Genomic DNA, 57113 nt, shown 5'->3' with positions numbered 1-57113 from the left:
GGAGTGCCCGGCGCCGGCCCTCAAGCCGAGTGCTTCAGGTATCGCTCGCCCTGGCAACCCGCCAACTGCGCCTGCCAGGCTCGCTGGCACTCTTCGGCCTCGGCGCGACTGGCGAAGGCGGTGCCACGCTGCTCACCATTGACCAGCACCACCCAACAGGCTTTGCGCCCCTGGCCCCTTAACGTGCGCGGCACGCCACTGCCAATCATCACTGCCACATCGACTTGACTGCACATGGAGACACCTCCAGGAAGTTTGTTAGTTACCTAACGATGTCGGCATGTTAATGATTTGCCCGGTCCTGAAACAGCCTGTTTGTGCACATTTGCATTACGCCCCCGGTAACAATCCGCGCGCTCAGCGAGCCGGTTGCGACGGGGCCCGTTCGGGTTTGTAGCCCAGTCGCAAGCCACCCCAATGCCGCCCTTGCACCATGATGGGCACCGACAGGTCGTGCATCAGCTCGCCGGTGTCGCGGGTATAGGTTTGCAACAGCAATGGCTGCTGGTGACTGCCACAACGGATGCCGGTGCGGTCGGCGAACTTGCGTTTACTGCGGTTATGCAGGTTGTCCACCTGAAGATCACCGGTCAGCGGCTGGGAGAACACCGTGTTGTGGGTTGGCACATAGCCTTCCTGGGTACAGGCGATGGCGAACACCAAGCCATCGTGGCGTGGCAGCAAGGATTCCTGAATCGCTGGCAGGACCTGATCGGTGTAGCGATCGAAACGGGTCTGGTACCTGGCCGGCTGGGTGTTGGCAATCAGTTGGTAGTTGCGATCGAACAGGTCGTCGAGGCTGATACGGTTTTCTGCCAGGTCGGTTTCGAACTGCTGGCTGATACGCCGGGCGCCTTCTCGGGCCAGGTCATAGATGCGCTGGTGGTAATCATCCAGGCCCACCGCGGCCAGGCGCTCACTGATGGTTTCCGCCTGCCCTTCCATCTGTACCGCTGCCTGGGCCAGGCTGCGGGTCTGCTGGTCGCTGATGGCCAGATCGCTGCGCATCTGTTCCACGGCATGGAACAGGCTGTCCAGTTGTTCGCGATTGGTCTGCGCGCCTCGGGCGATCTCACTGACTTGCCCCTCCACCCCCGCCGCCAGCCGAGCGATGTTGTCCAGATGCTGCCCGGTGTGTTCCACCTGCTCGACCCCCAGGTTCAAATCATCGGACAGTTGGCGGATCTGCTCGACGACCTCGGCGGTGCGTTGCTGAATATCCGCCACCATCACCCCGACTTCATCGGTGGCCGTGGCGGTGCGCCCGGCCAACCCGCGCACCTCGTCGGCGACCACGGCAAAACCACGGCCGTGCTCTCCGGCCCGCGCCGCTTCGATGGCCGCGTTCAAGGCCAACAGGTTGGTTTGGCTGGCGATGGACTGGATCACCAGCGTCACCCGCTGGATCTCCTCGCTGCGCTGGCTCAAGGCTTCGATCAGCTCACGGCTGCCATTAGCCCGCTGGCTCAACAAGTGCATGCGACTGATGGACTCCTTCAACACACTGCGCCCCTCGGCACTGCTGGAGTGGGCTTCGCTGGCGGCACTCAGGGCTTGCTGACTGAGCGTGGAGGTGGCCTCCTCAGTCTTGATCATCACTTCGGCGCTGCCGACGATGAGCGCTGCGGCGTCAAGCTGCGATTGCAGTTTGTCCGCCAGTTGCGCCACCGAATAGGCCACGCCGGCAGCGGACAGTGCATTGTGGGTAGTGCTGTAGGACAAGTCGCGGGTCAGCGCCGACAACGGATCATCGGCATCCGCGCAGGAGGTGTTGGCGGCTTTGCGCGTTCGCAATCTGGGCAACCAGACCACCAGCACCGCCAGCGGCAGGCACAGGTACAACGGCCAGCCACCCAACGCCTGAGCGCCAAGCAGGACCATCAGGGCCAGGGTCTGCAAGGTCGGAGTCCACCAACGGGCGGCTTCGGGTGTTGCCAGCGGTTGCGCGATCGGCACCGCTAGAGATCCATCTCTTGACACGTTTATCACCCCGTATTGTTCTCATTTTTTCAGCATTAAACGCCATCAGAACGCCATTAACCATGATCCCTTAGTAGGAGCAACAGCGGCGGAAAAAGGCATGCGCGAGCATTATTCAGAGTATTGAGGGGCAGGTGTTGCAGCAGATCAAGAGAAGTGGCGGCCGCGATGCGGATGCCGGGGAGAGGCTGATGACGGGAGTTTGCTCCCGCTCCAGTGCGCAGCGCTGGCATGGCCACGCACTCGGAGAAGGACGGTGCTTGAAACGCTTGCGGCCTACAGCTCAACGCTGGCCGCTGCCGCTATCAAGCTTGACGCTGGTGCTTGTCGATCTGCTCGTGACGCTCTTGAGCTTCGATGCAGTACTTGGTGGTCGGGCTGATCAACAGGCGCTTGAGGCCGATCGGCTCGCCGCTGTCGTCGCACCAGCCGAAGCTGTCATCACTGATGCGGCCCAGGGCCTGCTCCAGTTGCGGCAGCATGCGCTGGTCGCGATCAATGGCGTTGACCAGCCAGGTGCGCTCTTCTTCGACGGAAGCGGCGTCGGCCGGGTCAGCCGGGGTGTCCAGGCTTTCAATGGCGATCCGGTTCTGTTCGATGCGCTCGTGGGTTTCCACCTTCATGGCTTGCAACAGGTCGCTGAAAAAAGCGTGCTGCTCGGCATTCATGTAGTCATCCGCCGGCATGGCCAGCAACTTTTCCTTGGTCATTGATTTCTCTATAAAAAATACGTGCATTAAGGCGAATTCAAACGGTTTCCGGTTGACCCGTCAGGTCATCAGAAAGGCGCCATACCTTCCAAGCGCCACCCGGCACTCAATTTACGAGGGGCGGCAGTCTAAGGCCGGTTTGAGGGCGCAGCAACTGAAATGACAGCGAATCTGTCCGACAAACCGCACAAAGCCCGTAATTACGGGCTTTGCTGGTACTTATCGGAGTGCGTTTATAACAAAAAATTCCATAACCGTAGGCCTGTTAGAAGACAAACGGCAGTACCGGACGGCGGATTCGAGCTTTTTACCGCCCTTTTTCAGCCCCCAAATCGACGTGCCGGCGAACAGGCCGGCACGCTTTTCATGCGCTGGCGGGCGCCTTCGCCGGCAAGCCCACGGCGGCGGCAGGCAGGCGCATCAACGCTTGAGTTTGCGCTTGTTGCGGTACTGGTCGATGACCACCGCCGCGACGATGATCAGGCCCTTGATGATGTCCTGGATGTAGGCATCGACCCCGACAAAGGTAAATCCGCTGGCCATCACCCCAAGGATCAGCGCACCGATCACGGTCCCGGTGATGCGCCCCACCCCACCGGCCAGGCTGGTGCCACCGATCACTGCCGCGGCAATCGCATCCAGCTCGTAGGACATGCCCATCCCCGCCTGCCCGGTGGCGGCCCGGGCCGAAGCCACTACCCCGGCCAGTCCCGCCAGCAGCCCGGCAATGCTGTAGACGATCACCAGATGACGCTTGACGTTGATCCCCGAGGTGCGCGCCGCCTGCATGTTGCCGCCGATGGCGTAGGTGTACTTGCCGTACTTGGTGTAGCGCAGGGCGATATGGAAGATCAGCGCCACCACCAGGAAAATCACCACCGGCATCGCCCCGTGACCGATGGCGGTGTAGTTATCCGAGAGCATGCTCACCGGCTGCCCCTCGGTGTAGTAGCGGGCCAGGCCACGGGCCGAGACCATCATGCCCAGGGTGGCGATAAAGGGCGGAATGCCGGTGATGGCGATGATGCTGCCGTTGATCGCCCCCGCCAGCAGGCCCACCCCCAGCCCGGCCAGCACCGGTATCCACACCGGCAAGTCGGTCAGGGACGGGAACACCGCCCGGGAAAAGTCCGAGGTCTGCGCCAGGCTGGCGGCAATCATCGCCGACAGCGCCAGCACCGAACCCGAGGACAAGTCGATGCCCGTGGTGATGATCACCTGGGTCACGCCGATGGCCAGCAGGCCGATGATCGACACCTGCAGGATCATCAGCACCAGGCGCTGGGAATTCATCAGGAAGCTCTGGTCACGAACGATCCAGCCGAACAGCTCGAACACCAGGCCGATGCCGATCAGGACCAGGAAAATACTCAGTTCGGTGGGAAAGCGCCGGCGCGTTCTGGCGGGCGCCGCGGCCGGTTTGTTTTCAGACATCACGTTCATAACCACTCACCTTTGTTATTGCCTGGACCGCGGCGCGTCACAGCGCCGACAACCGTCATCGATTGAAGAATCAGTGCAACGCCGACATACCGGAGGCCAATTGCATCACCCGTTCCTGGGTCGCCTCGCTGCGGTCGAGGGTGCCCATGAGCTCACCTTCGTGCATGACCATGACCCGATCGCTCATGCCCAGCACCTCGGGCAGCTCCGAGGAAATCATGATCACCGCCATGCCTTCGCTGGCGAGGAGGGAGATCAAGCGGTAGATCTCCGCCTTGGCCCCCACATCAATGCCCCGGGTTGGCTCATCGAGAATCAGGATTCGCGGGTTGGTCATCAGCCAGCGCGCCAACAAGGCCTTCTGCTGATTACCCCCGGACAGGGTGTCGATGCATTGCTCCAGGGACGGGGTCTTGACCCGCAGCTTCTTGCACATGTCTTCGCATAAGGCGCGCAGGGCCTTCTGCTGGACGAAACCGCCGCCGGCGTACTGGGGCAGCACCGCCACTTCCATGTTTTCCAGGACCGACAGGCACGGGAACAGCCCGCTGAGCTTGCGATCCTCGGTCAGCAGGGCAAAGCCCTTCTCGATCGCCTGGTGCGGATCGCCGATGCGCAAGGCCTGGCCGTCGAGGACCATCTCGCCGGCGTCGCAGGGGGTGATGCCGAACAAGGTTTCGGCGACATTGGTCCGGCCCGAGCCCATCAGCCCGGCGATGCCGAGGATCTCCCCGGCATGCAGGTCGAAGGACACCCTGTCAAATACCCCCTCCAGGCGCAGGTCGCGGACCCTGAGCAGCAGTTCGCCGACAGGCTTCTCGCGCTGGGGAAACAGCTGGCTCAGCTCGCGCCCCACCATCATCGAGATCAGGCTGTCGCCGTCCAGGCTGTCGGCCCGTTGCAGGCCGATATAGGCACCGTCGCGGAACACCGCCACCTCATCGGCGATGGCGAACACTTCGTTCATTTTGTGGGTGATATAGATGATGCCCTTACCCTGGGCCTTGAGGTCGGCAATGATCGAGAACAGGTGCGCCACCTCCTTGTCGGTAATGGCCGAGGTTGGTTCGTCCATGATCAGCACGTCAGAGTCGTAGGACACCGCCTTGGCGATCTCCACCATCTGCCGCTCGGCAATGCTCAGGTTGCCCACCTGCTCCTCGGGGTCGAGGTTGATGCGCAGGCGTTCCAGCAACTGCGCGGTGCAGCGGTGCATGGCGCGGTGATCGACCAGGCGCAGGCCGTTGAGCTGTTCACGGCCGATCCAGATGTTCTCGGCAATGCTCATGTGCGGCATCAGGTTGAGTTCCTGATGGATCATGGCGATGCCCGATTGCAAGGCCTGCAGGGGCGTCTCGAACACCACCGACCGGCCCTTGAGGCGCAGCTCGCCGGCGTCCGGCGGATAGATGCCGGCGATGATTTTCATCAGGGTCGACTTGCCGGCGCCGTTCTCGCCCATCAGCGCCAGCACCGTTCCCGGGCGTACCCGCAGTTGCACATCGGACAGGGCGACCACACCGGGAAAGCCCTTGCTGACGTTGATCACCTCCAGCAGATAGGGTTCTTCACTCGATGGGGCGGCAGGCTGGATGCCCGCCAGCGGGGAGCTCAAGGCAGTCGCGCAAGAGAACATGATCAAGTACTCCATTGGCAAGGCTGCCCGGGGCGCCTTGCCACTTATTGTTGTTAGAGCCTGTTCACGATCTGCTGCGCTTCGCTCATGCGGCGTTTAGCATGGCGGCCTGAGCGGCGCTCGCTGGATCGTGAACCGGTTCTTATGGAACAGCTTTGGAAGGTGAGCGGCGTTACTTGAACTGGTCGACGTTGTCCGGGGTGATCAGGCGATACGGTACCCACACCGCCGATTCCACCGGCTCATGCTTGATCATCTTCAGCGCGGTATCGATGGAACCGTCTGCCTGGCCCTGGGCATCCTGGAACACCGAGAGCGCCAGATCGCCCTTCTTCACCGCACGCAGGCCATCCGGGGTGCCGTCGACACCGGCGATCAGCACACTGCCCTTCTCGACCCCGGCCTGCTTCAGTGCCATGGCGGCACCAATGGCCATTTCATCGTTGTTGGACACCACTGCGTCGAACTTGCGGCCCTGGGTCAACCAGTCGTTGACCAGGGTCATGCCCTTGTCCCGCAGCCAGACCCCGGTCTGTTCCTGGTCGACCTTGATCCCCGGGTACTGGGCCAGCACCTCCTTGACGCCCTTGGTGCGGTTGAGGGTGGAGTTGTTCGCCAGGTCGCCCAGCAGGATCACGATGTCGCCCTTGCCGCCCATTTTGTCGGCCAGGTACTGCATCTGCATCTTCCCGGCTTGCAGGTCATTGGAGGCCACGGTCACCACGCCCTTGGGCAGGTTCAGGTCATCCGGGCGGCGATTGACGTACACCAGGGGGATGCCGGCCTTGACCGCAGCCTCGGTGATTTTCCGGGTGGCGGCGGTGTCCACCGGGTTGATCACGATCGCGTCGACGTTCTGGCTGATGAAGTTCTCGACCTGGCTCAATTGCTTGACCACATCGCTGCGGGCGTCTTCGAACTGCAGTTTGACGCCATCGGGCAGGGACTGGGCTTTGTGATCCATCGACTCGCGCAGATAGGTCAGCCAGGTGTCATCGAACTGCGACATGCTCACGCCGATCTTGATGTCGGCGAAGGCGGCCCCGCTGACCAGCCACATCGACAGTGCAAGCGAGGCAAAACGGATCTTGGTGTTCATCACAGGTCTTTCTCCACATTCTTGTAGGTTTTATGGATAAAGCGCGGAAACAGCTCAGAGCGGCAGACGCACGAGGGGGGCGCCAGGAACGCAGCACAGCAGAGAGCCGTTACGTTCGACGCACAGAAAGCCGAGGCAGGTCAGGAGGACGGTAGAGCGGCTGGGCCGAGGTGAAACAGCGGACCGTGCACAGGAAGGGCGAAACAGCGAACGTACAGCGAGGACAACGCAACTGAAGGTTTTCATCGACGGTACCTGTTTGTTTTTGTGGGTCGGTGCGCACCGTCTCAAGGCGTGCTTGAGGGGTTTGCGACCTAGCTAGTCGGCAACCTGGAAACGACTTTATTGGAAAATAATTTCTATATCAACTCATTTTAGAATTTTATTCTAAATCTGCACATCCCTCCACAGACCTCGCCATGGACACCACCCGTGACTGCTGCGCGCTCAAGCGCGCGGCGTCTAGCACCTGGGTCGTGGCCAAGGCTTCGGCAGCCGTCACCGGCAACCCGCCCTCGCCTGCCAGGGCCTGTTGCAAGCGTTGGTAGAACTGATTCCAAGCGCCCCGTTCCGAGGCCACGCGCTCGCGTTCACCCCCTTGCTCGAACCAGCCCCAGCGTCGATGCTCCTCCACCCCCCAGCGCTCGCCCTCGGTTTTCGGCGAGCGCCCGGCCACCAAGGCCTGTTCCTGACCGTCGAGGCCGTCGACCGTGTAGCAACCGGCGCTGCCACTGACCCGAAACCGCGGCCCCTGAGCGTTCTGCAGGCAACTGCCCGATAAATGCGCAACCACACCGCTGACGTGGGTCAGAGAGACGAAAAAGCCGTGGTCGACCACGGCTTCTTCTGGGCTGTATTGCAGCTCGGCATAAACCCGAGCCACCGGCCCGAACAACTGCAGGGCCTGGTCCACCAGATGGCTGCCCAGGTCCCGCAGGAAGCCACCGCCACTGGCATTGCCCACGGCGTGCGGGGCATAGCGCTCGACCCGCGACTCAAAGCGGCTGATCCGCCCCAACACGGCGCTATCGATGAGTTTGCGCAAGGTCAAAAAATCCGAATCCCAGCGCCGGTTCATATAGACGCTGAGCGGCACCTGACGTGCCGCGGCGGCCTGGATCATCCCCTCGGCCTCCGCCGCATCGGCGGCGAAGGGTTTGTCGCTGACCACCGCGATGCCCCGCTCAATGGCCTCCAGCACCAGGGCCGGACGCCCGTCCAAGGGCGTGGAAATCACCAGGACATCGACCCCCGCCTGGGCCAGTTGGCCGATGCTGTCGAACACCGCAACCCCCGGATGATCCTCGGCCAGCAAGCGCCGACGCTCTGCGCTGCGGGTCACCACCCCGACAAAACGCGTCCCGCCCAGACTGGCAATCAGTGGTGCATGAAAATGACGACCGCCATGGCCGTAGCCCACCAGACCTATACGCATACACTCTCCATCCATTCATTCCCCACCATCGCCTCCCTCACGCCATCCCTCGTAGGAGCTGGCTTGCCAGCGAAAGCGTCCTCAAGACATGCACAGCATCCACAGGCCCTTTCGCCGGCAAGCCGGCCACAGGGTGGGGTTAGCCGTAGAAGCGCGGGCGCTCAGGCAGCTCGACCTTGACGATCTGGCCGCTGTCCTGCGCTTCAATACAGGCGTCGGCCGCCACGGCGGCGGCAAAGCCGTCCCAGGCCGAAGGCCCGCCTACCTGGCCGGCGCGCACGCCGTCGATAAAGGCCTGCAACTCGACGTCATAGGCGGCGATAAAGCGGTCCTTCCAGTCCATCAGAATCGCGTTGGACAGCTTGGCCTCGCTGCGCAACTGCACCTGGGACGGCTCCGGCAATCGGGCGACGCCGCTCTCCCCCACCACTTCGCACTGGATGTCGTAGCCGTACTGGCAGTTGACGAACACCTCGACGTCGATGCGCGTGCCACGGGCGGTTTCCAGCAGCACGATCTGCGGGTCGCGCAAGTGGGCCAAGGCCTTGCTGGTCTTGCGCGGGAACACCACCTGCACCGACACATAGTCGTCGGCCAGCAGCCAGCGCAGCACGTCCAGTTCGTGGATCAGGGTGTCGGTGATGGCCATGTCGGTCTTGTAGTTCTCCCCCACCCGCGGGTTGCGGTGGGCGCAGTGCAGCATCAGCGGCTCGCCGATCTGCCCGCTGTCGATCACCGCCTTCAAGGCCTGGTAACCGGCATCGTAGGGGCGCATGAAACCCACCTGCACCAGGCGCTTGCCGTGGGCGATTTCGGCCTCGACGATGCGCCGGCAGCCGGCGGCGGTCACCGCCAGGGGCTTTTCACAGAACACCGGCTTGCCCGCGGCAATCGCCGCCAGCACGAACTCCTCGTGGCTCGGGCCCCAGGAGGTGACCAGCACTGCCTCGACGTCCGCCGCCTTGATCAGCGCGTGGCCATCCGAATAGACCTCGGCGCTGAGCTTGAGGTCGCTGACCACCTTGGCCGCCGACGCCAGGTTGATGTCGGTGACCGCCACCACCTGGCTGCCCAGCAGGGTCTGGCTGCAACGACGGATGTGATCCTGGCCGATGGCCCCGGTCCCGATAACCCCAAGTTTCAAAGACATGCAGATACTCCTGTTGTTGTGCGTTGCAGAGCAATCAGTACTGCCGGGCCTGGGCCAGGCGTTGATTAAGGGTCTTGGCCGCCGCATCGGTGCGCGCGCTGGTGGACACCTGGGCCACGCCCACCCGCCACCAGGACAGGTAGCTGTGGATCATGGTCTTGGGCAGGACCTTGATGTCGATCAGGGTCGAGACTGTCTGGGTCCGGGCATCGGCCAGGGCCGCCAGCAACTGCTCCTCGTTGCTGACCTTGTAGGTCTTGCAGCCGTAGGCGGCGGCGCTCATGGCGAAGTCCACCGGCACAAAGCCGCCGTCGAGCTTGCCGCTCTGCGGGTTGCGGTAGCGGAACTCGGTGCCGAAGCTGTCCATGCCGTGGCCCATCTGCAGGTTGTTGATGCAGCCGAAGGTCATGTTGTCCAACAGCACCACGTTGATCTTGCGCCGCTCCTGGATCGAGGTGACCAGCTCCGAATGCAGCATCAGGTAGGAACCGTCGCCCACCAGGGCGTACACCTCGCGATCCGGCTCGGCGAGCTTGACCCCCAGAGCCGCGTTGACTTCGTAGCCCATGCACGAATAGCCGTATTCCACGTGGTAGGTGTTGACCCCCTTGCTGCGCCAGCTGCGCTGCAGGTCGCCGGGCAGGCTGCCGGCGGCGGCGACGATGATGCCGTCCTCGGGCAAGGCCTGGTTGAGCAGCCCGAGCACCCGGCTCTGGGTCAGGCAGGAACCGGTCAGCTCGATGAATTCGCGCAGCACCGCCGGGTCCAGGTGGTCGTTGATCTCCGGGACAAAACCGTCGTCCTGGTATTGCACCTGATACACCCGGTCGACCTCGGCCTGCAATTGCGCCTTGGCATCAGTGATCTGCCCGCCCCAGGCCGCCCGGTAGCCGCTGCGGCCCAGGGTTTCGCTCAGAGCCTGCAAGCCGGCCTGGGCATCGGCCAGCAGTTGCACGCCCTCCATCTTCAGGCTGTCGCCAGGGCAGACATTAAGGTTGAGAAATTGCACCCCGGGGTGCTGGAACAGCCATTTCGACGAGGTGGTGAAATCGCTGTAGCGGGTGCCGACACCGATGATCAGGTCGGCGTCCCGGGCCAGCAGGTTGGCCGCCAGGCAACCGGTTTCGCCGATCCCGCCGACGTTCAGCGGGTGCTCGGAAACCACCGCGCTCTTGCCCGCCTGGGTTTCGGCAAAAGGAATGTCGAAGCGTTCGGCGAAGGCCTGCAAGGCCCGGTTGGCCCCGGAGTACTTGACCCCGCCGCCGCAGATGATCAGCGGCTTGCGCTTGCCTTTGAGCAGCGCCAGGGCATCGCCGAGCATGGCCTCGGTGGCCGGGCGGCGGTCGATGCGATGCACCCGCTTGGCGAGGAAGGCGTCCGGGTAATCGTAGGCTTCACCCTGCACATCCTGGGGCAATGCCAGGGTCACCGCGCCGGTTTGCGCCGGGTCGGTGAGCACGCGCATGGCGTGGATCGCCGCGCTCATCAGTTGCTCGGGCCGGTTGATCCGGTCCCAGTATTGGCTCACGGCCTTGAAGGCATCGTTGGTGCTGATGCTCAGGTCATGGAACTGTTCGATCTGCTGCAGCACCGGATCCGGCTGGCGGCTGGCGTAGACGTCCCCCGGCAGCAGCAGCAACGGAATGCGGTTGGCGCTGGCGGTGGCCGCCGCCGTCAGCATATTGGCCGCGCCGGGGCCCACCGAGGAGGTGCAGGCGTAGATCTTGCGCCGCAGGTGCTGCTTGGCGAAGCCGATGGCGGCGTGGGCCATGCCCTGCTCGTTGCGGCCCTGGTGCACCAACAGCTCGCCACTGTCCTGCTCCAGGGCCTGGCCCAGGCCGAGCACGTTGCCGTGGCCGAAAATGGTGAAGACCCCGGCAATGAACTTGCTCTGGACCCCATCCACCTCGACGTATTGGTTATCGAGGAATTTCACCAGGGCCTGGGCCATGGTCAAGCGTGTCGTACTCATGGTTTGCACCTTAATGTTGATGTGTCGCCCACACTCCGGTAGGCACTGGCCTGCCAGCCAAAAGACCTTCGAGACTTGCGCCCCCTGTGGGGGCCGCTTCGCCGGCAAGCCGGCGCCTACTACAACCCGATCTCTGCTTCAGGCCAGGGATTTTTGCAGGTGCCCGATGCTCGCGACGAGCGCCTGCCGGATGTCCGCCAGCCCGTGCACGCTCTCGGCAAACGGCTCGAACGACAGGTAGCCGCTGTAGCCACGGCTGCGCAAGGTGTCGATCTGCGCCGCATTGCCGAGGATGTCCGCCTCGCCCACCAGCACCCGATGGCGGTCGCGAATGCGGTTGAGCGGCGCTTGGCGGTCCTCGACCCCGGAGATGTGCACCAGCCCGGTCAGCTCGGGAAACAACTCATGCTCGCCGGCCAAGTGGTGGTGGAAGGTGTCGTGCACCAGGCGCAACACGTCCAGGCCGCCGGTGGCACGGATCGCCTCCACTGCCGTGCGCTTGTGGCGCAGCGCGCATTCCTCAAAGCCCAGGGGCTCGATAAACCCCAGCAGGCCGTGATCCCGCAGGATCGGCGCCAGCGCGCTCAAAGCGCTGCGCAAACCGCTGCTGCGCTGGGCCTCGGTGCGCGGATCGGTAGGGTCATTGAGCGGGCACAGCACCAGCCCCTCGGCGCCGCAGGCACGGGCATAGGCGGCAAGTTTCAGGGCCTGCTGGCGACGCTCGTCATTCCACACATCGAAGGGGTACAGGGCGTTGATCGACAACACCTTGAGTCCCTGGGCCGCGCACAATTCGCGGACCCGCTGCGGCGGCGTGCCGTCCTCGATTTCCACGCCCGCAAGGTCATTGCGGATCTCAATGGCATCGACCTTCAGCGTCACCGCCAGGTCGATAAACGCCGGCAGCGACAAACGCGGTGCAACCATACGATTCAGGGCGAAACGCAGGGGCTGGCTCATTCTTCTTGTTCTCCAAAATCCATCGCGTCGAGACCGTTACTGGGCGGTCGGCATGCTGAACTCCGGGCCCATGGCAATGCTCTCGGGCCAGCGCTGCATCACGCTCTTGTAGCGGCTGTAAAAGCGCAGGCCCTCCTCGCCGTAGGCATGGTGATCGCCGAACAGCGAACGCTTCCAGCCACCGAAGGAATGCCAGGCCATGGGCACCGGAATCGGCACGTTGATGCCCACCATGCCGACCTTGATGGAGCGGGCAAAGGCCCGGGCCACGCCGCCGTCGCGGGTGAAGCAGGACACACCGTTGCCGAACTCATGGGCGTTGATCAGCGCCACCGCGCTGGCAAAGTCGGGCACCCGCACAATGCCCAGCACCGGCCCGAAGATTTCCTCGCGGTAGATGCTCATCTGGGGGGTGACGTGATCGAACAGGGTGGCGCCGACAAAAAAGCCCTGCTCCGCCCCTGGCACCTTGAAACCGCGCCCGTCCACCAGCAGCTGCGCGCCCTGGGCCACGCCCTGGTCGATAAAACCCTCAACCCGGGCCTGGTGTTCGGCGGTCACCAGCGGCCCCATGTCGCTGTCGCTGTGCAGACCGTTGCCGACCTTGAGCCGGTCGATGCGCGGCAACAGCTTGGCGATCAATTCGTCGGCCACCTCGCCCACCGCCACGGCGATGGAGATGGCCATGCAGCGCTCGCCGGCCGAGCCGTAGGCCGCGCCGATCAGCGCGTCGGCGGCCTGGTCCAGGTCGGCGTCGGGCATCACGATCATGTGGTTCTTGGCCCCACCCAGGGCCTGCACGCGTTTGCCTCGGGCGTTGGCCTGCTGGTGGATGTACTCGGCAATCGGCGTCGAACCGACAAAGGAAATCGCTTCGATGTCCGGGTGCTGGAGCAAGCCGTCCACCGCGCTCTTGTCGCCCTGGACCACGTTGAACACCCCTTCGGGCAACCCGGCTTCGGTCAGCAAGCACGCCAGCAGCAGGCTGGCGGACGGGTCGCGCTCGGACGGCTTGAGGATGAAGCAGTTACCGGTGATCAGGGCGATGGGGATCATCCACAGCGGCACCATCACCGGGAAGTTGAACGGCGTGACCCCGGCGCACACGCCCAGGGGCTGGCGCAGGTTCCAGTTATCGATGCCGCCACCGATGTTGTCGCTGAAATCGGTTTTCAACAGGTTCGGCGCGCCACAGGCGTATTCGACGATCTCGATGCCGCGGGTCACTTCGCCCATGGCGTCGGCCAGCACCTTGCCGTGCTCGCGGGTGATGATCTGCGCCAGCGCCTGGTGGTGCTGGTCCAGCAGTTCCTTGAACTTGAACATCACCCGCGCGCGGCGCAGAGAGGACTGCTCGGACCAGGCCGGGAACGCCTTCAGCGCCGAGGCCACGGCTTGGTCCACGGTCTGCTGGCTGGCCAGCGCCACGTGGGCCTGGACCGCGCCCGTGGCCGGGTTGAACACCGGACTGAGACGCTCGCCGGCGTCCTGCACCTGGCCGCCGATGTAATGACCTATTACCGGGGTGTCGCTCATTGTTCTTGTTCTCCGTAAAGGGTTGCCGTCTGAGTTCGGCGCTTCAGAGATCCAGCAGCCAGCTGTGCTGCGGGTCGTTATGGAACTGCCAGACCCGCTTGGGCCCGGCCATGACGTTCAGGTAATAGGACTGGTAGCCATAAGGCACGCTGACCGGGTGATAGCCCTTGGGCACCACCACCAGGTCGCTGTTTTCCACGGCCATGGCCTGATCGATGCTGCGGTCGTCGGTGTAGACCCGCTGGAAGACGAAGCCCTGGGGCGGATGGACCTGGTGGTAATAGGTCTCTTCCAGAAAACTCTGGTGCGGCAGGTCATCGGTGTCGTGCTTGTGCGGCGGGTAGCTGGAGGAATGCCCGGACGGCGTGCGCACCTCCACCACCAGCAGGGAATGGGCCGGCTCGCTGTCGGGCAGGATGTCGCAGACATAGCGGGTATTGGCGCCCTTGCCGCGCACGCTGCGCTTGCACTGCTCCGGGCGGATCAACCGTGGGCTGAGGCCGGCGTCGGCATCACCCGGGGCGGCACACAGGGCGATCTGCACCTCGCTCAAGGCCGTAACCTGAGCCTGGCTGCCCGGCGGCAGGTAGGCGGCAAAGGGCGCTTTGTCTTCGAACACCGATTGCCGGTCCCCCAGGTTGTCCCACTGGAAGGCGCCCTGGGGCGCTTGGCCCTGCACATCGATGCGGCCACTGAGCAGCACCAGGCACAGCTCCTTGTCGCCCGCGCTGATTGGCAGGTGTTCCCCCAGGCTCAGGCGATAAGCCTTGAAACCCACGAATTCCAGGGCGCCCTCTGGCAACTGGACCAGGGTCCGTCCCTTGGCCGCGCTTTTAATCAACAGGCTCATTGGGCAGCACTCCTGCGTTGTACAGTGGCGTCCAGCAGGGCCCGCAGGGTGTCGTAACCTTTTTTCGCATAGACGTAGCTCGGCGCCACGGCCGGGTCCTGCTCGGCTTCCACCACCAGCCAGCCCTGGTAGCCCGCGTCCAGCAGCACATCGAGCAAGGCGGCAAAATCGAGGTCGCCATCGCCGGGCACGGTGAAGGTGCCGTTGACGATGCAATCCGGAAAGCTCCACAGGTTGTTGCGCGCCAGTTGCACCACCGGCTTGCGCACGTCCTTGAAATGCACGTGGCAGACGCGGTGGATGTGCTTGCGCAGCACCTCCAAAGGTTCGCGGCCGCCCATGTAGCAATGGCCCGAATCGAACAGCAGGCCGACTTCCTCGCCGCTCAGGCGCATCAACTGGTCGATGTCCGCCGGGGACTCAACGTAGGCGCCCATGTGGTGGTGATAGGCCAGGCGCACGCCCTGGGACAGGGTGAAGCGCGCCAGCGTCGTGAGTTTGTCGGCGTAGTCCTGCCAGGCCTGGGCGCTGTGGAAGCGCGGACGTTCGATCAGGCGTACCGGTGAACCCTGGATCGAGTCGGCCACCTCGCCGTAGACCAGCACCGAGGCGCCGTTGTGCTTGAGCAACTGGACGTGACTGGCGATGGCGTCGATTTCCTCGGCCGCCGAACGCCGGGCCAAACGCCCGGAATACCAGCCCGACACCAGCGCCAGCTCATAGGGGCGCAACACCGCGGCCACGCCCTGGGCGTCCTTGGGGAATTTACCGTTGAGTTCAAAGCCTTGGTAACCGATCTCCCGGCCTTCACTGAGAGCGGTACTCAGGGGCGTTTCACCGCCCAGGGCCGGCAGGTCGTCGTTGCTCCAGGAGATCGGGTTGATGCCAATTCGGATCGCGGGCATGGCTGCACCTTTTGTTGTTGTTCGAATAAAGGGTGAAAACGACCCCGCCGACAGGGGCTTCCTGCGGCGAGGGAGCTTGCTCGCGCTGGGTCGCGTAGCGGTCCCAAAAGCGGCCAATCGACGGCAACGAAGGCCGCGCGCCAGCCAGTTTGTGGCCCCCCCCAAAAAAACGGGAGCAGGCCCCCTCGCCACATCATCAGCGGCGGTCACTGTCGGGCGCTGCGCCAGGCGTTGATCAGTTGCTCGAACGTGCCCTGCACTTTCCGGATCAGGGTGGCGTCGTCAATCTCCCCCACCAGCCATGCGCGGCTGGGCTCCTGGAAGATCGTGCGGCCCACGGCAAATCCGCGGCAGGTGCGGCTGTCGGCGGCTTGGCGGAAGCCCTCGGCGAGGGCTTCGGCCGAGGCATTCAGGCCCAGCAGCACCACGCCACGGCAATACGGGTCGCGCTCCTGAATCAGCTCATCGAGCTTTTTCCATTCCTCGGCCGACTGCGCCTCGATCTTCCACCACGCCGGGTAGATGCCCAGGTTGTACAGGCGCTTGAGGCTGCGGTAGAGCACCTCGGGATGAGCGCCGGGCAGGTCCTTGGGCGGGATGATTTCCAGCAGCAGCTCATGCCCGCTGACCTGGGACGCCTGGTACAGGCCGCGGATCTGCGCTTCCTGCTCCAGGCGCAGCAGGGGTTCGTCGTCGGGGTGAAATTGCACCAGGCACTTGATGATCTGCTCCTGGGGCCAGGCGATCAGGTTGCTGCCCACCGAGCGCCCGTGCTCGAAAGCCAGGGGCCGCGAGCCCTGTATCTCCACCGGCCGCGCCACCCACCAACCGCGCCCGCTGGCGGCATTCAACGCCTCCTGGCCGAAGCGCTGGTCGGCCAGCAGGCCGACATCGGCCTCGATGCCCCGGCGCCGCAGGTCGGCTTCGACCCGCTGCACCGCCTCTATGAAAAGTTGCTTGAGCTGACCAATGGCCTTGAGCTCGCGCCCACCTTGCTGCGCCAGTTCCACCAACTGCCCGCGGTGGTCGAAGGCAAACACGAACAGTGGCTTCCAGGCCTTGCGTGGCACGCTGACCTGATGCAAGCGTTGCAGGACCGGGTCCTGGTCGGGACGGGTGATCGGCACCGGGCTGCTGAACAGATAGTCCAGTTCGGCGCGGGTCGGCATCGCCGGGGCGCAGGCGTGGCGCGACACCACCAGGCCGCCGCAGGCGTTGGCCAGCTGGCAGCAGCGCTCATCGCTGGCCTCTTCCAGCCAGCCACTGAGGAAGCCGGACATGAAGGCATCGCCGGCGCCCAGTACGTTGAGCACTTCCACCCGCACGCCGGGGTAGATCGCCGCGTCTTCCAGGCGCAGGGGAATCGCGCCGTGAATCACCGTGCAGCCCTGCGGGCCGAGCTTGACCACCAGGGTCGCGGCACTCAGGGAACGCACGGTGCGCAAGGCCGTCAGCAGATCGTCACTGCCGCCGGCAATCAGGAACTCCTCTTCGGTGCCGACGATCAGGTCGAAACGCCCCAGGATGCTCTGCACATGCTGGCTGACCTGCTGGTCGGCCACGAACCGGGTCTCGCCGTCGGCCTTGCCCGCCAGGCCCCAGAGCACTGGCCGGTAGTCGATGTCCAGGACCCGCTTGACTCCGTGCTTTTCGGCGTAGTCCAGGGCCTGGAGGCTGGCCCGGTAGACACCGTCGGTGGAGAAATGGGTGCCGGTGATCAGCAGGGCCTTGCTGGAGGCAATGAAGGCTTCGTCGATGTCTTCGGCGCACAACGCCATGTCCGCGCAGTTCTCGCGATAGAACACCAGAGGGAAGGTTTCGCGGTCCTTGAGGCCCAGCAGGACCAGAGCGGTGAGGCGCTGCGGGTCGACCTTGACGGCGCTGACGTCGCAGCCTTCGCGCTCCAGCGACTCCAGCAGAAAGCGCCCCATGTGATCGTCGCCGACCCGGCTCAGCATCGCCGACTTGAGGCCCAGGCGCGCGGTGCCGAAGGCGATGTTCGCCGACGAACCGCCCAGGTACTTGGCAAAGCTTGCGACGTCCTCCAGCCGCGCCCCGACCTGCTGCGCATAGAGATCGACGCCCAAGCGTCCGAGGCAAATCAGATCCAATTGACGCCCACTGGCAAAACGAGTCTGGCCCATGCTGGCTCCTGTTATTTTTATCAGCCTGCGCTCGCCGCCGTTACCGGCCGCCGAGCACTCTTGGTGGGTGCAGACTAAAACGTCTCCGGGCCTCAATCAATATTTTTTCTATATATTTTTACATGGAATATTTTTTCCATTAAACTTTTCCAAGCCTGAGCCAGACACCCTGCATCGTTTCAGCACAGCCCCGGCCGGCAGCGGCCCGAAGATTTTATGGGCCCCTACCCTGTAGACTGCCGGCTGCCCACCTATTGTCAGGGGACGGAATCACAGGCCGTTCCCATAAGCACAAGCCAGAAGGATTTTCTATGCCCCGCACCGATCAGCCGGCCCCGGCCGAGCGCACGTCCGAGAGCGACCTCGTCAGCCCCCCGATCACTGCCGAACGCCTGCTGCAACTGATCACCGAGGAGTACGAGAGCCTGCCGCGCCAGCTCAAGCGCATCGCCAGCTACATGAGCCAGCAGCGCGACCGGATCATGGTCGACCGCATCAGCGACATCGCCCGGGAATGCGAGGTCCATCCTTCGGCCATCGTGCGCTTTTCCCAGCGCTTCGGCTTCAGCGGCTTCAGTGAAATGCAGGCACTGTTTCGCGAGGCCTACACCCATAAGGCCACGCCGGTACAGAACTACCAGCAGCGCATCCGCAGCATGATCGCCAACAAGTCGCAGAAGGCCAGCGGCGGTGACCTGGCGCGCGAATGCATCAACGCCACCCTGTCGGGGATCGAGCGCCTGGGCCTGGAGCTGGACGACAGCGCCTTCGACAAGGCCGTGGACCTGGTGGTCAACGCCGACAACATCTACGTAGTGGGGGTGCGCCGCTCCTTTGCTGTCGCCGACTACCTGGTATACAACCTGCAACACACCAACAAGCGCATTCACCTGGTGTCGGGGCTGGGGGGCAGCTACCGCGAGCAGATGCGCAGCATCCGCCCCAACGACCTGGTGATCGCCATCAGCTTCACCCCCTATGGCAAAGAGACCCAGCACTGCCTGCGCATTGCCCAGCACAACCAGGCCAAGACCCTGATCATCACCGACAGCACCCTGTCGCCCCTGGCCAAGCGCGCCAACAGCGTGCTGCTGGTCAACGAAGGCAGCTCCTTCGCCTTCCGCTCACTGAGCGCCACCCTGTGCCTGTGCCAGGCACTGTTCATCGCCGTGGCCTATCGCCTGGAACTGAAGATGGACGAGATTCACGAACAGGGCGGCTTCGACGACTGACCCTTCGGCTGGCGCGGCACTATTCGTAGATCTTGCCGCAGTACAGGAACACCGCGAAGCGCTGCCAGGGCGAAGCCTCCACCAGCCCCTGGGTGGCACCGATGCCGGTGGCCTCGGCCCAGGCGTGGGCGCCGTCGAGGAAATCTTCAATGCAATGGTTTTGCCAACTGTCGGCCTCGCCGGCCTGGGCCATGCGCTGCGCCTGGCGGCGATCGGCAATCAGCGCCTGGACGAAGTCGAGGAAGCTCTGCTCGTCATGCACCTGCTGCAAGCATTGTTCAAGGTCCATTGGGGCTCTCCGGAGTCAGGACGTTGCCTGGAGCGCCAGGCCCTTGCGCAGCAGTTCCTTACGCAGGATCGGCCGGCCCGGGCAATGCACGCCGTCCAGGGTGCTGCACTCTAGCAGCCGTTCCAGCTTGCGGGCACTGCCCGGGCTGCCGGTCAGCAGGTAGCTTGTGCCTTCGCCGAGGCTGATCAGGTTCAGCAGCCAGTCATCGCCCCACTGCCCCAGCACCTGCTCGATCAGGCTGCGCTGGCGCACCAGCAGGCCCTGGGCATGCCACAGGGTCAGTTGGGCGAAACGCCGCGGCAGGTTGCTGGACGGTTCGAGCACCTTCAGATCCTTGAGCAGGGCCTCGGGCAGTTGCGCTTCGATCTGCTGCTGACATTGCTGGAAATACGCTTCGGGCCACTGCGGCCCCAGGCCTGCATGAGCGGCCAGGGCGGCATAGGCCTGGCGGTCCGCGGCGATGCAACTGGCGCCGGTGAAGTTCAAGGTGTTGTCGAGAATTCCCGCCGCCAGTAGTTGCGCGCTGTCGCGGCTGATCTGCGGCAGCAGCCCGGCGTCGCGCCAGCGCTCATAGACCTGGGTGCAGGCGGCGCCAATCGGGCGGATATCGGCGTATTTGCCCAGGCGCTCGTCCCAGAAGGCCTCGAACCCGGGGTGATGGTCAATGACCTCGATCACCCGGGCGAGGTCCACCAACGGGTCCAGGTGCAGGTGGTTGGAAATGTCCACCAGCACGAACTGATCGGCGCCCTCCGGGACGTGACAGTCCAGGCCCTTGAGCTGCTGGCGCAAATGGGCCGGGATGCTCTCGTTCAGCGGTGCGCTGCTCAGGGCCCGGGCCGGGCGGCCGCTGAGGTTGAGTAATTCGGCGTAGGCGATGCAACCGGCATAGGCGTCGATATCCAGGTAGGCCGCGCCGGAAGTGACAATGATCATGACGTCCGTGTAATCCACAAAGGCCAGAGGCCGGGGCGTCGAGGGTGCCCGAGGGACATGACAGCCAGATGACAGGCCATGCTCGCCAATGCAGGCGCCAGCCTACTGCCCGCTCGCAGCCTGCAGCGGCGGCCGCAGGAGGGGCGGTGCAAGGTCGATTCAATGCCGCTACATTAGCCACGCCGTCCCCATCCGTTGCGCCGTTCAAGACAAGGAAATACGCGATGAAACTCATTGGAATGCTCGATTCACCCTATGTACGCCGCGTCGCCATCAGCCTCAAGAGCCTAGGCCTGCCCTTCGAACACCACTCGGTCTCGGTGTTCAGCGCCTTTGACCAGTTCAAGGCCATCAACCCGCTGGTCAAGGCGCCAAGCCTGGTCTGCGATGACGGCGAGGTGCTGATGGATTCGAGCCTGATCCTCGACTACCTGGAAACCCTCGCCGGCCCGCACAGGGGCCTGATGCCCACGGCCCTGGCGGAGCGTGCGCATGAGTTGCGCCTGATCGGTCTGGCCCTGGCGGCCTGTGAGAAGTCGGTACAGATCGTCTACGAACGAAAACTGCGCCCGGCGGAAAAACAGCATGCTCCCTGGCTGGAGCGGATCGGCGGCCAGTTGCAGGCCGCCTATGCCGAGTTGGAGCGCGAGTTGCAGAACCAGCCGCTGCCCCGGGACGGAGCCCTGAGCCAGGCCGGGATCAGCCTGGCGGTGGCCTGGAGTTTCAGCCAGATGATGGTGGCCGATCAGTTCGGCCCCGAGCAATTTCCGGCGGTGCGCGGTTTTGCCGACTACGCCGAACAACTGCCGGTGTTCCTCGACACCCCCGCCACCTGATCCACACAGCGCCATCACCGTAGCCGGCTTGCCAACGAAGAGGCCCGTGAGCCGTGCAGCGCTAGAACGCTTTCGCAGGCAAGCCCGCGTCTACGCAAGCTCAGCAGCCCCTGCACACCCGTAGCAGCCGGCTTGCCGGCGAAGGGCCCGCAAGCCTTGTGGCGTCATTGCAAACGCCCTCGCTGGCACACCAACTCCTACGGCAGCCCTGCTGAGTCTGGTGGTGACCGGTCAGGCCGGTTCGGGCTGTTTCTTCACCGGGGCGGTGGCAAATCGCCGGGCCAGGAACGGAGTGATGTCCAGCGGCAGGGCTTCGTCGTTCACCAGCTTGTCCAGCAACACGCCGGTGATCGCCGAGGTCAGGATGCCGGTACGGAAGTGCCCGCAGGCGTTGAGGTAACCCTCGACGCCGTCCATCGGCCCAAGAATCGGCAACTCGTCCGGCGAACCCGGGCGCAGGCCCGCCCAGCAGCGCTTGAGGTTGACCTGGGCCAGCTCGGGAATGCAGCGCACCGCCCCCTGCACCAGGCCGTTGATTTCCGGGTAGGTGGTGCTGACGTCGAAGCCCTTGTCCTCGGTGGTGCTGCCAATCAGGATCTCGCCGTTGTCCTTCTGCGCCATGTAGCAGTCACTGGTGGTCAGGCAGCCATTGAGCAGCTTGGGCATGCGCTCGGTGAGGAGGATCTGGCCCTTCACCGGCTTCACCGGAATCTCCACCCCAGTGGCCTGTAGGCTCAGCTCCGCCGCCCAGGCACCGGCAGCGTTGATCAGGGTCGAGCAGTGGAACAACCCGGCCTCAGCGGTTTGCACACCCGTCACCCGGCGGCCTTGGTGCAACACAGCGGTGACATTGGTGTTGAAGAACACATCCACGCCGTTCTGCCGCGCACCTTCGGTGTAGGCGTCGGTCAGGCGGAAGGGGTTGACCTGGTGGTCGCAAAGGAACTCCAGCGCGCCCTGGGCGTGATGGCTGACCTTGGGTTCGGCCGCGCGCAGAGCCGCCTGGTCGAGCCAGCGCACCTGATCGGACAGATGCGGAATGCAACGGGCAATGTGCTCGGCGTACAGCCGGTCTTCCTCGTCGTAAATCACGAACTTGAGCCCGGTCTGCTCGAACTTGAAGTCCATGCCGTGCACGCCCATCAGTTCGCGGTGCAGGCGCGGGTACAGCTCGTTGGACTGCAAGGCGAAGTCGAAGAACGACTGCGGCAGGATATGCGGAGTGCTGGAGTCCACCACCACCGCCGACCCTTTGGCCTCGCGCTTGCGGTTGGCCGACATCATGCGAAAGAAGATCACCCCGCAGCCCAGGCCCACCGACTCGCCAATGGCCCACAGGCCTCCGGCCGAGGCTCGGCTGGCGTTACCCGGCCGCTTGGCGTCGATCAGCGCCACCTTGAGGTTCTTGCGCTTGGACAACTGATAGGCGCAAGACGCCCCGATCACACCGCCACCGGCGATCACCACGTCGTAATACTTACTCATGTTCGGAGACCTCCTGGTCAGGCGCGGCAAAGGCCGAAAACGGAATCGGATCGAGCGGAAACCGTGGACGTATCCAACCCACATCCTTGCGGCCGGTGGCTTGACGCAGGCGGTCGCTGCAGTAGCCGACGCACATCCGCCCCTGGCAGTCGCCCATGCTCACGCGAGTGCGCATTTTCAGGCTGGCCATGTCCTGCACACCCTGAGACAGCGCACGCTCGATGTCATTGCGGGTGGTGTTCTCGCAACGGCAGATCACCGTGTCGCCCTTGGGCAGTTCTATCTGCCCGGTGCCACGGGCGGTATAGCGATCCACCGCACCACGAAAACGCAGGATCGAGGCCAGTTTGCGCTCGTAACCCTGGCGCCGCTGCAGGGCCGCTTCATTGCTCAGCACTTGGCGCTGCATGAGGATCGACAGCGCCGCGATACGGCCGGTGAGCATGGCCGCCTCGCCGCCGCGAATCCCGCCCATGTCACCGGCCAGGTGAATATGCGGCTCGCTGCTCTGCTGCCAGACATTGGCGTTGGCACGTAGATAACCGTCATCGCTGAAGCCATGATCCAGGCCCATTTGCTGACTCAACTGAGTGCGCGGAATGAAGCCGTAGCCCACCGCTAGGGTCTGGGCGGCAATGCGCTGGGCCTGGGTCATGTCCGGCTGCCAGTCGGCGGAATACGGCGCCACGGTGACCACGCTCAACGCGTCCTGCCCCTGCGCTTCCACCACGCCCCAGCCATAACGCAGGGGAATGCCATGGAGCTTGAGGTAGGCCAGCATGCTCAAGCCGTCGAGAAACAACTGTGGCTTGTTCAGCAGCGCCAGGCTCTGCTTGGCGATCTTGCTCAAGGCGCTGGCCTCGTAGACCCCGGCGACCCGCACGCCCGAGGCATGCAACTGGCACGCTACCAACGGCAGCAAGGGGCCGGTGCCGGCGATCACCACCGGTGCTTGCGGCTTGACCACGCCGCTCTTGATCTGTAACTGCAAACCGCCCAGCAGCTTGACCCCGGGCAAGGTCCAGCCCGGAAACGGCACGCTGCGCTCATGACAGCCAGCGGCCAGCAGCAATTGCGAATACTCCACCTGCTGCACTTGCTCCTCGGCGTCCAGCAGCATCAGGCTGTCCTGGCCTTCGGCGCCAATCACCCGGCTGTTGAGGCGCACATCGATCATCTGTTCGTGGTCGCTGAACTCACCGTGCAGCTTGGCCAGCATGTCGCAGTAGCGCGGCCCCAGATAGTCCAGTTGCACGCCGTCGCGCAACGGACCGCGAAAGACCACGCCGCCCAGGCGCGAGGCCTCTTCAAGCAGAATGCTGCGCACGCCGTGCTTGGCCAGTTCGATGGCCGCGGCCATGCCCGCCGGCCCGCCCCCGACGATCAGCGGATCAAGGCTCATAGGCTGGGCTCCGTTTCAGTGATGCGGTTGCTCAGGGTCTGCACCTGCATGCCCGGTTTGACCAAGGTCTGGCAGGCGCGGCGTTTGTGGCGGCCGTCGATCTGCACCAGGCAGCAATGGCATACGCCCATCCCACAGTAGGCACCCACCAGTTGCCCATGATCATTGCGCGCCACCTGGCGCAGGCCGGTGGCCTGAATCACGCTGAGGACGGTTTCGCCGAGGGCGGCAGTGACCGGTTGGCCATTGAGGCTGATGGTCATGTCGGCCTGCTGTAGCGGCTGAATATCGAAGTTGCGGTCTATCTGACGCATTGCGGTTCATCCGTGAGAAGTGAGTGGGTCTGCCGGCAGCCCGGCGCCCAGGTTCCTGGGGCGGACGCGACAACACCCCGGTTCTGAACCTCTGTCAGAACCGAGCGCGGGCCAATCTAGTGGTTTTGCCCAACACGAACATTGATCTGTGCCAAGCAAAAGGCCGGAGTACAACCAAGCAGTACATGCCTTCTCAGGTATGCGACACAGGCCACAAAAAAGCCGCCACCGGCAGCGGCGCAGGGACAACAGGCACCCATGTCGGAAGGTTGCTTGGTGCATGCAGAGGGTGATCAGGTGAGTCTCCGAGCGCGGCACACCGAGGAGCCTCAAGTGTAATGAGCGCATGGCCAATCTCCTGGAGCAGTGAACCGCAATCGGGCCACCCGGTGCGCCAGGTCGTGGCGGCACCGGAAACGACTGAGCGCTGCCGCTGATGACGCTCGTGACCTACCCGGCCCCGGGGGCCTGGTCACCAAAGTGGCCACGGCCCGGGCCTGGAAGCCACAGGCCGTGTCGCGCAAGTACACTTCAGCGCCGTGCAGACTGGCTCACTTGATCCGCAAGCGCCCGGCGAGAGGGCCGCCTACCCCGCAGGCAAGCAGTGCTCTCAGGGGCCGCCGGACAATTCGTATAAAAACTTATATTTCAGTGACTTGCGAAAAGAACCGCGAACCCGGCAACTGACCGGCCCGGTTTTTTCTCAGGGGCATTGCGCAAGAATCAATCCTGGCCTTTGGCCCGCAAGTAGCCGTACAGATCCCGGACCTTGAGCCAGCTCAGGCGGGCCAGTATCACGAACATCCAGTAAGCCAACAGGAATTGCCCGACGCTAGGCTCTGTACCAACAGTTTTGAGGCGAAGGTCAGGCAAGGCGAAAACGGTCGAGGAACGACCGGGGTCGCGTTCGACTTTACGGGTTGTCAATGAGTATTCCGATCAGACTCGCGCACGAGACCGTTTTCAACGTCGCATCACCGAGTATCAAGGCTTTTCGTACAAAGCCTAATGTCCGGCAATCCCAGGGCATAGGGCAGAGTACACACTGGCAGGCTTGCCCAGGCGCAGAAGCGCCTACCGCCTATCATCATTAGCCCGATGATGATCGCAGCCACCAGGGACAGTTGGGCAATCCTGATGCCCATATTCAGCAACAGGCTCCCGCTGTACCGCGGATTGACATCGAACATGGCGATGGCCACAGCCACGCAGGTGAGCATCGGCACTACGCTGTTGAGCAGCAGACTCACCAGCAATAACATCCCCAGGCGCTTGAAAAGCGCCGTTTTTTTTCATCACCACAGCCTTGTCCAACGAAATTTCGCTACGCCCTAACGGCGCTTGTAGCTCTTGTTGCCACTGGGGGTCAGGCAGTAGACCCCGCCCCGTGGCCCCGTGCAAAAACTGCCGCTGCCGCAGCTACAACCCTGGGCATCGCGCAGCAGTGACTCGGCGCGAGGGGTGGAAGAACGTTGGCCGAACATCAGCGCACAGTTCTTCTTCGAACCGCTGATGGAGCCGTCGTTGCACAGGAAGAGTTCGCCGTCACAACCGGCGATGCCGCCTTTGTTTCCGGAACAGGGTTGATTGCCCGCCTGAGTCGTCGCGCTGCACAGCAGCATCAGGCACACCGCGAAAAAGGGCTTCCAGCCTGCCTGAGTCAGGGCACTCATGGCGGCGCCTCCTGGCAAAAAAGTGAACGAATGATAGCAATCTGCACCCACCGAGACTCAGGTTTTATCAGGGCCAATGCCGCGGCGTTGTAAGCCAGATGAACGTTTTTTTAGAATCTCGCGCGCGGTTTCTTGGCAAAATGCCTGCCTGTGCCACGAACCGTAGAACAGGTACCGCCATGACCCGCATTCTGACCATCGAAGACGACGCCGTAACGGCCCGGGAGATCGTCGCCGAACTGAGCAGCCACGGCCTCGACGTGGACTGGGTGGACAACGGCCGTGAAGGCCTGGCGCGCGCGGTGAGCGGTGACTACGACCTGATCACCCTGGACCGCATGCTGCCGGAACTGGACGGCCTGGCCATCGTCACCACCCTGCGCACCATTGGCGTGTCGACGCCGATCCTGATGATCAGCGCCCTCTCCGATGTCGATGAACGGGTACGCGGCCTGCGCGCCGGCGGCGACGACTACCTGACCAAACCCTTCGCCTCCGACGAGATGGCGGCCCGGGTCGAGGTGCTGCTGCGGCGCAAGAGCACGGTCAAGGACTTCGACACCAGCCTGCGGGTGGCGGACCTGGAACTGAACCTGATCAGCCGCGAGGCCACCCGCGCCGAGCAACTGCTGAGCCTACTGCCCACCGAATACAAACTGCTGGAATTTCTGATGCGCAACACCGGCCAGATCCTCTCGCGAATGATGATCTTCGAGGAAGTCTGGGGTTACCACTTCGACCCCGGGACCAACCTGATCGATGTGCACATCGGCCGCCTGCGTAAGAAGATCGACCCGCCCGGCCTGCCCCCGTTGATCCGCACCGTGCGAGGTTCGGGCTATGTCATTGCCGAACCCCTCTAAAGGCTGGCGCTCCTCCAGCAGCCGCCTGCTGGCGCTCTACAGCGCCTTGTTCGTGGCCTGGAGCTGCATCCTCATGGGGGTGCTGTACTACGAAGTGTCGACCTACCTGGACAACCTGGCCAAGCACTCGCTGATGCAGCGCCAGCACCTGTTCGCGCGCTTCGAAGGCGAGCAACTGGAAGAAGCCCTGGCCACCAGCATGACCTTCGACATGCGCGCCATCGATGCCTATGGCCTGTTCGACGAACAGCGCCGGTCCTTGAGCGGGCCGATTCGTCAGATCCCCGAGGACCTGCCCCTGGACGGCCTGATCCACGAACTGAAAAACTGCATCGCCTCGGACGACCCGAGCCTGCCCCGGGACAGCTGCGACGCGGTGGCCACCCACACCCGCGACGGCCGCTGGCTGGTGCTGGTGCGCGACAACGGTTCGCTGTTTGCGGTAACCCGAATCATCCTGCACGCCCTGCTCTGGGGGATCTCCCTGACCATCATTCCCGGGGTCGCGGGCTGGCACCTGCTGCGCCGCCGGCCGTTGCGGCGCATCCGCCAGATCCAGGCCAGCGCCGAGGCGATCGTCGCCGGCGACCTGACCCGGCGCCTGCCGTTGTCGCAACGCCGGGACGAGTTGGACATGCTGGCAGCCATCGTCAACGCCATGCTCGAACGCATCGAACGCCTGATGCATGAGGTCAAGGGCGTGTGCGACAACATCGCCCACGACCTGCGCACACCCCTGACCCGCCTGCGGGCGCAACTCTACCGTTTGCAGCAACAAGCCGAAGAAGGCTCGCCCCAGGCCCTGCAGATGGACCAGTTGCTGGCCGAAGCCGACACCCTGATGGCGCGCTTTCGCGGGTTGCTGCGCATCTGCGAACTGGAAGACCAGCAACGCCGCTCGGGCTTTCTGCAACTCGATCCTTTGCCACTGCTCCAGGAGCTCTACGACTTCTACCTGCCGCTCGCCGAAGAAGGCCAACTGAGGCTGGTGCTGGATGTTCCCGCGAGCCTGCCGCGCCTGACCGGCGACCGCGCCTTATTGTTCGAGGCCCTGGCCAACCTGCTGAGCAATTCGATCAAATTCACTCCCCCCGGCGGCGAGGTGATCCTGCGCGGCCTCAATGCCGACGGCAGTGCACGCCTGGAAGTGCTCGACTCCGGGCCGGGCATTGCCCCGTCGGAACGCGCGACAGTGTTCCGACGCTTCTACCGAGTGGATGTAAACAACGCCCAGGGCGGCTTTGGCCTGGGCCTGTCGATTGTCGCAGCGATCGTCAACCTGCACGGTTTCAAACTGGACGTGGGCAGCAGCGAACTGGGCGGGGCGCGCCTGAGCCTGGACTGCCGAGCCAGCCTGATCAGCGAGCATTGAGCGGCCCGCAGGCCCTTGCCTAACGCCCTTTCGCGCCGCCGGGAACAGCGTGCCTGCTGCGCAGGAGATCGCAGCCTGCGGCAGCTGCCACCAAAAGCCACGCGTCTGTAGCAGCTGTCGAGCCTTGGCGAACCGGCGAAACGCTCAGCAGTCCCTTGCATGCAGCTGTAGCCAGGGTCGAGATCAAGGCCCCAGTTCGAGCTGGCCCAGGGAGTTGCTGTCCAGTTCGTAAAGCAACTCGTCGATGATCTTCAGTACATCGGCCTCGCTTTGCAGTGCCTTGGCGCTGAGCCCTGTCACCACCAGATCGACCCGACCGCTTTCGGGCTCGAACACGCGCAAGGTCAGGGTACCGTCGCCGGCGGTGCTGAAACTGCAGGCCAGGGGCGCCAGGCGCTGCTCGATGTACCCACGCAAGCGTGCCTGGGTAATCACCGCCGGGGTCTCGGCGCCGCCGTCTGAGCCTTGCCCGCGACGTTGCCCGCGCGCCCCTTGATCCGTTCATCACCCATGCTGGCTATCCCTTTGCTGTGGTTCACATCGCCCAGGCCCGATACAAGGGCCTGCGCGGGATCACAGGGTAAAAAAGCCGGGGGGTGGGCAGAAGGCGCATTTGTACTGGCCGCACTGGTGCATTTGCACGGGTATCAGCGCCGCACAGGCCGTGGCGTCCCCACGAACAGACCGCGCTCGCGGGCCCAGACGATCGCCTCGCCACGCCGGTGCACGCCAAGCTTGGAATACAGCGTGGCGACGTGGTTGCGCACGGTGTTGGGCGCCAGTTGCAGTTGCGCGGCAATCTCCTTGTCCGCCAGCCCCTGGTAAATCAACCCCAGCACCTGGCGCTCGCGATTGGTCAGGTCGGCGGAGGACACCCCGGAGACCTCGGCGTTGCGGGGCTTTTTCACGTTGGCCAGCTTTTCGATCAGGGTCTGGCTGAACCATGAGGCGTCGCGCATCACTTCTTCAATCGCGCCGACCAGCTCCAACTCCGAGCGCTTGCGTTCGCTGATGTCCATCAGCACCAGCAGATAACAGGGGCTGTCCTGGATGCTCAGCGTGTCGGCGTAAACCACGCAATCGATCCGTTCGGCGTTTTTCTTCCGCACTTTGAGGTCCTGGCCCTCGACGTTGCCGACCTTCTCCAACTGCGCGAACAGTTGCTCAGCCGCTGGCGCCTCGGCAATGAACCCGATGGCCGCCACGGTCTTGCCCAGCAGTTCCTCGCTGCTGTAGCCACAGGTATTGAGAAAGGCCTCGTTGACATCGACGATCTGCTGTTCGGCGCTGCACACCAGGGTTGGCACCGGGGTCAGGCGGAACGACTTGGCAAAGCGCTCCTCGCTCTGGCGCAGGGCGATTTCGGCCTTGCGCCGCGGCTCCAGGTCCATGAAGGAAAACAGCATGCAGTCCTCATCGTTGATGTCCAAGGGCTGGCCGGCAACGATCACCAGCTTGCTGCCACCATCGGGCAGGCGCAGTTCGGCCTGCATCTGCGGAATGGTTGCGCCCCGGCCCAGGCGCTCGACGGCGAGGTCCTTGTGCTCGGCATCCTCCAGCACATCCAGCTCGTACACCGAACGGCCAATCACCTGGTCCCGAGCGTAGCCGGTCATCTCCAAAAAGCCCTGGTTGACCTTGATATAGCGCAGGTCGCTGAGCCGGCAGATCACCGCTGGCGCCGGGTTGGCATTGAAGGTCTTCTCGAAACGCTGCTCGGCGCTGGCCCAGTCGGTGGCGTCGCTGAGGATCAGCACCAGGGACTCCGGCGCACCGCTGCGATCGGTGAGAATCATGCTGCGAACCCGATGCACCCAGCAGCGGGATTCGCCATCGATCTGGGCCTGCACCTCCACCACGACATCGCTGAAGCGCTCGCCGGCGGCTACCCGACTGATGGGATAGCTGTCCAGCGCCAGCGGGTGATTGTTGCGGTAGCGCAAGGCGTAGCGCTGGGCATATTCCTCGGCATTGCCCCCCAGTTGACCGACCTCGCTGACCCCGTGCATGGCCAGCGCCGCATCATTGGCCCAAAGCAAGGTCTTGGCCGGGTCGGTTTTAACCAGGATCACCCCGTCAGACAAGCCGGAGATGATCTGCTGCAGTGGGTGGCGATTGGTTTCGGTGGCAAGTACGGCCTGGCTCATGGCGTCTCCAGATGGGCCGGCGTCGCACTGATAGATCCCGCGCGCCGAGCAAGAAAGGGCTTGAAACTACGACCATGAGCCGCCGCTATCGTGCCCTGGCGCGGTCGCCACGCCGCACTGGAGCAGCAACGTGCAAGGGACTAAGCTGCTGTGCTTGGTCTGACCATCCTCAAGGAAGTGAAGCATGATCACCATCCGCGAAGCCGACACCCGGGACATCCAATTGCTCCAGGCCATCGGTTGCGCCACCTACCGCGAACATTTCTCCTCGATCTGGAGCAGCGCCGGCCTGCAGCAGTTTCTGAATCAGGACTTCGCCCCCGAACACCTCGCCCAATCCCTCGACGCCCGGCACAGTCATCTGTGGCTGCTGGCCCTGGACGCACAGCAGCCCATCGGCTTCGCCAAGCTCAACTGGCGGCGACCGGTGCCGGGGAGCGAGGCGTCCGGGGCCGAACTGCAAAAGATCTACCTGCTCAAGTCCCAGGCCGGCAAAGGCTATGGCCGACGCCTGCTGCAGCACGTGCTGCAACGGGCCAGCGACGCCGGAGAAACCTGCCTGTGGCTGGACGTGCTCAAGAGCAACAGCGGTGCCCGGCGTTTTTATGAAAGTGCCGGCTTGCGGCAGATTAGCGAAGTGCCGTTCAACACCGACCTGGAGCAGATCGGCATGTGGGTGATGGCCCGCGACCTGCCACTGCCCAAGCAGCCTCAGGCGACTAAAGACCCAGCGCCTTAAGACGCCGGTACAAGGTGCGCTCGCTCAAGCCTAGGGCCTTGGCCAATTCACTGCGCGAACCCTCAAAGACTTCCAGGGCATGGGCCAGTTGCTCCAGGTCCTTGCCGGCCCGGCGCCGTTTGACCGGCGCCGGCGCTGACGAGCTGCGCAACTCCGGCGGCAGGTCCTGCAGACGGATCACCCCGTCGTCGCAGAACAACCGCGCCCGCTCAAGAATGTTGCGCAATTCGCGGATATTGCCCGGGTAGCTGTACAGGCTCAATTGCTCCAACGCCTGAGGATCAACCCGTGGCACCACAGCCGAATCGAGGCGGCGCAACAGGCTGTCGATCAGCAACGGCAGGTCTTCGCTGCGTTCACGCAGGGCGGGTAGGCGGATCGGAAACGCGCTGATGCGGTAGTACAAGTCCTGGCGGAATGTGCCTGCGGCGACCATCTCCTTGAGCGGTTTATGGGTCGCGGACACCAGGCGAAAATCCGAGTGCACGGTACGCAGGCTGCCCACCGGGCGAAAGCTGCCGGACTCGATCAGACGCAACAGTTTGACCTGCATGGCCAGGGGCACTTCGCCAATCTCATCGAGAAACAACGTCCCGCCATGAGCCGCCTCCGCCAGACCGATCTTGCGCTGCAGGGCGCCGGTAAAGGCACCCTTTTCATAACCGAACAACTCGCTTTCCAGCAGGCTTTCGGTGAGCCCGGTGCAGTCCACCACCACCAGCGGCCCACTGGCCCGGGGGCTGCCGTCATGCAGGGCGCGGGCAAAGAGTTCCTTGCCGGTACCGGACTCGCCCTGCAGCAGCACCGGAATCGGCGCCGGGGCTGCTCGCTGCAAGGCGCTCAAGGCTTCGTTGAACGCCGGCGAGCGCCCCACCAGGCCCTTCTGCTGGGGTTGCACCGAGGCCACCGCCACCGAACTCAAGCGTTCGACGTAGGCCACTACCGTCCCGCAATCACCGATGATCGGTCGCAACTCCACATCCACGTGCTCCGGCCCGCGAGGCGTGTGGTGGATGTGCAGCATGCGCTCCGGTGCCCGGCTGTCGTGGGCCTTGCGCATCGGACAATGCTCGCCGGCCTGATCGCAGGGCACGGCGAACTGGTGCGACACGCGATAGCACTTAGCGCCCAGATGCGGCTTGCCAGCGACACCGAACTGACGCTGGTAGGCCGCGTTGGCCGCGATGATGTTGTAGTCGGTGTCAAGCACGATGGTTGGTTGCGGGTCGTGCTCAAGGTAGGAAACCAGGGCAGACACCTGCGGATGCGCAAGGTCGGTGGCGATCAGGGACATAAGGGCTCCGGGGCAGTGGCGCTAGCTTAGTGCAGCGCACGGCCTTCTGCCAATATCTGCCATCAACTGCCACATGACTGCCACCCTTACCTGGCAGTCCATGCAAAAACCACTGATCGATTACCGCCAAAACCCTCTCACTCAATGAATCTGCGGCCCCAAGTAAGGCCTGGGGGTTTGGCACGTTTATTGACACTTCAAGGAACGAGCGTCAGCGCAGACTGCCCTCACCTTCATTGCCTGGAGTGCCCCATGATCATCAGCGACACGCTGCGTGTAGAAGCCTTTTTCGACAGCCATACCTGGACCATCAGCTATCTGGTGATGGACCTGCCCAGCCGCCACTGCGCACTGATCGACAGCGTGCTGGACTACGACCCGAAATCCGGCCGCACCCGCACCGCCTCCGCCGACCGCCTGATCGCCCGCGTGCGTGAGCTGGAGGCCCAGGTGGACTGGATCCTGGAAACCCACGTACACGCCGATCACCTGTCCGCCGCTGCCTACCTCAAAGAGCAACTGGGCGCTCAGGTGGCCATCGGCAACCAGATCACCCGCGTGCAAAAAGTCTTCGGCACGCTGTTCAACGAAGCACCGACCTTTGCCCGCGACGGCAGCCAGTTCGATGTACTACTGGCGGACGGCGCCGAGTTCGCCATCGGCGGGCTCGCGGCCCGGGCCATGCACACCCCCGGCCACACCCCGGCCTGCATGACCTACCTGGTCCAGGCCGGTGACGAAACCGTGGCCTTTGTCGGCGACACTCTGTTCATGCCCGATTACGGCACCGCCCGCTGCGACTTCCCCGGGGCCGATGCACGCACCTTGTACCGCTCCATCGGCAAGATCCTCGCCCTGCCCCCAGAAACCCGGCTGTTCATGTGCCACGACTACCTGCCCAACGGCCGCGAGCTGCAGTACATGACCACCGTCGCCGAGCAGCGCGACCACAACATCCACATTCATCAGGGCATCGACGAAGACAGCTTCGTGGCCATGCGCGAAGCCCGCGACGCCACCCTGGACATGCCGGTGCTGATCCTGCCTTCGGTGCAGGTCAACATGCGCAGCGGGCACTTCCCCGAACCCGAGGACAACGGCGTGAGTTACCTGAAGATCCCCCTCAATACCCTATAACGATTACTCCAAACGGAGACTTTGCCATGCGTCCCATCAACCCAGCCCTGCGCGCCGTCAACGGCAGCCATCAGGTGCTGATCGTCGGCGGCGGTGCCGCCGGCATCGCCGTTGCCGCCAGTCTCATGTCCCGCGACTCGCACCTGGACGTGGCGATCATCGACCCCGCCCAGCTCCACTACTACCAACCCGGCTGGACCCTGGTAGGCGGCGGTGTGTTCAGCGCCGAGTCCACCGTTCGCAGCATGGCGTCACTGATCCCCAAGGGCGTCACGTGGATCCGCAACGCCGTCAGCCAGTTCGAGCCGGACAACAACGCCCTGGTGCTCGACGACGGCCGAGTCCTCGCCTACGACCAGTTGATCGTCTGCCCGGGGCTCAAGCTCGACTGGGCGGCCATCGACGGCCTGCCGCAAGCCCTGGGCAACAACGGCGTGACCTCCAACTACCGCTACGACCTGGCGCCCTACACCTGGCAACAAGTGCAACAACTGCGACAGGGCCAGGCGCTGTTCAGCCAACCGCCGATGCCGATCAAGTGCGCCGGGGCTCCGCAAAAAGCCCTGTACTTGTCCTGCGATCACTGGCTGCGCCACGGCCGTCTGGGGGCGATCAACGCCAGTTTCATGAATGCCGGTGGCGTGTTGTTCGGCGTCGCGGACTACGTGCCCGCGCTGATGGAATACATCAGGAAGTACGCCATCGACTTGAACTTCGGCCACAACCTGGTGGCAGTGGACGGTCCCGGCAAACGGGCAACCTTCGTCCGCATCCTGGCCGACGGCAGCCAGCAAACCCTGGAACGCGCCTTCGACCTGCTGCACGTGGTGCCGCCGCAATGTGCACCGGACTTCATCCGCCACAGCCCGCTGGCGGACGCCGCCGGCTGGATTGACGTCGACCCCGGCAGCCTGCGCCACACGCGCTTCGTCAACATCCACGGCCTGGGAGACGCCACCAACACCAGCAATGCCAAGACTGCCGCCGCGGCGCGTAAACAGGCACCGGTGGTGGCCAATAATGTGCTGGTAGCCCTCAAGCGCCTGACCCGACTGGCCGAATACGACGGGTATGGGTCCTGCCCGCTGACAGTGGAACGGGGCAAGATCGTCCTCGCCGAGTTCACCTACGGCGGCAAACTGGCACCCAGCTTTCCCAACTGGCTACTGGACGGGCGCCAGCCGACCCGCCGCGCCTGGTGGCTGAAAGAGCGTCTGCTGCCGCCGCTGTATTGGCGCGGCATGCTCAAGGGCCATGAATGGCTGGCCCAACCGACCTTGACCATGGACACCCCAAAAACATGAATGAACACAGTCTGCTAGGTGCCGGGCTGGGAACAATCATCGGCGCGATCCTGGCGCTGACCGGGGCCGGTGGCGGCATCCTCGCGGTGCCGCTGCTGGTCTTTGGCCTGGGCTTGAGCATGGTCGAGGCAGGCCCGATCGGCCTGTTGGCGGTGGGCCTGGCAGCCAGCGTCGGCGCGATACTCGGCTTGCGCCAGGGCATCGTGCGCTACCGCGCGGCGGGCCTGGTCGCCGGGGTCGGCGTGCTCATGGCGCCCCTTGGGTTGTGGCTGGCCCACCGGCTGCCGAACATGCCGCTGGCGTTGCTGTTCTCCCTGGTGCTGCTGTACGCCTGCGCACGGATTCTGCGTAAAGCCAGCCAGGAACTGAAACACGGCCAGGCGGCGCCTCGTCCGGCCTTCCTACCCTGCGTGCTCAACCCGGCTCAGGGCCGCTTGCGCTGGACCCTGCCCTGCGCCCGCGCCCTGACCTTCACCGGCATGCTCTCGGGCCTGCTGTCGGGGTTGCTGGGGGTGGGAGGAGGTTTCGTGATCATCCCGGCCCTGAGCCGCTATACCAACCTGGACAGCAAGAGCATCGTCGCCACCTCATTGGCGGTGATTGCCCTGGTGTCCCTGGGCAGCGTGATCACCGCCAGCCTCAGTGGGGTGATGCACTGGGCGGTGGGCGCGCCCTTTGCCCTGGGCGCGGTGGTGGGCCTGGTCGCAGGACGGCAACTGGCCAGGCACCTGGCGGGACCGCGCTTGCAACAACTATTTGCCATCACCGGCATCCTGGCAGCCCTGCTGCTGGCAAGCGCGGCCTTGGGCTGGTTGCCCCATTGAAGCCCTTTCGCCGGCAAGCCGGCTTCTACAGCAGCGGGTACACACCACCTGTAGGCGCTGGCTGGCCGGCGACGGCGTACGCACCGACGCTGCGGTTGCGCGGTGGAAATGCCTGAGCCATGACCGGCCCCTGCACCAGCATGGGCCATGCAGAGGAAATCGATATACTCTTTGACGCCGCACATTTCACCCCGGGCTCGGCCCTGGCCGGGGGCGCGTTGATCGTCGCCAACGGGCGCATCGCCGGAATCAGCGGCCTGCTCGGCAGCCTGCTGCAACCGGGCAGCGACGGCTGGGGCGAGAAAGCCCTGTTCATCCTCGGGCTGCTGCTGGCGCCGCTGCTCTGGGGCCTGTTTCACGCCCTGCCCGTCGCCGAGTTCCAGGGCGGTCTGCTCGGCCTGATCAGCGCCGGCCTGCTGGTGGGCATCGGTACCCGCTACGGCGCCGGTTGCACCAGCGGCCACGGGGTCTGCGGTATTTCCCGACTGTCGCCACGCTCGATCATCGCCACCCTGTGCTTCATGGGCACCGGCTGCGCCACGAACTGGGGCTGCTGCCATGAGAAAACTCAGCGCTTTTATCGCCGGCCTGCTGTTCGGCATTGGCCTTTTGCTGGCGGGTATGGCCAACCCGGCCAAGGTCTTGGGCTTTCTCGATCTGGCGGGCACCTGGGACCCGTCCCTGGTGCTGGTGATGCTCGGCGCCATCGCGGCGGCCTGGTGGCCCTTCCATTGGGCCATGGGCCGCTCGCGCTCGCTGCTCGGGGCCCCCATGCAGATTCCCGCCAAGCGCAGTGTCGATCGGCGCCTGATCGGTGGCAGCCTGCTGTTCGGCGTCGGCTGGGGCATCGCCGGGATCTGCCCGGGGCCGGCCCTGGTGCTGTTGCCGGGCGGGCACTGGCAAGCCTGGGTGTTCGTCCTGGCCATGCTCCTGGGCATGCTGCTGTTCCAGCACCTGGTGGCCCGTCGCCAGTCCTGACCCGTACTCCCAGCGGCACTGTGGCAGCTGGCTTGCCAGCGAAGGCGTCCTGACAGACACCGCAGACCTGACCCAGGATTCACGGCGCCAGGGCCGGCCTCCTCGCCGGCAAGCCGGCTCCTACCTGGGCAACCACCGGGGAAATATTGGCCTCTGCCGGTCCAGCGCCCGGGTGGCGACCATGACCTCGACCCATGTCCTCCAGGAGTGCGCCATGTCCACCGCCCAATCCCTTGAACTCTGTCTCTGGCGCAAGATCGGCCGCTACGCCTCGCGCATCGGCCGGGCCTTGATCCAAAAGGCCCTGTGGCTCTACTACGCCGCGCAACGACCACAAACCCCGATCTGGGCCAAGACCACCATCTACGCCGCGCTGGGTTACTTCATACTGCCGCTGGACATCGTCCCCGACCTGCTCCCCGGGGCCGGATACACCGATGACCTTGGGCTGCTGGCCGGTTCAGTGGTGGCTGTGGCTGCGCATATCAACGCCGAGGTCCGGGAACAAGCCAGCGCACGCCTCGCGGACTGGTTCGGCAGCGAGCCGGAATAAGCCGCAGGTCGGCGTCAGGGGGCGCATGCAACTCAACAAGTCCCTGCAAAACTCCGGGCACCATGGCCGCCCGGCTCACCGCGCCTGCGTGTCCAGGGCATAAAACTCCTGCAGCTTGGCCTGCAGCAGCTTCTTGTCCGGCAGTTGGGTCCGGTACTCGGCGATCAACGCCGGCGACAGTGAACGGTTGAGGGCATATTCCACCACCTCGTCATGCTTGCTGGCACAGAGCAACACGCCCAGCGCCGGGTTTTCATGGGGTTTGCGCACCTGACGGTCCAAGGCCTCCAGGTAGAAGTCCAGCTTGCCCAGGTACTCCGGCTCGAAACGCCCGACCTTGAGTTCAACGGCCACCAGGCAATTCAACCCACGATGGAACAGCAGCAGATCCAGGGCAAAATCGCGCCCGCCGACCTGCAGGGGATAGCCAGAAGCGACAAAGCAGAAGTCGCGCCCCATCTCGATCAGAAAATCCTTGAGCTGGCGCACCAGCCCCTGGTGCAGATCGGCTTCATCATGCCCCTGGGCCAGGCCGAGAAATTCCACCATATAGGCATCCTTGAACACCTTCAGGGCTTCGGGGCGGTCCTGCCTCAAGGTGGCCGAGGCGTTTGCCGGGCGGGTCAGCGTGCGTTCGAACAGGGCGGATTTGATCTGCCGTTCCAGTTCTCGGGTCGACCACTGCTCCTGAATGGCCATGCGCAGATAAAACTCGCGCTCTTGCGCACACTTGCCTTGCGCAAGAATGATCAGGTTCTGGGTCCAGGGTAATTGTGACAGCACTGCTGACACTTTCTCCTCCCCTCGATAGGCCTCGTAGAATTGACGCATGCGGAACAGGTTACGTCGGGTAAACCCCCGCAGCCCCGGCTGCTGCCGCGCCAGGTATTCCGCCAATTGCTGGACCACGCCATCGCCCCATTCCGCCGCCTGGATCTTGCGGCTGATGTAGGCCCCGACCTGCCAGTACAGTTCCACCAGTTCAGTGTTCACCGCCCGCACCGCCCGTTGCCGCGCGGCGGTGATCATTTGCGCCACTTCGCCAAATGCCACATCGGTGGCGGTGATTGCCGCTTCAGCCTCTTGCGTCATGACGCCACGCCCCAGGGGATCGCCGAGCACTGGTGGCGGCTGTACCAGGACCCGCAGCTGGATGACCTGCAACAACGCCTGCTCCGAGCCAACTCGGATCTGGCGGCGGCCCTGGCCCACTACGACGCTGCCCAGGCCTACTCCAGCCAACTGCATGCCGGGCTGTTCCCGCAGATCAGCGCCAGCGCCCAACCGTTGCACCAGCACCAGTCGGACAACCGCCCCCTGCGCGGCAGCACGCAACCGTCGATCTACAACAGCAACACCGCCGGTTTTGCCCTGAGCTTCGACCTCGACCTCTGGGGCGGATTCGCAATCAAGCGGCGGCCGGAGACGCCCAGGCCCAAGCCTCCGGCGACGACTTGGTAGCGGCGCGCCTGAGCCTGCAAAAACAATTGGCGAGCCTGTATGTGCAACTCAATGGCCTGGACGCCCAGAGCCGCATCCTCAGCCACTCCCTGGAGGATTACGCCCAGACCCTGCAACTGACCCGCGACCGCTACCAGGGGCAGATCGCCTCGGAACTGGACCTGACCCGGGCCCAGAGCCAACTGGCCAGCGCCGAAGCCGAATTGGACGAAGTGCGCGCCGAGCGCAACCTCACCGAACATGCCATCGGCGAACTGGTGGGCGAACCGGCCAGCCAATTCCACCTGGCGCCCTCTGCGCAACTGCTGAACCTGCCGAGCATTCCCCGGCAACTGCCCAGCACCCTGCTGCAACGCCGGCCCGATATTGCCGCCGCTGAACGCCGGGTGTACGCCGCCAATGCCGGCATCGGCGTGGCCCGCGCGACCTGGTATCCGGATTTCAGCCTGACCGGCATGCTCGGTGGCCAGACCCAGGGCGTGGGCAACCTGCTGGCGGCGGGTAATCGCTATTGGGCCTTGGGGCCGTTGGTGAACCTGCCGATTTTTGACGGCGGACGGTTGAGCGCCAATGAGCGCCAGGCCCATGCCGAGTTCGAAGAGGCCGCCGCGCATTACCGTGGGCAAGTGCTGCGGGCGGTGCGCGAGGTGGAGGACAACCTGGGGCAACTGCGGGATTTGCGCCAGGAGGCGCTGGATCAGCAGTCGGCGGTGAATACGGCGTTGCATACCCAGACCTTGGCCATGAACAGCTATCAGGCCGGGGCGGTGAGTTACCTGGATGTGGTGACGGCGCAGACCGCGGCCTTGCAGGCGCAACGGGGGTTGCAGGCGGTGCAGACCCGGGAGTTGCAGGCCAGTGTGGGGTTGGTGGTGGCGTTGGGAGGAGGAGAATCAGCGACAAGTTTGTAGCGGCAAGCGGCAAGCTAAAAGCTTGAGGTTTGCCGCCTCGCCGTATGAGTCGCCAACCGTTGCTAATAGTGTTGAGCGGCAAAAAGTAGGGGACTGTCAGATTTTTTGTGTGCGGGCCGGTAACGGCCTGCCGCTAGGCAGGCCATGCTTTTACCAGGTCGGCCTGATAAATCGATCTCCGTACAAAATCGCAAACTGATTCATCGCACTTTTCCAATCATGCGCCGCTGAGCCCCAGTTCGCTGTGATGTTGCGCAGCCCCAGCCAGATCAGTTTGGTCGCCGCATCATCGTTCGGGAAGTGGCCACGGGTTTTTATGATCTTGCGTAACTGGGCGTTGATGCTCTCGATGGCATTGGTGGTGTAGATCACTTTCCGGATGGCGGGTGGGAAGACAAAGAACGGAATAACTCGATCCCACGCCCGTCGCCAGGCAGCCACCACCGTTGGATATTGCTTACCCCAGGGCCCGTTTTCAAACTCATCCAGCGCCTGTTCAGCAGCTTCGGCGTTAACTGCCTGATAGATCGGCTTGAGGGCCTTGGCCAAGGCTCTACGTTTGTCCCAGGCCGCATAGTCGAGGCTATTGCGGATCAGGTGCACGATGCAGGTCTGCAGCGTTGTGTCCGGGAACACCGCACTGAGCGCCTCTGGCATCCCTTTAAGGCCGTCGGTCACAGCAATCAGCACGTCCTCGACGCCACGGGTCTTGAGGTCGTTGAACACCTTCATCCAGAACTTCGCGCCTTCGGTGTTCTCGATCCAGATGCCCAGAATATCGCGGGTGCCATCGGGCAAAACGCCCAGCGCCAAGTAGACCGCCTTGTTACGAACCAAGCCTTCTTCGCGGATTTTGACTCGCAGCGCATCAAAGAAAATGACCGGATACATCGGCTCCAGCGGGCGCTGCTGCCAGGCACCAATCTCTTCCATGACCTCATCGGTCACGGAGCTGATGAAGTCATGTGATACGTCCGTTCCGTACTGCTCGGAAAGAAAGGCCCGGATCTCCCTAACCGTCATCCCGCGGGCATACATGGCGATGATCTTGTCGTCGAAACCGGTGTAACGGCGCTCGTGCTTGGGAATCAGAATGGGCGAAAAGCTGCCATCCCGGTCACGAGGAATATCAAGCCGTAGCGGGCCATCACCGGTGAGTACCGTCTTAGCGCTCTTGCCATTGCGCAGGTTGGTTTCATCCTCCGGCCGCTGTGCGCCCGGAGGATAGCCCAGGTGATGACCCAGCTCAGCATTCAGGGCTCGCTCAATCAGCGCCTTCTTGAACGCTGCAGAGGCTTCTTCGATGGCTTCTGCGGTCATCAGCGGAGCAGCGGAAAACTGCTCAAGCAGCTCTTTCGGAACCTTTGGTAACTCTCGAAGCGGTTTCTTTTTGGTTGGCATACATGCACCTCTTACTCATGGTATGCCCGAACACAAAATTTCTGACAGTCTCAAAAGTAGTCACCATAACCACCACGACAGGGAGTTGAAAGTGATGTGAACAGCCGGCAACTCATCGCTCAAATCGAAGCAGATGGTTGGTATCTGGTCAGGGTCAAGGGCAGTCACCACCACTTCAAACAGCCAACCAAGCCAGGCCTGGTCACCATTCCCCCTGCCAAAAAAGATCTACTGGCCAAACGGTAAGCCGCATATTGAAACAAGCCCGGCTCTAAGCACTCAGGCTCAACGCTCCCAGGTCCGAAGGAGGATCAGTCCATGCTCTATCCCATTGCCATTCTCCCCGGTGACGACCAACACGCCTGGGGTGTGGAAGTACCCGATATTCCTGGCTGCTTCTCCGCCGGTGACGACCTCGACGACGCCATGGCCATGGCCCGCGAAGCCATCGAAGGCCACCTGGAATTACTGGCCGAAGAAGGAGCAGCCATTCCCACCGCGCGCACAGTGACCCTCCACGCCGCCAATCCCCAGTATCAAGGCTGCACTTGGGCCGTGATTGATATCGACATCACTCGCTACATGGGCAAGGCGGAAAAACTCAACATCACGCTGCCGGGCTATTTGCTGAATCGAATTGATGAATATGTGAAACATCATCCGGAACAGAAAAGCCGATCGGGCTTTTTGGCTCAGGCTGCGTTGAGGGTCTTGCAGGGCGTTTGAGGGCTTTGCACTTGCTCTCACGCCCACTTCAGAAGCCCGGAACGAGGCGCCGGAAACCGGAGCAGGAACCCTTTGGTTATTTTGAGCTGGACCGGCATTCCGGCTTTGCCAAAGTGATTCGCCCTTACCGCGAGTTCTGGGTACATATCCGTTGCTGCGGTCACGGCCACTTAGGGTTTCGCCCTTACGGCGACTCACTTTGGAAAAGCCCCAAAGTAAGCAAAGGGCTCCTGCCCCTCCACTCGGTGCCTCGCTTAGGCTCGGCATGCCCTCACTCCGGCATTGATCCGTGGGCCGCCGCAATGGGCCATCCCTGGCCCAGTGCGGCTAACCCGGCGTCCTGCCGGGTTACCCACGGCTCAATGCCTGCGTTCGGCCATCGTGTCTAAAGGGGCAGGAAGATCAAAAGCAAGATCAAAAGCAAAGGCAAAATCTGACGGCGGCCTTGCGGCCGGCCTGAAACAGATAGCGCGTAAAACGCGCTTGGCTTTTGCTCTTGCTTTTGATCTTCCGGCCCCTTCCCAGCCGGCCGAGCGTAGGCGTTGCGTAGGGGGCAGCTCGGCATGGATGCCGAGCTAGCCGCCACCCGGCCATGGATGGCCGGTTGGCGGCGGGCCCCCGGAGCAATGCCGAAGCGAGGGAACCCCGAGCCCCAGCGAGGGGCCCATGGAGGGGCAAGCCCTTTTGGTTACTTTTACGGCGTTTGGTAAAAGTGACTCGCCGTAAGGGCGAAACCGCCAGCCACCACACCCGCAGCAACGGAGATGTCCCCTTCAGATCCGGCCACCAGACAGTCGACACAACCACTCAAACATCACCTTCAATGCCCGGTTGCACCGCTCTGGCATCCCCCCTATAGTTCGCCCTCGCGGCAAAATCCGCGAGCGACCTTGGCCGGTCGAATATAGGAACGCATCAGCGTCCAAAACATCATTGCAGGCGCTTTTTTTGTGCCTGCAATTTTGTCTCATGGCGGCTGTGCGTGGGACACCTTCGGGTGTGCCGGTTTCCTATAGCCGGTCGGCCAACCCGCGTACAGCTGCCACCCTCATTCGCTTGGCCGCGAAAGGTGGTAGCTCAATTTATAGGAGCTACACCGATGACTGACCATCACCTCCCCCGCTTCACCCCCATCGACACCCACGACACCGAACACCCGGTGTTCTACCTCGACACCCAGGCCCCCTTGAGCGACCTGGCCAGCGCCGCCCACCATTTCACCGTGGTCCTCGACCTGATGGACAGCCTGTCCACCCTGGGGCTGAAAGACATCAGCGATTGCGACCTGACCCGCATCACCCGCGGTGTGCATCTGCTCACCCGAGAAGGCTGCGCGGTGCTGGAAGTGATTCAGTGGCGGGTCGCGTAGCCCTGCTGTCTGCGTGAGCGTGGCGAGGGAACAAGCGCCCTCGCCACAATGCGGGCGTCAAGTCTTGCCGTGGGCGATGGCCTGGGAAGCAGCGAGCATGGCCCGCAGCAGCACCGCGCAACCCGCGGCAAGGTCGTCGGGGTCGGCGTTCTCGATTTCGTTGTGGCTGATGCCGCCTTCGCAAGGCACGAAGATCATCCCCGCCGGGCCCAGTTCGGCGACGAAGATCGCGTCGTGCCCGGCGCCGCTGACGATGTCCATGTGGGACAGGCCCAGCCCTTGGGCCGCACCGCGCACGGCGTCGACGCACGCCGGGTCGAAGTACAGCGGCGGGAAGTCCGCGGTGGGGGTCAGTTCGAAGCTCAGTCCATGCTCTTCGCAGGTGTTGTCGATCACCTGGCGCACCTCGGCAATCATCGAATCCAGGCGCGCCGGTTCCAGGTGACGGAAGTCCAGGGTCATGCGCACCTCCCCCGGAATCACGTTGCGCGAGCCCGGGTAGGCTTGCAGGCAACCAACGGTGCCGCAGGCGTGGGGCTGGTGACTCAGGGCGGCGCGGTTGATTGCCGCGACCACGGCCGCAGCGCCCACCAGGGCGTCCTTGCGCAGGTGCATCGGCGTCGGCCCGGCGTGGGCTTCGACGCCCCGCAGCGTGAGGTCGAACCACTTCTGGCCCAGGGCACCGAGCACCACGCCTATGGTCTTGCGTTCGTCTTCCAGGATGGGGCCTTGCTCGATGTGCGCCTCAAAGTATGCCCCCACCCGATGACCGCTGACCGGGCGGCTGCCGGCGTAGCCGATGGCGTTCAACGCCTCGCCGACGCTGAGGCCCTCGGCGTCGGTCTTGGCCAGGGTGGCCTCCAGGGTGAACTTCTCGGCGAACACCCCAGAGCCCATCATGCACGGCGGAAAGCGCGAGCCTTCTTCGTTGGTCCACACCACCACTTCCAGGGGGGCTTCGGTATCCAGCTTGAGGTCGTTGAGGGTGCGCAGCACCTCCAGCCCGGCCAGCACGCCAAAGCAGCCATCGAACTTGCCGCCGGTGGGCTGGGTGTCGATATGGCTGCCGGTCATCACCGGTGGCAGCGCCGGGTTGCGCCCGGGGCGGCGGGCGAAGATGTTGCCGATGCCGTCCACCGTGACCGTGCAACCGGCCGCCTCGCACCATTGCACGAACAAGTCCCGGGCCTGACGGTCAAGGTCGGTCAGGGCCAGGCGGCAGACGCCGCCCTTGACCGTGGCACCGAGCTTGGCCAGTTCCATGAGCGACTGCCAGAGGCGGTCGCGGTTGATGTACTGATGGCTGGATTGCAGAACTTCGACGGCAGCGTTCATGGTGATCTCCTCAGGCTGTTGTTTTGCTTGTGGCGGGCGATCCGTGCCGGCAGTCGCCCGGGATAACAGGCCCCTGCCCCTCTGTCTGCGCGGGCCCCGAGCAGGCGCTGGTCCACTTGCCCGCGCAGGCGCCCAAGCGCCTTGTCACGGGTTTGAGCCCCACCCCGCTGGGCGCTGCGCCCGGCACTGACGCTCCCTATTCATATCGGGGTTCTGGCCGTGGCCGCCTGCCGGCTACGCAGTGTACATAGCACGTAGTACAGCAAGCCGCCCAGGGTCGAGCCGGTGAACCAGCCGTAGCTGTAGAACCAGTTGAAGGCGCTGCTGCCCAGGGACATCAGGGTCAGGGCCACCGGCACGCCGAAGGCGATGAAGCCGTGCCAGTTCCACGCGGGATAGACGTCGTCGCGGTACAGGCCGGCCAGGTCCAGGCGCTGTTTCTTGATGATGAAATAGTCCACCACCATGATCCCGGCGATCGGCCCCAGGAGGCTGGAATAGCCCAGCAGCCAGTTGGAATACACGCTCTCCAGGCTGACATCGGACACCAGCAGGCCAAGCTTTTTCAGCAATTCATGGCCCATCAGCGCCAGCCCCACCAGGCCGGTGAGGATCACTGCCGTGCTACGGTTGATCAGCTTGGGCGCGAGGTTCTGAAAGTCGTTGGTGGGCGAGACAATGTTGGCCGCGGTGTTGGTGGACAAGGTGGCGATGATGATCAGCGCCATGGCCAGCGCCACCCAGCCCGGGCTCTGGATATGACCGATCAGACTCACCGGATCAGACACCGTGCCCCCCACCAGTTTCACCGAGGCGGCGGTCATCACCACCCCCAGAGCGGCAAACAGGAACATGGTCAGCGGCAGGCCGAAGACCTGCCCGAGAATCTGGTCCTTCTGGCTTTTCGCGTAGCGGCTGAAGTCGGGAATATTCAGCGACAGGGTGGCCCAGAAGCCCACCATCGCCGTCAGCCCGGCCATGAAGTAACCGGTGACGCTGGCGCCTTCGGGACGCTTGGGCGGGATCGCCAGCAACTCGCTCAGGGACACACTGGGCAAGGCCCACACCAGCAGCCCGATGCCCACCGCCACCAGCAACGGCGCGGACAGGGTTTCCAGCCACTTGATCGACTCGGCGCCGCGCAGCACCACCCACAGGTTGAGGGTCCAGAAGACCATGAAACCGATCACCTCACCGGTGCCGCCCAGGGCCTTCCAGCCCTCGAAGATCGAGCCCAGGAACAGGTGGATCGCCAGCCCGCCGAACATCGTCTGGATACCGAACCAGCCGCAAGCCACCAGGGCGCGGATCAGGCACGGCACGTTAGAGCCGATGATGCCGAACGACGAGCGCAGCAGCACCGGGAACGGAATGCCGTACTTGGTCCCGGCAAAGGCGTTGAGGGTCAGGGGGATCAGCACCACGATATTGGCCAGCAGGATCGCCAACAGCGCCTCGCCGACGCTGAGGCCGAAATAGGCGGTGAGCACCCCGCCCAGGGTGTAGGTGGGCACGCAGATCGACATGCCGATCCACAGCGCGCTGATGTGCCACTTGTTCCAAGTGCGCTCATGGACCTGGGTGGGGGCAATGTCGTGGTTATACCGGGGGCTGTCGAGCACGTCGCTGCCGGCGTCCAGCTCATACAAGCCAGCGCGCTCGGTCACCTGGGATCTGTTCTGTTGCATGGCCGCTCCACTGTTCTTTTGATTATTTTGCTCATCAGGCCAGCGCACCTACCTACAGCGCGCCGGACGATGGCCGGAGAACTGACGACTTCCGCCCTCCTGGCCAGCGATCTGCGGCGGCAATCAATAAAGATGCCAACTACAACCGAACTCGCTTCTGCACAGTGCGCGAAATCCATGTAAACAACTGATGCCACTCAGTTTTATTCAATCAACTTTGACGACTTCGGTTAGTTGCCAAATCACTCAGACCGGGCGCTTGACAAGTTGTCCGCTCGATCAGGACCCAAAGCAGTGCACGTTTATTTCCTTAGTTGTTTTTGCGGCTTCTCGACGCCTCCTCAAGCGGCTGATTTACCATAGGAAATCTCGACTATTTTTCGATCCTGTCAAGTGCGTCAAAATGGTTAGGAGTCGCACCATTTTGCAGATTTTCATTTTTTATCATTAAAATTCAATAACTTAATGACTATATATGTTTATAAAAAATATTCTTGATGTTTCTTTGAAGTGCGGCTAGCTTCTAATCCTGTCACCGCTGACAGGATTGCTTAAGTTGTTAGCGCGTTCAATAAAAAGTTAGAGCCGACAGCAGTCGGTCATGCCTGCGAGGAACTCGGAATGTCTCTGTTGATCCGTGGCACCACCGTTATTACCCATGATGAAAGTTATAAAGCCGATGTGCTCTGCGCAGAGGGTCTAATTCGTGCCATCGGCCACAATCTGGATATTCCCGCTGGCTGTGAAGTGCTCGATGGCAGCGGCCAATACTTGATGCCCGGCGGCATCGACCCCCATACCCACATGCAACTGCCCTTCATGGGCACCGTGGCCAGCGAAGACTTCTTCAGCGGCACGGCGGCGGGTCTGGCAGGGGGCACCACCTCGATCATCGATTTCGTGATTCCCAACCCCCAGCAGTCGCTGTTGGAGGCCTTTCACCAGTGGTGCGGCTGGGCCGAGAAATCCGCCAGCGACTACGGCTTTCACGTGGCCATCACCTGGTGGAGCGAACAGGTGCGCGAGGAAATGGCCGAGCTGGTGCAGCACCATGGCGTCAACAGCTTCAAGCACTTCATGGCCTACAAGAACGCCATTATGGCCGCCGACGACACCCTGGTGGCCAGCTTCGAGCGCTGTCTGGAATTGGGCGCGGTGCCCACGGTGCACGCGGAAAACGGCGAGCTGGTGTATCACCTGCAACGCAAGCTGCTGGCCCAGGGCATTACCGGGCCGGAAGCCCACCCGCTGTCACGGCCTTCGCAAGTGGAAGGCGAAGCCGCCAGCCGGGCGATCCGCATCGCCGAAACCCTGGGTACCCCGCTGTACCTGGTGCACGTGTCGACCCAGGAAGCCCTGGACGAAATCAGCTACGCCCGGGGCAAGGGCCAGCCGGTGTACGGCGAGGTCCTGGCCGGGCACCTGCTGCTGGACGACAGCGTCTATCGCGACCCGGACTGGCAGACCGCCGCCGGCTACGTGATGAGCCCGCCCTTCCGCCCACACGGCCATCAACAGGCGCTGTGGCGCGGCCTACAATCGGGCAACCTGCACACCACCGCCACCGACCACTGCTGCTTCTGCGCCGAACAGAAAGCCGCCGGCCGCGACGACTTCAGCAAGATCCCCAATGGCACCGCCGGCATCGAAGACCGCATGGCGGTGCTCTGGGATGAAGGGGTCAATAGCGGGCGCCTGTCGATGCAGGCGTTCGTGGCCCTGACCTCCACCAACACCGCGAAGATCTTCAACCTCTACCCGCGCAAGGGCGCGATCCGCGTCGGTGCCGATGCCGACCTGGTGCTTTGGGACCCCAACGGCAGCCGCACCATTTCCGCCAAGACCCATCACCAGCAGGTGGACTTCAACATCTTCGAAGGCAAGACCGTGCGCGGCGTGCCCAGCCACACCATCAGCCAGGGCAAAGTGGTCTGGGCCGACGGTGACCTGCGAGCCGAGCGCGGCGCCGGGCGCTACATCGAGCGCCCAGCCTACCCGGCAGTGTTCGACCTGCTGAGCAAACGCGCAGAGCAGCACAAGCCGACGGCGGTTAAACGCTGAGACCGGGGGCGTTGTCCCCTATCGCGAGCACGCTCGCTCCCACATCAAAAAGCACCACCTTGTAGGAGCGAGCTCGCTCGCGATCCGGGCGCCTGCGCCCGCTTGAATACATGCCTGCCCCAAATCTGTAGCCGCTGCCGCAGGCTGCGATCGGCTCCGCAGGAGACGCGGGGGTCTTGAGACCACCGCAGGGTTGGCAGGAGATCGCCAAGCAAGGCCCTGCGGGCCTTTTCGCAGCCTCGCAGGCTCGGCAGCGGCTACAGGACCAGCGCCGATCCACGATTTGTGTAGCCGCTGCCGCAGGCTGCGATCGGCTCCGCAGGAGACGCGGGGGTCTTGAGACCGCCGCAGGGTTGGCGGCAGCTACAGGACGGCAGGACAGAACGCTTTTCGTGAACCCCCATGCCCGTCAGAGGCAGATGAAAAACCGTGAGGCCAATACCGTGATCAAGACCTTGAACCACTTGCCCCACCCGACCCTGGACGGCGCCACCCTCGCCGGTCACTTCAGCGATCTGGCGCCGCCGCTCAATGCCCGCCAGGCCCACCTGGAAGCCTCGCGCTGTTTGTATTGCTACGACGCGCCCTGCGTCAACGCTTGCCCCAGCGAGATCGACATTCCGTCATTCATCCGCAATATCCACACCGACAACGTCCAGGGCGCGGCGCAGAAGATTCTCTCGGCCAATATCCTCGGCGGCAGTTGCGCAAGGGTCTGCCCCACCGAAATCCTCTGCCAGCAGGCCTGCGTGCGCAACAACGCCCAGGAGTGCGCGCCGGTACTGATCGGCCTGCTGCAGCGCTATGCCCTGGACAACGCGCACTTCACCGAACACCCGTTCCAGCGCGCCGCGCCCACCGGCAAGCGCATTGCCGTAGTCGGCGCCGGCCCGGCCGGTTTGTCCTGCGCCCACCGCAGCGCCCTGCACGGCCACGACGTGGTGATTTTCGAAGCCCAGGAGAAAGCCGGCGGCCTCAACGAATACGGGATCGCCAAGTACAAGCTGGTGGGCGACTTCGCTCAACGGGAGCTGGAGTTTCTGCTGGGCATTGGCGGCATCGAGATCCGCCACGGGCACAAACTCGGCGCCAACCTGAGCCTGAGCCAACTGCATCAGGAGTTCGACGCGGTGTTCCTCGGCCTCGGGCTGGCCGCCAGCAAGCAGCTGGGGCTGGAGCATGAAGACGCTCCCGGGCTGCTGGCCGCCACCGACTACATCCGCGAACTGCGTCAGGCCGACGACCTCAGCCAGTTGCCCCTGGCCGACCGCTGCATCGTCCTCGGCGCCGGCAACACCGCCATCGACATGGCGGTGCAAATGACCCGCCTCGGCGCCCGGGACGTCAACCTGGTGTACCGCCGGGGCGTCGAGGACATGGGTGCCACCGCGCACGAGCAGGCAATCGCCAAGGCCAATCAGGTGCGCCTGCTGACCTGGGCCGCGCCGCAACAGGTGCTGCTGGATGACCAGGGCCGGGTGCGCGGCATGCGCTTCGCCCGCACCCACATGCACGAAGGCCGTTTGCAACACACCGGGGAAACCTTCGAGCTGGCGGCCGACGCGATCTTCAAGGCCATCGGCCAGTCGTTCGACGGCGGCGCCCTGGCCGATCCACTGGCGCGGGAACTGCAGCGTTGCGGGGAACGTATCCAGGTGGACGAACAGCTGCGCACCAGCATTCCCGGGGTCTACGCCGGCGGCGACTGCGTCAGCCTCGGCCAGGACCTCACCGTGCAGGCGGTGCAACACGGCAAGCTGGCCGCAGACGCCATGCATGCCCAACTCATGCTCAATGTGGAGGCTGCGTAAATGGCCGATTTGTCGATTGTCTTTGCGGGTATCAAGGCGCCCAACCCATTCTGGCTGGCCTCCGCGCCGCCCACCGACAAGGCCTACAACGTGGTCCGCGCCTTCGAGGCCGGCTGGGGCGGCGTGGTCTGGAAAACCCTCGGCGAGGACCCGGCGGCGGTCAACGTCTCGTCCCGTTATTCCGCGCATTTCGGACCGAACCGGGAAGTGATGGGCATCAACAACATCGAGCTGATCACCGACCGTTCCCTGGAGATCAACCTCAAGGAAATCACCCAGGTGAAGAAGGACTGGCCGGACCGGGCACTGATCGTGTCGCTGATGGTGCCCTGCGTCGAGGAATCCTGGAAAGCCATCCTGCCCCTGGTGGAAGCCACCGGTTGCGACGGTATCGAGCTGAACTTCGGCTGCCCCCACGGCATGCCGGAACGCGGCATGGGCGCAGCCGTGGGCCAGGTGCCGGAATACGTCGAGCAGGTGACCCGCTGGTGCAAGACCTATTGCTCGCTGCCGGTGATCGTCAAGCTGACGCCAAACATCACCGACATCCGCATGGCCGCCCGCGCCGCCCATCGCGGCGGGGCCGACGCGGTGTCGCTGATCAACACCATCAACTCCATCACCAGCGTCGACCTGGAGCGCATGGTGGCCCACCCGATGGTGGGCAGCCAGAGCACCCACGGCGGCTACTGCGGCTCGGCGGTCAAGCCGATTGCCCTGAACATGGTGGCCGAGATTGCCCGTGACCCGCAGACCCGCGGCCTGCCGATCTGCGGCATTGGCGGCATCGGCAGCTGGCGCGATGCGGCGGAGTTCGTCGCCCTGGGCTGCGGTGCGGTGCAAGTGTGCACGGCGGCGATGCTGCATGGCTTTCGCATCGTCGACGAGATGAAGGACGGCCTGTCGCGGTGGATGGACAGCCAGGGCTACCACAGCCTGCAGGACTTCTCCGGGCGCGCGGTGGGCAACACCACCGACTGGAAGTACCTGGACATCAACTATCAGGTGATCGCCAAGATCGACCAGCAGGCGTGCATTGGTTGCGGCCGCTGCCATATCGCCTGCGAAGACACCTCGCATCAGGCGATTGCCAGCCTAAGGCAGGCCGACGGCACCCATAAATATGCAGTGATCGACGACGAGTGCGTGGGCTGCAACCTGTGCCAGATCACCTGCCCGGTGCAGGACTGCATCGAAATGGTGCCCCAGGACACGGGCAAGCCCTTCCTCGACTGGCTGCACGACCCGCGCAATCCCTACCGCGAAGCCGTGTAACACCGCACCACTTGTAGCCGCTGCCGCAGGCTGCGAACGAGCGCTACGCTCGCGGCGTTCTTGAGGTCAACAGGGATTGCAACTTCGCATGTTGCTCAGGGCTCCAGGCCGATGCCGCGCAGGATGACGCGGGTGACGGTCTGCACCGCACGTTCGAATTGCAAATCCGATAACGGTTGATGGTCGTTGAGGATCATCACCTGGTGGTCGAAGTCGGCGTAATGCTGGGTCGAGGCCCAGATCATGTACAGCAGGCTCGACGGTTCCACGGGCAAGATTCGTCCAGCCTCGACCCATTGGCGGATCTTCGCTTCCTTCATCTTCGCCCAGTCGTACAGGCTGGCATCCAATGCCGCGCCCAGGGTCGGCGCGCCATGGATGATTTCGTTGGCCCAGACCTTGGAGCCATAAGGCCGGCTGCGCGAATGCTGCATCTTGGCGCGGATGTAGCTGCTGAGCACCACCCGCGGATCGTCGAACATTTCAAAGCACAGGGCGTCCTGCTTCCACACCTCCAGCAGGTCCATGAGCACGGCGCTGTACAGCTCGTTCTTGGTGCTGAAGTAGTAATGCAGGTTGGAACGCGGCAGTTGCACTTCTTCGGCGATGTCGGCCATGGCGGTCCCGGCATAGCCCTTTTCAGCGAAGATTTTCTCGGCCGCCAGGAGGATTTTTTCCACGTTGCTGCGACGAATCTCGATCTTGTGATTGCCCATGAGGGCTCCTACGAAAACAGTCTGCGGCAAGACTAGCATCCGCCCAGGTCTTGCGGGGGCTGTCAGGGCCGCGACATTGCGCGCCGCCGATGGGTCTTTCGCCGCCCGGCCGGATTGAGTAGGATCGGCCTCCCGCTCATTTGCAGCAGCCACTGCGGTGCTCCGTCCAGGCGTTAATTCGCGACACGGGCATACAGGCCTCTGCCCGAATGCCGGCCCTGCTCCATCGCCGGCCATCTGTCCTGTTACCGATGGAATACCCCCATGAAGATTCGCCCTCGCGTCGCTGCGGACGACGCCCTGCTGACCGCGCTCTGGGAGCGTTCGGTCCGCGCCACCCATGACTTTATTGCTGAAGACGACATCCAGCGCCTGTACCCGCTGGTACGCGACAGCTACCTGCCGGCCCTTGAAACCTGGGTCTTCGAAAACCCCGACGCCAGCCCCGCAGGCTTTATCGCCACCAGCGACGACACCGTACAGATGCTGTTCATCGAACCGGCCCAACGCGGCCAGGGCATCGGTCGAACGCTTCTGGATCACGTTCGCCGTCCCGGCCTCAAGGTCGACGTCAATGAACAGAACCCACAGGCCCACGGTTTCTATCGTCACTACGGCTTCGTCGACTGCGGCCGCTCGGAAACCGATGGCGAAGGCCGGCCGTTTCCGATCATCCACATGCAGCTGAAAAACACCTGACCGCCCCTTGCCGGGGGAGTGTCCCTCCCCCGACAACCGCACAAGTAAGCCCCAGTATTCGCACAAATAACGACAAGTGTCCGGCGAGTGGAATTCTTAGAATCACGGTTCCTCTTGTCGCGGATAACAACAATGAATACGCCAACCGCCAGGATCTGCGCGAGCTACGTGGTCCTAGGTGCCAAGGAGAAGATCGGCTACGGGCTGGGCGATCTGGCCAGCAACCTGTCTTTCGGTTTCGTCTCGCTGTTCCTGCTCTACTTCTATACCGATATCTATGGCTTGTCCGCCGCCGAGGCGAGCCTGGTGTTCGTCATCGCCCGCGTGGTCGATGCCTTGTTCAACCTCCTCATCGGCTACGGGGTGGACCGCACTCGCAGCCGCCACGGCAAGCTGCGCCCCTACCTGCTGTACGGCACCCTGCCCCTGGCAGGCCTGAGCATCCTGTGCTTCAGCGCCTGGAACATCGAGCTTAAATTCACCTATGCGCTGGTCAGCTACACCCTCTATTGCCTGGCCTATACCACGGTCAACACGCCCTACTCGGCGCTGACCAACCGCATGACCCAGCACGAGGGCTCCCGGGCTTCGCTGTCGGTGTATCGCTTTGTCCTGGCGGTAATCGGCTACCTGATCGTGGCCACATGTGCCGAGCATCTGGTGGCGCTGTTCACCGACCCCAGGGACGGCTACGTCTTCGCCGTGAGCCTGTTTTCCCTGCTGGCCACCTTCTGCTTCATCGCCTGCTTTGGCATGACTCGCGAACGCGTGGACCCGGACCAGGACAGCCCGACACCGTCGATCCGCGAGATGCTGCGGGCAGTGCTCGACAACCTGCCCCTGATCCACCTGTCACTGTTCACCCTGTTCTTCTACATCGCCTATACGCTGTGGATGGCCATGGCCGTGTACTTCATCAAGTACGTGATCGGTGATGAGGGCTTCAGCCCAATGTTCTTCGCCCTGCAGACCGCCGCCTACATCCTCGGCACCGTGCTGTCGGAGAAACTCATCGCCGTGCTGGGCAAGAAGAAAATGACCCTCGGGGTATTGCTGCTGGGGATCGGCGGGCTGCTGACGCAGTACGGCTTCGCCGCTGGCAACTTGCCGCTGACCCTGCTGTGCATCGGCCTGTACAGCATCGCTCTGGGCGCCGGGTTCGTCGCCATGTGGTCAATGATCGCCGACACTGTGGAGTACGCCGAGTGGAAGAACGGCTGCCGGGCCGAGGGCGCCATTTATGGCTTCTTCAACTTCGTGACCAAGATTGCCATGGCCCTGGGCGGCGGCCTGGCCGGCCTGCTGCTGCAGCTTTCGGGCTACTCGGCGGCGCAGGTGAATGCCCAGGCGATCAACGCCATTACCCTGATGATGACCCTGGTGCCGGCACTGATGTTCGCCCTGGGTTTGGTCTTCGTGCTGCTCTACCCCCTGGACGAACAGACCTACCGCAACCTGCTGCAGCGTATCGAACAACGCAAGCAAGCAGCCCCAGTCCGCTGACCTCAAGGAGCCAGCCCCATGCCCGATTCTCACTCCCGGTTGTTGGCTCGGATGAGCGCCGCCGACAAAGTCAAGCTGCTCAGCGGACAGGGCCTGTGGCGCAGCGCGCGCCTGGACCATCTGGGCCTCGAAGACTTCATCATGACCGACGGCACCTACGGCGTGCGCTACAGCACAGGACAGATCGAGGACGGTGCCAGTTGGAGCTTCGAGGATTTTATCCAAGTGGTGAACCAGAACTCCGGCGAAATGCCCGGGCAGCCGTCACAGGCCAGCGGTTCCGAAGCGCTGTTCAGCCCATCAAAACCTGCTACCTGCTTTCCCAACGGTTCCAGTCTGGCCTGCTCCTGGGACCTGGACCTGCTGTACCGCATGGGCCAGGCCCTAGGGGTGGAATGCCAGCACTTCGGCGTCGGCCTGTTGCTGGGCCCGGGGATCAACATCCGCCGCACGCCTTTGGCCGGACGCGGCTATGAATACTATTCCGAGGACCCGATCCTCAGTGGTGAACTGGCCGGGGCCCTGATCAACGGCCTGCAGGATCAAGGCGTAGGCGCCAGCCTCAAGCATTTCGCCTGCAACAACTCGGAGTACCGACGCACGGAAATGGACTCGGTGGTGGATGAGCGCGCACTGCGAGAAATCTATCTGGCCGGCTATAAGCGGGCCATTGACCGCGCCCAGCCGTGGACCTTGATGTCGTCCTATAACCGCCTCAACGGGGTACAGACGGCTGAACACTCATGGTTGCTGACCCAAGTGCTACGCCACGAGTGGCAGTACCCGGGACTGGTGATATCCGACTGGTATGGCATCAAGGACCGTCCGGCAGCGCTGCTGGCGGGCAATGACCTGGCCATGCCCGAGAGCCGCCGCGACCAGCGCGAGCTACTGCACGCCATTGAGCTGGGGCAGATCCCCAGCGATGTTCTCGACCGCTCCTGTCGGCGCATGCTGGAGCTGATCGACAAGGTACAGCGCGGCCGCAAGCCCGATACCCGGGCGGATTTCAACGCCCATCACCGGTTGGCCCAGACCCTGGCAGCCGAATCCCTGGTGTTGCTGAAGAACCAGGACCAGTTGCTGCCCCTGTGTCCGAAGAAAACCCCGCGTATCGCAGTGCTGGGCAAGCCGGCCCAGGAGCCGGTGATCCAGGGCTCGGGGTGCGCCACCACCCGTCCCTACCTTCTGGACCGGCCTCTGGACGAGATCTTCGAACTGGGAGCCGAGTCCTTCGAGATCCACTATGCGGTGGGCGCGACAGACGACCAGCAACTGGACCCCGCCGACCTGGCCCTGGCCCTGGAGACCGCCCGCGCCGCCGATGTGGCGATCCTGTTCGTCAGTACCGCGGTGGGCGAAGACGGAGAAAACGGCGACCGCCAGCACCTGGACATTCTCCCCACTCACGAGCGACTGATCGACGAAGTGGCCAAGGTTCAGGCCAATATCGTCGTGGTCCTGGCCAATAGCGACGCCGTGGTCATGCCCTGGCTGGGGCAGGCCAAAGCCGTACTGGAAACCTTCTTTGCCGGCCAAGGCATGGGCCGCGCCGTGGCCCAGGCGCTGTTTGGCCTGATCAACCCCAGCGGCAAACTTACCGTCAGCGTGCCCAATAGCCTGGAAGAAACCCCAGCGTTTCTCACCTACCCCGGCGAAAACCTGCAACAGCGCTACAGCGAAGGCCTGTTCGTCGGTTACCGCTACTACGACAAGCGCCGCCTGGAGCCGCTGTTCCCGTTCGGCTTCGGCCTCAGCTACACCTGTTTCGAGTACCGGGCAATCCGCCTTTCCAGCAGCCGCCTGACACCCGGGCAGCGGCTGACGGTCAGCGTGGAGATCACCAACCAGGGCGAGCGCTTCGGCAAGGAAGTGGTGCAGCTGTACCTGGCCCCGCCAACCTGTCGCCTGCCCCGGGAAGTCCAGGCCCTCAAGGCATTTGCCAAGATGGCCCTGGAGCCGGGCCAGAGCGCCTGGGTCGAACTGCATCTGGACTGGGAGGATTTCGCCTACTACGACCCGGCCCTGGCCCGCTGGGTGGTGGACAGCGGCGAATACCAGCTGCGGGTTGGCGGGTCCTCGCGGCACATCGAGCTGTTGGCCGAGGTCCAGGTGCAGGCACCAACCCTGTATCCGCCGCTCAACATTCACAGCTCCTTGGTGCAACTGCTGGACAACCCGGTGCTGTTCCAGCAGGTGGCGCGGCTGGTGGCGCACAAGAGCGGACTGGCGGAGCAACAGGTACAGGAAACGCTGCGCAAGATCGCCCCGGAGCTGTTCTGCGGCTTGCTGATCACCCTTACGGAAATGCTCGAACTGGACATCTCCCGTGAAGAACTGGCGGCGGCCCTGGAAGTGGACGCCCCGGCATGACCCGGTGCCGGTTCGGGTACAGTCCGCAAACCGACGCCGCTGATTCGAGGATGCCCGATGCTGCCATTTTCCATGACCCGTCCTGCCCCGAGTGCCGGCCCCGGGCATGAGCTGGTGGAGTTCGACCGGCAGCAGATCAACCTGTTTGCCGCCCAGGTGCATCGCTGCGAGGCCCACTGGCATGCCGCCGCCGAACTGATCTGCGTGCTCAAGGGCCGCTTTTTGGTCAGCGTCGACCCGCACAGCCAGCACCTGGGCCCCGGCGGCATGCTGTACATCAACCCCGAACGCAGCCATGAACTGCAGGCCCTGGAAGCCGACAGTCAGTTGCTCACGGTGCAATTCTCACCGCACCTGTTCGAGCAATTGCAGCCCGGCCTGCACATCGACTATCAAGTGCCGGATGCCAGCCAGTACCGCCCGCGCGACCGTCAGATCAAGGCGGCCCTCAGGCAACTGGTGGCGCATGACCTGGACGATGCCGAGGGCGATGCCTTGCGCCGTACCGCGTTGATCTACCTGCTGCTGTCCAGCCTGCACCAGGCCAGTGCCGCGCCCCGGGAACCGGCACGGCTGAACCTGCGCA

Annotated in this window: 49 protein-coding genes and 3 pseudogenes (1 of these 52 cut by a window edge); 23 read left to right on the top strand and 29 right to left on the bottom strand. The window is 63.6% G+C overall.

The annotated features are described in order from the left end of the window. Positions 1 to 20 precede the first annotated feature (20 nt). The 14 genes from PLD_RS29095 to iolC all read right to left on the bottom strand — a co-directional run bounded on the left by PLD_RS29095 (position 21) and on the right by iolC (position 17820). Positions 21 to 236 carry a hypothetical protein gene (locus PLD_RS29095; protein WP_159898134.1) on the bottom strand — a complete coding sequence of 72 codons (216 nt, stop codon included), beginning with the start codon at positions 234 to 236 and terminating at the stop codon, positions 21 to 23. 121 nt (positions 237 to 357) lie between these two features. Continuing rightward, the gene (locus PLD_RS29090; protein ID WP_159898133.1) at positions 358 to 1980 is read right to left on the bottom strand and encodes a methyl-accepting chemotaxis protein; all 1623 of its coding nucleotides are present in this window, start codon (positions 1978 to 1980) and stop codon (positions 358 to 360) included. 305 nt (positions 1981 to 2285) lie between these two features. After that, entirely contained in the window at positions 2286 to 2690 is a 405-nt protein-coding gene (locus PLD_RS29085) for a TraR/DksA family transcriptional regulator (protein ID WP_011060892.1), read from the bottom strand. A gap of 420 nt (positions 2691 to 3110) precedes the next feature. After that, a complete protein-coding gene (locus tag PLD_RS29080) occupies positions 3111 to 4133 on the bottom strand; it encodes an ABC transporter permease (protein WP_159898132.1) in 1023 nt (340 codons plus the stop codon). A 70-nt stretch (positions 4134 to 4203) separates the two neighbouring features. Then, positions 4204 to 5769, bottom strand: coding sequence for a sugar ABC transporter ATP-binding protein (locus PLD_RS29075; RefSeq protein ID WP_159898131.1), 1566 nt, complete (start codon positions 5767 to 5769; stop codon positions 4204 to 4206). A gap of 172 nt (positions 5770 to 5941) precedes the next feature. Next, positions 5942 to 6868: a sugar ABC transporter substrate-binding protein gene (locus PLD_RS29070; RefSeq protein WP_159898130.1), complete on the bottom strand. Its 927-nt coding sequence runs from the start codon at positions 6866 to 6868 to the stop codon at positions 5942 to 5944. Between the two features lie 382 nt (positions 6869 to 7250). Then, complete coding sequence (locus PLD_RS29065) at positions 7251 to 8303, bottom strand: Gfo/Idh/MocA family oxidoreductase (RefSeq protein ID WP_159898129.1); 1053 nt, start codon at positions 8301 to 8303, stop codon at positions 7251 to 7253. A gap of 139 nt (positions 8304 to 8442) precedes the next feature. Continuing rightward, positions 8443 to 9453 carry a Gfo/Idh/MocA family protein gene (locus PLD_RS29060; RefSeq protein ID WP_159898128.1) on the bottom strand — a complete coding sequence of 337 codons (1011 nt, stop codon included), beginning with the start codon at positions 9451 to 9453 and terminating at the stop codon, positions 8443 to 8445. Between the two features lie 34 nt (positions 9454 to 9487). Then, positions 9488 to 11425: a 3D-(3,5/4)-trihydroxycyclohexane-1,2-dione acylhydrolase (decyclizing) gene (iolD, locus tag PLD_RS29055; RefSeq protein WP_159898127.1), complete on the bottom strand. Its 1938-nt coding sequence runs from the start codon at positions 11423 to 11425 to the stop codon at positions 9488 to 9490. A 138-nt stretch (positions 11426 to 11563) separates the two neighbouring features. After that, positions 11564 to 12385 (bottom strand): TIM barrel protein, encoded by an 822-nt coding sequence (locus PLD_RS29050; RefSeq protein WP_159898126.1) that lies wholly within the window; start codon positions 12383 to 12385, stop codon positions 11564 to 11566. 36 nt (positions 12386 to 12421) lie between these two features. Continuing rightward, on the bottom strand, positions 12422 to 13921 hold the full coding sequence (locus PLD_RS29045) for a CoA-acylating methylmalonate-semialdehyde dehydrogenase (RefSeq protein WP_159898125.1): 1500 nt from the start codon (positions 13919 to 13921) through the stop codon (positions 12422 to 12424). Positions 13922 to 13964: 43 nt separating this feature from the next. Continuing rightward, a complete protein-coding gene (gene iolB, locus PLD_RS29040) occupies positions 13965 to 14771 on the bottom strand; it encodes a 5-deoxy-glucuronate isomerase (protein WP_159898124.1) in 807 nt (268 codons plus the stop codon). After that, entirely contained in the window at positions 14768 to 15676 is a 909-nt protein-coding gene (gene iolE / locus PLD_RS29035) for a myo-inosose-2 dehydratase (RefSeq protein ID WP_159898123.1), read from the bottom strand. The genes iolB and iolE overlap by 4 nt, the downstream gene beginning before the upstream one ends. Before the next feature lie 206 nt (positions 15677 to 15882). Further along, positions 15883 to 17820 (bottom strand): 5-dehydro-2-deoxygluconokinase, encoded by a 1938-nt coding sequence (gene iolC / locus PLD_RS29030; RefSeq protein ID WP_159898122.1) that lies wholly within the window; start codon positions 17818 to 17820, stop codon positions 15883 to 15885. Between iolC and PLD_RS29025 the strand changes: the two genes are divergently transcribed. Next, a complete protein-coding gene (locus PLD_RS29025) occupies positions 17819 to 18055 on the top strand; it encodes a hypothetical protein (protein WP_159898121.1) in 237 nt (78 codons plus the stop codon). The genes iolC and PLD_RS29025 overlap by 2 nt on opposite strands. 76 nt (positions 18056 to 18131) lie before the next feature. Then, positions 18132 to 19052, top strand: coding sequence for a MurR/RpiR family transcriptional regulator (locus PLD_RS29020; protein ID WP_159898120.1), 921 nt, complete (start codon positions 18132 to 18134; stop codon positions 19050 to 19052). Positions 19053 to 19071: 19 nt separating this feature from the next. On the opposite strand, the gene PLD_RS29015 is transcribed toward PLD_RS29020, so the two are convergent. Continuing rightward, positions 19072 to 19341, bottom strand: coding sequence for a hypothetical protein (locus PLD_RS29015; RefSeq protein WP_053157953.1), 270 nt, complete (start codon positions 19339 to 19341; stop codon positions 19072 to 19074). Between the two features lie 15 nt (positions 19342 to 19356). Next, positions 19357 to 20277, bottom strand: coding sequence for a bifunctional oligoribonuclease/PAP phosphatase NrnA (locus PLD_RS29010; RefSeq protein WP_159898119.1), 921 nt, complete (start codon positions 20275 to 20277; stop codon positions 19357 to 19359). Between the two features lie 224 nt (positions 20278 to 20501). On the opposite strand from PLD_RS29010, the gene PLD_RS29005 reads away from it, so the two are divergent. After that, positions 20502 to 21113 carry a glutathione S-transferase gene (locus PLD_RS29005; protein WP_159898118.1) on the top strand — a complete coding sequence of 204 codons (612 nt, stop codon included), beginning with the start codon at positions 20502 to 20504 and terminating at the stop codon, positions 21111 to 21113. A gap of 231 nt (positions 21114 to 21344) precedes the next feature. On the opposite strand, the gene hcnC is transcribed toward PLD_RS29005, so the two are convergent. The 5 genes from hcnC to PLD_RS28980 form a co-directional block, all read right to left on the bottom strand. Next, entirely contained in the window at positions 21345 to 22598 is a 1254-nt protein-coding gene (gene hcnC, locus PLD_RS29000; protein ID WP_159898117.1) for a cyanide-forming glycine dehydrogenase subunit HcnC, read from the bottom strand. Further along, positions 22591 to 24000, bottom strand: coding sequence for a cyanide-forming glycine dehydrogenase subunit HcnB (gene hcnB, locus PLD_RS28995; protein ID WP_159898116.1), 1410 nt, complete (start codon positions 23998 to 24000; stop codon positions 22591 to 22593). The genes hcnC and hcnB overlap by 8 nt, the downstream gene beginning before the upstream one ends. Next, positions 23997 to 24314 carry a cyanide-forming glycine dehydrogenase subunit HcnA gene (gene hcnA, locus PLD_RS28990; RefSeq protein WP_159898115.1) on the bottom strand — a complete coding sequence of 106 codons (318 nt, stop codon included), beginning with the start codon at positions 24312 to 24314 and terminating at the stop codon, positions 23997 to 23999. The genes hcnB and hcnA overlap by 4 nt, the downstream gene beginning before the upstream one ends. Positions 24315 to 25288: 974 nt before the next feature. After that, positions 25289 to 25576: a hypothetical protein gene (locus PLD_RS28985; protein ID WP_159898114.1), complete on the bottom strand. Its 288-nt coding sequence runs from the start codon at positions 25574 to 25576 to the stop codon at positions 25289 to 25291. A gap of 69 nt (positions 25577 to 25645) precedes the next feature. Beyond that, complete coding sequence (locus PLD_RS28980) at positions 25646 to 25987, bottom strand: hypothetical protein (protein WP_159898113.1); 342 nt, start codon at positions 25985 to 25987, stop codon at positions 25646 to 25648. Positions 25988 to 26166: 179 nt separating this feature from the next. On the opposite strand from PLD_RS28980, the gene PLD_RS28975 reads away from it, so the two are divergent. Beyond that, the gene (locus PLD_RS28975) at positions 26167 to 26850 is read left to right on the top strand and encodes a response regulator transcription factor (RefSeq protein WP_159898112.1); all 684 of its coding nucleotides are present in this window, start codon (positions 26167 to 26169) and stop codon (positions 26848 to 26850) included. Beyond that, complete coding sequence (locus PLD_RS28970; RefSeq protein ID WP_159898111.1) at positions 26828 to 28222, top strand: HAMP domain-containing sensor histidine kinase; 1395 nt, start codon at positions 26828 to 26830, stop codon at positions 28220 to 28222. The genes PLD_RS28975 and PLD_RS28970 overlap by 23 nt, the downstream gene beginning before the upstream one ends. A gap of 183 nt (positions 28223 to 28405) precedes the next feature. On the opposite strand, the gene PLD_RS28965 is transcribed toward PLD_RS28970, so the two are convergent. Together PLD_RS28965 and PLD_RS28960 are read right to left on the bottom strand one after the other, a co-directional pair. After that, entirely contained in the window at positions 28406 to 28657 is a 252-nt protein-coding gene (locus PLD_RS28965; RefSeq protein WP_159898110.1) for a DUF1652 domain-containing protein, read from the bottom strand. A gap of 212 nt (positions 28658 to 28869) precedes the next feature. Next, positions 28870 to 30369 carry a helix-turn-helix transcriptional regulator gene (locus PLD_RS28960; RefSeq protein WP_159898109.1) on the bottom strand — a complete coding sequence of 500 codons (1500 nt, stop codon included), beginning with the start codon at positions 30367 to 30369 and terminating at the stop codon, positions 28870 to 28872. Positions 30370 to 30553: 184 nt separating this feature from the next. Between PLD_RS28960 and PLD_RS28955 the strand changes: the two genes are divergently transcribed. Further along, positions 30554 to 31108 carry a GNAT family N-acetyltransferase gene (locus PLD_RS28955; RefSeq protein WP_159898108.1) on the top strand — a complete coding sequence of 185 codons (555 nt, stop codon included), beginning with the start codon at positions 30554 to 30556 and terminating at the stop codon, positions 31106 to 31108. Here PLD_RS28955 and PLD_RS28950 read toward each other — a convergent pair. Next, positions 31089 to 32402, bottom strand: a complete 1314-nt coding sequence (locus PLD_RS28950) for a sigma-54-dependent Fis family transcriptional regulator (protein ID WP_159898107.1) — start codon at positions 32400 to 32402, stop codon at positions 31089 to 31091. The genes PLD_RS28955 and PLD_RS28950 overlap by 20 nt on opposite strands. 252 nt (positions 32403 to 32654) lie before the next feature. Between PLD_RS28950 and PLD_RS28945 the strand changes: the two genes are divergently transcribed. The 6 genes and pseudogenes from PLD_RS28945 (at position 32655) to PLD_RS28925 (ending at position 37198) form a co-directional block, all read left to right on the top strand. Continuing rightward, a complete protein-coding gene (locus PLD_RS28945) occupies positions 32655 to 33539 on the top strand; it encodes an MBL fold metallo-hydrolase (protein WP_159898106.1) in 885 nt (294 codons plus the stop codon). A gap of 26 nt (positions 33540 to 33565) precedes the next feature. Beyond that, on the top strand, positions 33566 to 34843 hold the full coding sequence (locus tag PLD_RS28940) for an FAD/NAD(P)-binding oxidoreductase (protein WP_159898105.1): 1278 nt from the start codon (positions 33566 to 33568) through the stop codon (positions 34841 to 34843). Continuing rightward, complete coding sequence (locus PLD_RS28935; protein WP_159898104.1) at positions 34840 to 35667, top strand: sulfite exporter TauE/SafE family protein; 828 nt, start codon at positions 34840 to 34842, stop codon at positions 35665 to 35667. The genes PLD_RS28940 and PLD_RS28935 overlap by 4 nt, the downstream gene beginning before the upstream one ends. A gap of 140 nt (positions 35668 to 35807) precedes the next feature. After that, positions 35808 to 36209: pseudogene (locus tag PLD_RS30890) on the top strand (YeeE/YedE family protein); the annotation flags it as partial. Between the two features lie 16 nt (positions 36210 to 36225). Next, complete coding sequence (locus tag PLD_RS28930; RefSeq protein ID WP_159898103.1) at positions 36226 to 36645, top strand: DUF6691 family protein; 420 nt, start codon at positions 36226 to 36228, stop codon at positions 36643 to 36645. Positions 36646 to 36859: 214 nt separating this feature from the next. Continuing rightward, on the top strand, positions 36860 to 37198 hold the full coding sequence (locus PLD_RS28925) for a YkvA family protein (protein ID WP_159898102.1): 339 nt from the start codon (positions 36860 to 36862) through the stop codon (positions 37196 to 37198). 75 nt (positions 37199 to 37273) lie between these two features. Here the strand turns inward: PLD_RS28925 and PLD_RS28920 are convergent, their stop codons facing one another. Beyond that, a complete protein-coding gene (locus tag PLD_RS28920; protein ID WP_159898101.1) occupies positions 37274 to 38290 on the bottom strand; it encodes a YhcG family protein in 1017 nt (338 codons plus the stop codon). Positions 38291 to 38311: 21 nt separating this feature from the next. On the opposite strand from PLD_RS28920, the pseudogene PLD_RS28915 reads away from it, so the two are divergent. Beyond that, positions 38312 to 39570, top strand: a pseudogene (locus tag PLD_RS28915) (efflux transporter outer membrane subunit); the annotation flags it as partial. A 150-nt stretch (positions 39571 to 39720) separates the two neighbouring features. Here PLD_RS28915 and PLD_RS28910 read toward each other — a convergent pair. After that, on the bottom strand, positions 39721 to 40971 hold the full coding sequence (locus PLD_RS28910) for an IS256 family transposase (RefSeq protein ID WP_159890008.1): 1251 nt from the start codon (positions 40969 to 40971) through the stop codon (positions 39721 to 39723). Between the two features lie 96 nt (positions 40972 to 41067). Here PLD_RS28910 and PLD_RS28905 point away from each other — a divergent pair. The 3 genes and pseudogenes from PLD_RS28905 to PLD_RS28895 all read left to right on the top strand — a co-directional run bounded on the left by PLD_RS28905 (position 41068) and on the right by PLD_RS28895 (position 43066). After that, positions 41068 to 41246 (top strand): annotated as a pseudogene (locus PLD_RS28905) (type II toxin-antitoxin system HicA family toxin). A 43-nt stretch (positions 41247 to 41289) separates the two neighbouring features. Further along, a complete protein-coding gene (locus PLD_RS28900; protein WP_102864418.1) occupies positions 41290 to 41697 on the top strand; it encodes a type II toxin-antitoxin system HicB family antitoxin in 408 nt (135 codons plus the stop codon). A 1099-nt stretch (positions 41698 to 42796) separates the two neighbouring features. Next, on the top strand, positions 42797 to 43066 hold the full coding sequence (locus PLD_RS28895) for a hypothetical protein (RefSeq protein ID WP_159898099.1): 270 nt from the start codon (positions 42797 to 42799) through the stop codon (positions 43064 to 43066). A gap of 57 nt (positions 43067 to 43123) precedes the next feature. Here the strand turns inward: PLD_RS28895 and PLD_RS28890 are convergent, their stop codons facing one another. Together PLD_RS28890 and PLD_RS28885 are read right to left on the bottom strand one after the other, a co-directional pair. Further along, positions 43124 to 44401, bottom strand: a complete 1278-nt coding sequence (locus PLD_RS28890) for a Zn-dependent hydrolase (RefSeq protein WP_159898098.1) — start codon at positions 44399 to 44401, stop codon at positions 43124 to 43126. 200 nt (positions 44402 to 44601) lie between these two features. Next, on the bottom strand, positions 44602 to 46089 hold the full coding sequence (locus PLD_RS28885; protein WP_159898097.1) for an NCS1 family nucleobase:cation symporter-1: 1488 nt from the start codon (positions 46087 to 46089) through the stop codon (positions 44602 to 44604). 621 nt (positions 46090 to 46710) lie between these two features. Here PLD_RS28885 and hydA point away from each other — a divergent pair. From hydA to preA, 3 genes are all read left to right on the top strand, one after another. Then, positions 46711 to 48150: a dihydropyrimidinase gene (gene hydA / locus PLD_RS28880; RefSeq protein ID WP_159898096.1), complete on the top strand. Its 1440-nt coding sequence runs from the start codon at positions 46711 to 46713 to the stop codon at positions 48148 to 48150. A gap of 443 nt (positions 48151 to 48593) precedes the next feature. Continuing rightward, the gene (locus PLD_RS28875; RefSeq protein ID WP_159898237.1) at positions 48594 to 49961 is read left to right on the top strand and encodes an NAD(P)-dependent oxidoreductase; all 1368 of its coding nucleotides are present in this window, start codon (positions 48594 to 48596) and stop codon (positions 49959 to 49961) included. Then, complete coding sequence (preA, locus tag PLD_RS28870; protein WP_159898095.1) at positions 49962 to 51236, top strand: NAD-dependent dihydropyrimidine dehydrogenase subunit PreA; 1275 nt, start codon at positions 49962 to 49964, stop codon at positions 51234 to 51236. Positions 51237 to 51331: 95 nt separating this feature from the next. Here preA and PLD_RS28865 read toward each other — a convergent pair whose 3' ends face one another. Further along, a complete protein-coding gene (locus PLD_RS28865; protein ID WP_159898094.1) occupies positions 51332 to 51952 on the bottom strand; it encodes a TetR/AcrR family transcriptional regulator in 621 nt (206 codons plus the stop codon). Between the two features lie 264 nt (positions 51953 to 52216). On the opposite strand from PLD_RS28865, the gene PLD_RS28860 reads away from it, so the two are divergent. The 4 genes from PLD_RS28860 to PLD_RS28845 form a co-directional block, all read left to right on the top strand. After that, positions 52217 to 52651 (top strand): GNAT family N-acetyltransferase, encoded by a 435-nt coding sequence (locus tag PLD_RS28860; RefSeq protein WP_159898093.1) that lies wholly within the window; start codon positions 52217 to 52219, stop codon positions 52649 to 52651. Positions 52652 to 52783: 132 nt separating this feature from the next. Beyond that, positions 52784 to 54154 (top strand): MFS transporter, encoded by a 1371-nt coding sequence (locus PLD_RS28855; protein ID WP_159898092.1) that lies wholly within the window; start codon positions 52784 to 52786, stop codon positions 54152 to 54154. Positions 54155 to 54172: 18 nt separating this feature from the next. Further along, positions 54173 to 56527, top strand: a complete 2355-nt coding sequence (locus PLD_RS28850) for a glycoside hydrolase family 3 C-terminal domain-containing protein (RefSeq protein ID WP_159898091.1) — start codon at positions 54173 to 54175, stop codon at positions 56525 to 56527. 57 nt (positions 56528 to 56584) lie between these two features. Beyond that, a protein-coding gene (locus tag PLD_RS28845; RefSeq protein ID WP_159898090.1) for an AraC family transcriptional regulator crosses the window boundary here: on the top strand, positions 56585 to 57113 show its 5' portion. The gene runs 431 nt beyond the window's last position; only the first 529 of its 960 coding nucleotides appear in the window; it begins with the start codon at positions 56585 to 56587; its stop codon lies beyond the right edge, outside the window.

It is taken from the genome of Pseudomonas sp. LD120, from assembly GCF_009861525.1.
Classification (GTDB): Bacteria; Pseudomonadota; Gammaproteobacteria; order Pseudomonadales; family Pseudomonadaceae; genus Aquipseudomonas.
The sequence above is the reverse complement of the archived record's forward strand: the minus strand, read 5'-3'. Positions and strand labels throughout refer to the sequence as shown.

What these genes read in the sequence shown, in the direction of transcription:
- PLD_RS29080 (WP_159898132.1), bottom strand. Translation starts at nt 4,133, where the DNA reads ATGAACGTGATGTCTGAAAACAAACCGGCCGCGGCGCCCGCCAGAACG.
- PLD_RS29060 (WP_159898128.1), bottom strand. Translation starts at nt 9,453, where the DNA reads ATGTCTTTGAAACTTGGGGTTATCGGGACCGGGGCCATCGGCCAGGAT.
- PLD_RS28885 (WP_159898097.1), bottom strand. Translation starts at nt 46,089, where the DNA reads ATGCAACAGAACAGATCCCAGGTGACCGAGCGCGCTGGCTTGTATGAG.
- hcnA (WP_159898115.1), bottom strand. Translation starts at nt 24,314, where the DNA reads ATGCGTCAGATAGACCGCAACTTCGATATTCAGCCGCTACAGCAGGCC.
- PLD_RS29075 (WP_159898131.1), bottom strand. Translation starts at nt 5,769, where the DNA reads ATGTTCTCTTGCGCGACTGCCTTGAGCTCCCCGCTGGCGGGCATCCAG.
- preA (WP_159898095.1), top strand. Translation starts at nt 49,962, where the DNA reads ATGGCCGATTTGTCGATTGTCTTTGCGGGTATCAAGGCGCCCAACCCA.
- PLD_RS28890 (WP_159898098.1), bottom strand. Translation starts at nt 44,401, where the DNA reads ATGAACGCTGCCGTCGAAGTTCTGCAATCCAGCCATCAGTACATCAAC.
- iolD (WP_159898127.1), bottom strand. Translation starts at nt 11,425, where the DNA reads ATGAGTACGACACGCTTGACCATGGCCCAGGCCCTGGTGAAATTCCTC.
- PLD_RS29025 (WP_159898121.1), top strand. Translation starts at nt 17,819, where the DNA reads ATGCTGGCTCCTGTTATTTTTATCAGCCTGCGCTCGCCGCCGTTACCG.
- hcnC (WP_159898117.1), bottom strand. Translation starts at nt 22,598, where the DNA reads ATGAGTAAGTATTACGACGTGGTGATCGCCGGTGGCGGTGTGATCGGG.
- PLD_RS28865 (WP_159898094.1), bottom strand. Translation starts at nt 51,952, where the DNA reads ATGGGCAATCACAAGATCGAGATTCGTCGCAGCAACGTGGAAAAAATC.
- PLD_RS28855 (WP_159898092.1), top strand. Translation starts at nt 52,784, where the DNA reads ATGAATACGCCAACCGCCAGGATCTGCGCGAGCTACGTGGTCCTAGGT.
- PLD_RS28925 (WP_159898102.1), top strand. Translation starts at nt 36,860, where the DNA reads ATGTCCACCGCCCAATCCCTTGAACTCTGTCTCTGGCGCAAGATCGGC.
- PLD_RS29095 (WP_159898134.1), bottom strand. Translation starts at nt 236, where the DNA reads ATGTGCAGTCAAGTCGATGTGGCAGTGATGATTGGCAGTGGCGTGCCG.
- hydA (WP_159898096.1), top strand. Translation starts at nt 46,711, where the DNA reads ATGTCTCTGTTGATCCGTGGCACCACCGTTATTACCCATGATGAAAGT.
- PLD_RS28935 (WP_159898104.1), top strand. Translation starts at nt 34,840, where the DNA reads ATGAATGAACACAGTCTGCTAGGTGCCGGGCTGGGAACAATCATCGGC.
- PLD_RS29070 (WP_159898130.1), bottom strand. Translation starts at nt 6,868, where the DNA reads ATGAACACCAAGATCCGTTTTGCCTCGCTTGCACTGTCGATGTGGCTG.
- PLD_RS29010 (WP_159898119.1), bottom strand. Translation starts at nt 20,277, where the DNA reads ATGATCATTGTCACTTCCGGCGCGGCCTACCTGGATATCGACGCCTAT.
- PLD_RS28985 (WP_159898114.1), bottom strand. Translation starts at nt 25,576, where the DNA reads ATGTTATTGCTGGTGAGTCTGCTGCTCAACAGCGTAGTGCCGATGCTC.
- PLD_RS28910 (WP_159890008.1), bottom strand. Translation starts at nt 40,971, where the DNA reads ATGCCAACCAAAAAGAAACCGCTTCGAGAGTTACCAAAGGTTCCGAAA.
- PLD_RS28980 (WP_159898113.1), bottom strand. Translation starts at nt 25,987, where the DNA reads ATGAGTGCCCTGACTCAGGCAGGCTGGAAGCCCTTTTTCGCGGTGTGC.
- PLD_RS28850 (WP_159898091.1), top strand. Translation starts at nt 54,173, where the DNA reads ATGCCCGATTCTCACTCCCGGTTGTTGGCTCGGATGAGCGCCGCCGAC.
- PLD_RS29065 (WP_159898129.1), bottom strand. Translation starts at nt 8,303, where the DNA reads ATGCGTATAGGTCTGGTGGGCTACGGCCATGGCGGTCGTCATTTTCAT.
- iolC (WP_159898122.1), bottom strand. Translation starts at nt 17,820, where the DNA reads ATGGGCCAGACTCGTTTTGCCAGTGGGCGTCAATTGGATCTGATTTGC.
- PLD_RS28975 (WP_159898112.1), top strand. Translation starts at nt 26,167, where the DNA reads ATGACCCGCATTCTGACCATCGAAGACGACGCCGTAACGGCCCGGGAG.
- PLD_RS29020 (WP_159898120.1), top strand. Translation starts at nt 18,132, where the DNA reads ATGCCCCGCACCGATCAGCCGGCCCCGGCCGAGCGCACGTCCGAGAGC.
- PLD_RS28950 (WP_159898107.1), bottom strand. Translation starts at nt 32,402, where the DNA reads ATGTCCCTGATCGCCACCGACCTTGCGCATCCGCAGGTGTCTGCCCTG.
- PLD_RS28930 (WP_159898103.1), top strand. Translation starts at nt 36,226, where the DNA reads ATGAGAAAACTCAGCGCTTTTATCGCCGGCCTGCTGTTCGGCATTGGC.
- PLD_RS28960 (WP_159898109.1), bottom strand. Translation starts at nt 30,369, where the DNA reads ATGAGCCAGGCCGTACTTGCCACCGAAACCAATCGCCACCCACTGCAG.
- PLD_RS28860 (WP_159898093.1), top strand. Translation starts at nt 52,217, where the DNA reads ATGAAGATTCGCCCTCGCGTCGCTGCGGACGACGCCCTGCTGACCGCG.
- PLD_RS28900 (WP_102864418.1), top strand. Translation starts at nt 41,290, where the DNA reads ATGCTCTATCCCATTGCCATTCTCCCCGGTGACGACCAACACGCCTGG.
- PLD_RS28920 (WP_159898101.1), bottom strand. Translation starts at nt 38,290, where the DNA reads ATGACGCAAGAGGCTGAAGCGGCAATCACCGCCACCGATGTGGCATTT.
- PLD_RS28955 (WP_159898108.1), top strand. Translation starts at nt 30,554, where the DNA reads ATGATCACCATCCGCGAAGCCGACACCCGGGACATCCAATTGCTCCAG.
- PLD_RS29085 (WP_011060892.1), bottom strand. Translation starts at nt 2,690, where the DNA reads ATGACCAAGGAAAAGTTGCTGGCCATGCCGGCGGATGACTACATGAAT.
- PLD_RS29015 (WP_053157953.1), bottom strand. Translation starts at nt 19,341, where the DNA reads ATGGACCTTGAACAATGCTTGCAGCAGGTGCATGACGAGCAGAGCTTC.
- PLD_RS29005 (WP_159898118.1), top strand. Translation starts at nt 20,502, where the DNA reads ATGAAACTCATTGGAATGCTCGATTCACCCTATGTACGCCGCGTCGCC.
- PLD_RS29050 (WP_159898126.1), bottom strand. Translation starts at nt 12,385, where the DNA reads ATGAGCCAGCCCCTGCGTTTCGCCCTGAATCGTATGGTTGCACCGCGT.
- PLD_RS28970 (WP_159898111.1), top strand. Translation starts at nt 26,828, where the DNA reads ATGTCATTGCCGAACCCCTCTAAAGGCTGGCGCTCCTCCAGCAGCCGC.
- iolE (WP_159898123.1), bottom strand. Translation starts at nt 15,676, where the DNA reads ATGCCCGCGATCCGAATTGGCATCAACCCGATCTCCTGGAGCAACGAC.
- PLD_RS28940 (WP_159898105.1), top strand. Translation starts at nt 33,566, where the DNA reads ATGCGTCCCATCAACCCAGCCCTGCGCGCCGTCAACGGCAGCCATCAG.
- iolB (WP_159898124.1), bottom strand. Translation starts at nt 14,771, where the DNA reads ATGAGCCTGTTGATTAAAAGCGCGGCCAAGGGACGGACCCTGGTCCAG.
- hcnB (WP_159898116.1), bottom strand. Translation starts at nt 24,000, where the DNA reads ATGAGCCTTGATCCGCTGATCGTCGGGGGCGGGCCGGCGGGCATGGCC.
- PLD_RS28895 (WP_159898099.1), top strand. Translation starts at nt 42,797, where the DNA reads ATGACTGACCATCACCTCCCCCGCTTCACCCCCATCGACACCCACGAC.
- PLD_RS28945 (WP_159898106.1), top strand. Translation starts at nt 32,655, where the DNA reads ATGATCATCAGCGACACGCTGCGTGTAGAAGCCTTTTTCGACAGCCAT.
- PLD_RS29045 (WP_159898125.1), bottom strand. Translation starts at nt 13,921, where the DNA reads ATGAGCGACACCCCGGTAATAGGTCATTACATCGGCGGCCAGGTGCAG.